The organism is Methylophaga sp. UBA2496, assembly GCF_002341635.1.
Classification (GTDB): domain Bacteria; phylum Pseudomonadota; class Gammaproteobacteria; order Nitrosococcales; family Methylophagaceae; genus Methylophaga.
This window is the reverse complement of record NZ_DDOK01000008.1, coordinates 173,015-227,150: the sequence shown is the minus strand read 5'-3', so window position 1 is coordinate 227,150 and position 54,136 is coordinate 173,015. Positions and strand designations below refer to the sequence as shown.

Here is a 54,136-nt window from a genome sequence, read left to right as displayed (position 1 = left end):
AACCTTATTTAGGACGGGTCACAGACATAAAAAAGGGCAGGTAAAACCTGCCCTTTTTGTTATGTCGAGAATGACTTAGTTAGAATTATTAGTGAATTCTGGGTATGCTTCCATACCACATTCCACCAAATCCACACCTTCGTATTCTTCTTCTTCGGTCACACGCAGACCCATAATCATTTTCAGTACGCCCCAGACAATTAAGCTGGCAACGAATACCCAAACAAAGATGGTTACTGCACCGATGATTTGTGCTGAGAAAGTGGCATCTGGATTAGTCAGTGGTACTGCCAGCAGACCCCAGATACCCACTACACCATGCACAGAGATGGCGCCGACAGGATCGTCAATCTTGATTTTATCCATAAAGACGATTGAGAACACCACAATGGCGCCACCAACTGCACCGATAATGGTTGCAATTAATGGAGTAGGTGTATCAGGGCCAGCGGTAATAGCCACCAGACCTGCCAATGCACCATTCAGAATCATGGTTAAATCCGCTTTGCCAAACAGCAGCTTGGCAACGATAAGCGCAGCAAGCACACCACCGACCGCCGCCGCATTGGTGTTCATGAAGACAACGGCAACAGCGTTTGCATCAGCAACAGAGGCAGTCGCTAAGACTGAACCACCGTTAAATCCAAACCAACCCATCCACAGAATGAATGTACCCAGTGTGGCTAAAGGCAGGTTTGCACCCGGAATCGGGCGAACTTCACCATTAGGACCGTATTTACCCTTACGAGCTCCCAATAAGATAACGCCTGCTAATGCTGCAGCAGCACCGGCCATGTGAACGATACCTGAACCAGCAAAATCGAGATAACCAATATCACCCAGGTTGAACAAACCAAATACATCTTGTCCGCCCCATGTCCAGCTACCTTGTAAAGGATAAATAAAGCCCGTTAAAACGACGGCAAATGCAGCAAAGGACCAAAGTTTCATACGTTCAGCTACAGCACCCGAAACAATAGACATTGCAGTCGCAACAAAAACTACCTGAAAGAAAAAGTCTGCAGAGGGAGAGTATGTCCACTCATCTGCAACACCATCTTCAAGAATCCCGGATAGGAAGATTGCGCCATCGTACATAATGCTATAACCGACAATCATGTACATGGTGCAGGCAATAGCAAACAGCATAACGTTTTTAGTCAGGATTTCAGTGGTATTTTTTGCCCGAACCAGACCCGCTTCAAGCATAGAAAAACCAGCTGCCATCCACATGACAAAGGCACCACTTATTACGAAATAAAAGGTATCTAAGGCATATTGGAGTTCAAAGATTTCATTTTCCATTATCAATACTCCCTAAGCTTACAGGGCATCTGGGCCGGTTTCGCCTGTGCGAATCCGAACCACTTGCTCAAGTGGGTAAACGAAGATTTTGCCATCACCGATTTTGCCAGTGTTAGCACCCTTGATGATAGCTTCGATAACCTGTTCAACGATGGCATCATCAATTGCGATTTCCAGTTTTAACTTCGGCAGGAAATCGACAACGTACTCCGCACCTCTGTATAACTCAGTGTGCCCCTTTTGACGTCCAAACCCTTTTACTTCAGAAACCGTTAAACCTTGCACACCGATTTCGGAGAGTGATTCACGGACATCATCAAGCTTGAACGGCTTGATAATAGCTACAACTTGTTTCATAAGCGTATTCCTTCTTTAGAATAATCGCCCTGCAATAGCAGGGCGATTCACAGATAAGGTCTTAGAATGTTTTCGAAACACTGAAAGAAAAGATATTGTCGACCAGATCTTTATCACCAGCGAAGTCTTCACCATCACTGTCAGTGTCAGTCCATGTTAAGGCGAAATCCAGGTCAAACATGGTTTTAGAAACACCAATCAGATAATCAGTGTAGCTTTCACCGATATCGCTATCTAAGTCCTGATAACCGATACCAGCCATCAGGGTAATGTCATATGGCAGACCGTATTCAAAACCAAGATTATAGTATGTGCCGTCTTCATCCAGATTCAGGAAGTTGCTGGAGTGTGCAATACCGAAACTGAAATAGCTGTAGCTTAAGCTACCGTAGATTTCATTAAAGTCAGCACCGCCACCTGTACCAGGATAGTAGTAACGAATCGCACCGATATCATAGCCGATACCAGTTTCGCCAATTTCATTGGCAAAACCACCGTAAAGGTTGAACTCTGAACTAAAATCGGCATCATCAAAATCTACATTTGATGCCCAGGTACCGACATACAATCCAGAGGCATGGCCGTAATCAATCCCGCCTTGAATGGTTGGGTTGTTATCGGTTTGTGAAATACCACGGAAAATGTAATCACTACCTATTAAGACGTTGGCTGTTACTGAATGTGCTCCGTCTTCGCTTTCCCATGCCATTGCTGATGAAGTCGCTAAAACTGTTGTGGCAGCAAGACACATTGCTGAGAGCGTTTTGAATTTCATGTATATCTCCTCGTTTGAATTGTTTTAGTCTTTTTTGAATCCGATGCGTTGATTTTTTACAACACCGTGTATTCAGACTGCCACAACTAACGCAGTTTACATGCCAGTTTTAAAAAGTATTTATTATTCAATTAGATATGGTAATTTGCGGCAAATCTTTCATTACTGAAAGGGTTATTTTGGTGCGACCATGAAAATCCCACGCCCAAAATTGGTGCAAAATTCTGTTAATGAAGATTCATAGCGGGCTTGTTATGATGCGTGCACCAAAGTCTATGAGAACAAAATATGAATTATCCGCAGATTGATCCTGTTGCGCTTGAGCTCGGACCATTGGCCATTCATTGGTATGGTTTGATGTATCTGTTTGGTTTTGTCGCGGCCTGGATGTTAGCCAGATGGAGAGCGAATGATTATGGCTGGGAAAAATCTCAGGTAGAAGATTTGCTTTTTTATGGCGCGATCGGGGTGATCCTGGGTGGCAGGATTGGTTACGCCTTATTCTATGATTTACTCAATGTTATTAATAATCCACTGAACCTGTTTAAAGTCTGGCAGGGAGGCATGTCTTTTCATGGAGGTTTGTTAGGAGTTTTGATAGCCATCTGGCTATTTGGTCGAAAATCCGGAAAATCTTTTTTTGAAATCAGTGACTTTGTTGCACCATTAGTACCGTTAGGCTTATTTTTTGGGCGGATAGGTAATTTTATTAACGGGGAATTATGGGGCAGAGTATCGGATGTCCCCTGGGCAATGGTGTTTCCAACAGGAGGACCGCTGGCTCGGCATCCTTCACAGCTCTATCAGGCATTGTTGGAAGGTTTGTTGCTATTCGTTATTTTGTGGTGGTTTTCGGCCAAAACGCGTCCACGGGCGGCAGTATCAGGTCTGTTTTTATTAGGATATGGCAGTTTCCGCTTTGCAGCAGAATTTTTCCGGGTGCCCGATCCACAATACGGCTATCTGGCGTTTGACTGGTTTACTATGGGGCAGCTGTTATGTGTTCCGATGATCATAGCCGGATTGGTTATGATGTTTTGGGCTTATCAACGATCTAATCCAGCAAAATCATCAACCAGGTAGCAGCACTCAATAACAAAGTCAGTAACACAGCAAGCGATCCATAGTCCTTGGCTCGGCCAGACAGTTTGTGTACATCGGTGCTTACCCGATCAACAACACACTCAATGGCCGAGTTAAGTGCTTCAACAATCAGTACAGCCACTAATGAGGCAATCATCAACAGTCTTTCCGCGGGTGTAACATCAAGAAAAAAACTGACGATTCCCAGCAGTAACAGCAAAATAAATTCCTGCCGGAAGGCAGATTCATAACGAATTCCGGCATACAGTCCTTGTAACGAATAGACTAAAGCAAACATTAACCTTTTTATGCCAGTGTTTTTTTCAATCATGAGATCTCTGCCGGATTGTGATAATCAAAATTAATGAAGATTCAGTCAGGCATTTTTGTCATAACTGAACCATAAATGATTGAAATATTAGGCAAAGATTATGACTGCCATGTTAAAATCTGCAGTCTTTTACAAGTTTTTTATCGCGGGTGAGTTATGCAGTATCAGGATCAATATGATGTGATAGTCGTTGGCGGTGGTCATGCCGGCACCGAAGCTGCGTTGGCGGCAGCTCGCCAGGGCGTAAAAACACTTCTGTTAACACAGAACATCGAAACATTAGGGCAGATGAGCTGTAACCCGGCGATTGGCGGGATCGGTAAAGGTCATTTAGTCAAAGAGATTGATGCATTGGGTGGCATCATGGCCAAAGCGGCTGATCTCGGCGGTATTCAGTTCAGAATTCTGAATGCCAGTAAAGGTCCGGCAGTGAGAGCTACTCGTGCCCAGGCCGATAGAATCCGTTATAAAGCCGCCATTCGTGCTGTGCTGGAGTCACAACCCAATCTCTATTTATTCCAGCAGGCTGTTGATGATTTGATCGTTGAAAACGGTCGCGTTGCCGGTGTTGTCACCCAGTCGGGTTTACGGTTTGGTGGTAAAGCCGTGGTACTCACTGTCGGTACGTTCCTCGGTGGTGTAATTCATATCGGTATGCAACGTCATCAAGGTGGTCGGGCGGGCGATCCTGCCTCTGTTGCATTGGCTGAACGTTTGCGTGCGTTACCTTTCCGCGTTGATCGTCTAAAAACTGGTACACCGCCCCGTATCGCCAGTAACAGTATTGATTATTCACAATTAGCCGAACAGCCGGGAGATAATCCGACACCAGTATTTTCATTTCTTGGCAAACGTGAACATCATCCGCAGCAGATTTCCTGTCATATCACCCATACCAATGAAAAAACGCATGAGGTGATTCGTAACAATTTGGATCGTTCACCAATGTACAGTGGCGAGATCGAAGGCATTGGTCCACGTTACTGTCCATCAATTGAAGACAAAGTGGTGCGTTTTGCCGATCGTAACTCACACCAGATTTTCCTCGAACCCGAAGGGCTGGACTGTAATGAAGTCTATCCCAATGGTATTTCCACCAGCCTGCCGTTTGATGTGCAATATGAGATTGTGCGTTCAATGAAAGGTTTGGAAAATGCCCATATCACTCGTCCGGGTTACGCTATTGAATACGACTTTTTTGACCCACGTGATTTAACACCGTGGCTGGAAACCAAACACATGCCGGGCCTGTTCTTTGCCGGTCAGATTAATGGCACGACGGGTTATGAAGAAGCGGCTGCCCAGGGTTTGATCGCCGGTCTGAATGCCGGTTTGCAGACACGTGAACTTGAGCCCTGGTATCCACGTCGTGATGAGGCCTATATCGGCGTATTAATTGATGACCTGATTACTTCCGGCACCAAAGAGCCTTATCGTATGTTCACCAGTCGGGCAGAATATCGTCTGATGTTACGTGAGGATAATGCCGATTCCCGTCTGACGCCGATTGGTCGTCAGTTAGGTATTGTCGATGATGCGCGTTGGGCGGTATTCAGTGCCAAGCTGGAAGCGATTGAGTCTGAAAACAACCGTCTGAATACCACTCGGATCTCCCCGGAAAAGATAGATCAGCAACGAGCCATTTCAGTGTTGGGTGAGCCACTGGCCAAAAGTAGCACAGCGATTGAATTATTACGCCGTCCCAGTGTGGATTATCAAGGCTTGATGACCTTATTGAATGAAGAGCAATTGGTCGCAGATGATGTGGCCGAGCAGGTGATGATCCAGGTGAAATATGCCGGTTATATCAATCGCCAGCAGAATGAGGTCAACCGTCTGCAACGTAATGAAAGCACCATATTGCCAGCCGATCTGGATTATCACAATGTACGGGGTTTATCCAATGAAGTTCGTGAAAAACTGCAAAATGCCAAACCCCAGAGTTTAGGTCAGGCTGCCAGGATTTCCGGTGTCACGCCCGCTGCCGTCTCGTTGTTATTGGTGCATCTGAAACGTTCCGGATGGAGTGAAGCGAGCTGATGGGTTCAGATTTAAAAGCACAGCTCGATAAGGGCTGTGCTGAACTGCAATTACAACTTTCCGAAGAGCAAAAAACACAGCTACTGGATTATCTGGCACTGCTGCAAAAATGGAACAAGGTCTATAATCTGACCTCGGTGCGTGATCCGCAAACCATGTTGACGCGACATATCCTTGATAGTTTGTCATTAATTCCGTATCTGAACTGCACTAACCTGTTAGATGTTGGGAGTGGAGCAGGACTGCCCGGTATTCCAATTGCTATCTGTTTTCCGCAAATGTCAGTCACCCTGCTCGATAGCAATATCAAAAAAACACGTTTTTTACAGCAGGTGAAAGCCGAGCTGAAATTGAATAATGTGACGGTAATACATGGCAGAGTAGAACAAATAACTTTGCCAAAATTTGACGTTGTAACCGCTCGGGCATTTGCCACAATCGCTGAGATTATTGATTTAGCCGCGAGACACTGCGATGATGCTGGCAGCCTGGTTTTGATGAAAGGCGTCTATCCGGAACAAGAACTCGCAGCAATTAAAAGCGGTTTCAAACTGCAGGATATTGTCACGCTGAACGTACCGGGAGATCAGGCTGAAAGGCATCTGGTAAGACTGATTAAGGATTAGCATCAGTGGGAAATATATTCGCGGTTACCAATCAGAAGGGCGGTGTCGGTAAAACGACCACCACAGTAAATCTGGCGGCTTCACTTGCTGATTCTGGCAAGAAAGTATTAATGATTGATTTAGATCCGCAGGGTAATGCGACCACCGGTTGTGGCATTGATAAAGATGCCATCGAAATCAGCAGTTATGACGTTATTATGGCTGAAGCCAAAGCCAGTGATGCGATCATTCGCCCGGAAGGCTTGGGCTTTGATGTGATGCCAACCAATACCGATTTGACGGCAGCAGAAGTCCAGTTGCTGGAAATCAAACTTCGTGAGCACCGGCTTAGATTGGCGCTGGAATCCAGTAAGGAAAAATACGATTTTATCCTGATCGACTGTCCGCCATCTTTGAGCATGTTAACAGTCAACGCGCTGGTCGCTTCAAAAGGTGTCTTGATTCCGATTCAATGTGAATACTATGCGTTGGAAGGACTCACCTCGTTGTTGCGTACTATCGAACGGGTAAAACAACGCGCCAATCCGGCATTGGAAGTCACCGGTATGGTGCGCACCATGTTCGATGCGCGTAATAATCTGGCCAATCAGGTGTCACGCCAATTGATAAGTCATTTCCAGGGTAAAGTCTTTCATTCGATAATTCCGCGTAATGTTCGCTTAGCCGAAGCGCCCAGCCATGGTCTGCCTGTGTTAAATTATGATCGAACTTCGCGTGGCTCAATTGCCTATATGGCTTTAGCCAGTGAATTGATGCGACGTGATAAAAAAGCGACAACGGCAAGCTAACACACAGGTATTCCTAAATATGGTAAGTAAAAAAAGAGGATTAGGCAGAGGACTGGATGCACTGTTAGGTGACGTCAATCAGGACGAAAACAGCCTGAATGACAGCTTGCAACATTTTCCGCTGGACATGATTCAACCCGGCAAATATCAGCCACGCATGGATATGTCTCAGGAATCCCTTGAAGAACTTGCCGACTCCATCCGTTCTCAAGGTCTGGTGCAACCGATTGTGGTGAGACCGATTGACGGCGGGCATTACGAAATCATTGCCGGGGAACGCCGCTGGCGGGCTTCCAAGCTGGCTGGCCTGGAAAGTGTTCCGGTTTTGATCAAAGATGTGTCGGATCGCAATGCAATCGCGATGGCATTGATTGAGAACATTCAACGCGAAAATCTCAACCCGATGGAAGAGGCCAATGCCTTGCATCGACTGCGTGAAGAATTTGAATTAACCCATCAGCAAACGGCTGAAGCTGTGGGGAAATCCCGCGCCACCATCACTAATTTACTGCGTCTGCGTAATCTCAATGATGATGTGAAAAAGTTGCTGGAAAACTGCGATCTGGAAATGGGCCATGCCCGAACGTTATTGGCTCTGGAAGGTGAAAGTCAGTCAGAAGCCGCTTTGCAGATCGTTGAAAAGGGTCTGTCTGTCCGTGAGACAGAACAGCTTATTCGTCGTCTGTTGAAATCCTCCCCGGCAGATAAACAGGAAGTCCCTCAGCCATCACTGGAAGAAATCGAGCGACTCGAACAGCGTCTTGCTGAAAAACTGGGTAAAGGCTTTAGTATCAAGCACCGCGCCAATGGCAAAGGAAAACTGGTTTTTGATTATTCCAATGTTGATGAGCTAAAACACCTGATTAAACAAATTGGGGTTTAAAAAGATAGTCAGAGATCAATTTGCACAGAACGGGTGAAGTCTATGTTTCACTCTGGTGCAACTTTGTTTACCTTACTGCAAGTTAGATGACCTCCATTCAGCACCGTTTTTTCTAACATCTCATTTTTAAAAGCATTGCATATCCATTCACGCGTGTCAGTCATTGCTGGACTGACAATTGCATAGCTCTGTTGAATCGACATTTATGGAGTCAGCAATGAAACTGTTGGACAGAATATTTAATTCATCAGAGTTCAATGAGCCTCCGATTGCAAATTCTTTGGAGCAGGATGAGGCGACATCCCCCCAACAATTTTCTGAGGCAGAAAAGCGTTTTTATCGTTCCCTGCAATTAGTAAGCAGCCAGACAGCACAGCTTTCACGACAGATTTTCCGCGCGCTGGAGGTACAGCAAAACTTTTTATCAGAAATCGGCCAGCGTACTGACAAACTGGATAGTGAACTCAGGCAGGCTAATGATTACCTGAATAGCTCAAACTCTACGGTTGGCGCATTACAGGCACAAATAGACGTGGAAGTGCGGGATGTGAATGGCGCTGTCGGGCAGGCAATGCAAGACATATCACTTACTCTCAATGAAAAATCCAATAGTGTTACGCAAGTGCTGGATGGCATTCTGGAAATCGGGCGTGGCGTGAATATGCTGGCGCTAAATGCGGCTATTGAAGCAGCGCGTGCCGGGGAGCACGGCCGGGGATTTGCCGTCGTGGCTGATGAGGTTCGAAGACTGGCTGCCGTAACCATGGAGCAGGCGCAGCAAGCAGCCAAACAGCTGGATTTTACAGAGGTTAACACTGAACTGGATCATATCCGCGAAACCAATACCGAAAGACTGAACAGTTTTGTTGAGGTTATTCAATCTGCTACCGGTCAGCTCACCGAATTGTTTCAATCTATCAGTGAGCAACTGCGAGCGATTATGGAAAACACGGCGGTGATTTTTGAAACGCTGGATTTAAACAAAGGCGTTATGCAGCGCATACATGGCAAGAACAAGATCATTAACGATGTGGTTGAAGATATGTCCAGCGGTTTGGAAAAAATTGATATTCAGTCAGCGCAGATCGAGCCAGCCGTAAAAGCAATGGATAACACGCTGAAAAAACTCTTTTTGGTGCCGGATGCATCGCATGACCAACTCGATGATATTTTGCGGCGAGGAACATTGCGAGTGGCGATAGAACCCAATTTTGTTGGTCTGTCATTTCGTGAAAAACTCGGTGAGCCACTGAAAGGGCTGGATGTAGATTACGCCAGAGCATTTGCACGGTTCCTTGGCGTTGAATGTGAATTTATCGAAGCGCCATGGGATATGTGCACTGAATTACTTACCGCAGGTAAAAAATATGGTGAGCCGCCTGCAGACGTTGTGATCAGCGCACTTCCCCCATCCGCTGAATACGACAATGTTGCTTATTCCGAGGCCTATACCTATCTGCATTGGGTGTTGGCTCGCAGAAAGGGTGACAGCAATATCTCCCGGCTGGAAGATCTCAATGGCAAAGTAGTGGGTATTATCAATGATCCAGCCGCTTTTCAGGTGCTTGAAGATCAAGGTTTGCGCTGGAGTAGCAACGAAGGCAAAGCGGATGGAAGGATTAAACTGGAAAATTTAATTGCCTATTCCGATCAGACCCGAATTCATAATTGTCTGTCGGATGGCGTTGTCGACGCTTTTGGCGTAGATCTGCCTATTTATTACTGGGCCTGTGAAAATCCAGCCAGCCCCTGGTTTGGCAAGATTGAAATTATTCCGGGAAATATTGCACCGCAACCGTATTACTACACGATGGCCGTGAATGCGTGGGGATCAAGCTATCGGCTGTTGGCCAAAGCCAATGAATTTATTGCCTGGTTCAAACAACAGCCTGAACGTAAACAAATTGAGCAAAAATGGCAGGGGTCGCCAGTCAGTGGTGAAATCAGCTATCGCGATGAACCGGGTAATTTGATGGGAGAAGCGGAGCTTAAAAAGTTATATCAGGCGCATTGTTTAAAATTCGATCTGCAACCTAAATCCCTTGATCTTCAAGATTAAGCCGGGTTCCCAATGCATCACCTTTAAAAGCCTGATGGGCTGAAATAATGCTTTCTTCGGGAAAATATCACAGGCAAGTTTTTGCAAAACCAGAATCATAAATGGAATCTTTCACAGTGAAAAAATCAGGATTAAGCGAATTCATAAATCTGCAAATTTAATCTGCCTGAAATAAATTAAGCGAGATAGTCGTTGACCATGCAAAGCATAGGTCTATATAATTCCCTGATTTGCTTAAGGCAAAACTAAGATCCAGCGGATAAAAATGGAGCAATTAACCAGGGTCAGGCCCGTCAATCAGCTGCTAAAAACCCAGTTTATAGCGTTGCTGATCATAGTGGCTTGTGTCTCATGGTTACATGGCAAGGATGTCGCCATAGCCGTATGCTTTGGAGGCATGATTAGTGTGGCTAACACACTATTGTTGAAATGGCATTTACTGAGAACAGTCATGAAGGCTGGTGCCAATCCGGCAAAAAATCTCGGTGGCATATACAGGTGTATTGCAGAACGATGGGTTTTTACCCTGGCCATGTTTGTGGTTGGCTTCGTGGTGTTTGAATTTACCGCGTTACCGCTACTGCTCGGCTTCGTCGCGATACAAGTGGTTTTATTGTTTGGAAATATGAAACGGGCTTGAGACAAACATGGCGGAAGAATTAACAACTTCAGGATACATCAAGCATCACCTTCAGAATCTGACTTTCGGTCAGAAACACGAAGAGATAGAGCCGGGCGTATGGGCTCCGACAGGTGATTATGGTTTTGCGATGTCTTCTGGTGAGGCGGCGCAAATGGGTTTTTGGTCCATCAACGTCGACACCATGTTTATGTCGATTTTACTTGGCGGTTTGATGATGTGGTTTTTCCGCAGCGTTGCCAAAAAAGTCTCCGCCGGCGTCCCGACCGGCACACAGAATTTCGCAGAATGGATAATGGAGTTTATTGACGACACGGTTCGTGGTTCATTCAGCGGCGGTAAAAATACTCTGGTTGCTCCGATGGCATTAACCATCTTTGTCTGGGTTTTCCTGATGAACCTGATGGACTTAATTCCGGTAGATGTTATTCCCCTGGCCGTGGCTCACGGTGCATCAGCCATATTCGGTGTTGATCCGCACGATGTGTTCTTCAAAATCGTCCCGACAACCGATCCAAATGCCACGCTTGGCATGGCATTATTCGTTTTCTTACTCATGCTTTATTACAGTTTCAAAGTCAAAGGCGTCGGTGGTTTCGTTGGCGAACTGACCTTGCAGCCTTTTGGTAAATGGGCGCTGCCTATCAACCTTGTGCTGGAAACTGTCACCTTGATTGCAAAACCATTTTCACTGGCATTACGGTTGTTCGGCAACATGTATGCAGGTGAAATGGTGTTCATTTTGATCGCTACCATGTACGGTGCCGGTCTTGTTCTGGGTTCTTTTGCCGGTCTGTTACAGGTTGGCTGGGCGATTTTCCATATTCTGATTATTACGTTGCAAGCATTCATCTTTATGGTGCTGACCACGGTATATATGGATATGGCACATCAGGAACATCATTGAGTTTGATTGAGTTGTAACTTTATTTTTTTAGTCTTTAGACGTTCGTAGGAGAGAAAAATGGATATGGGTTTAGTTTATATTGCGGGTGCACTGATGATTGGTCTGGGTGCTCTGGGTGCGGCCGTTGGTGTCGGTCTGTTGGGTGGTCGTTTCCTGGAAGCTGCTGCTCGCCAACCTGAATTAGTGCCAATGTTGCGTACACAGTTCTTCCTGGTTGCGGGTCTGGTTGACGCGGTACCAATGATCGCTGTTGGTTTGGCAATGTATGTACTGTTCGCGGTAGCTGGTTAAGATCATTAACTCAACTCCCAATAGCGATAAACAAGAGGTACAGGCATGAATATCAATGCAACCTTGATAGGCCAGCTAATTGCCTTTGCGATTTTCGTCGCATTCTGCATGAAGTACGTCTGGCCGCCTATCATGCAGGCGTTGGAAGAACGCAAAAAGAAAATCGCTGATGGTCTGGCTGCGGCAGAACGTGGTCGTCATGAACAAGAGTTGGCAGAAAAACGTGCCCAACAGGTAATTCATGAAGCAAAAGATCAGGCAAGCGAAATCGTTTCTCAGGCACAGCGCCGCGGAAATGAAATTGTCGATGAAGCCAAAGGCACTGCGCGTACTGAAGGTGAGCGAATTCTCTCTTCTGCCCGTGCAGAAATTGAGCAGGAAGCGAACCGCGCCCGTGATGAACTGAGAGCACAAGTTGCGACAGTTGCACTGGCAGGTGCTGGCAAAATCCTTAGTCGTGAGATTGATGACAAAGCCCACACCGACCTGCTCGATGAGTTGGTCAGCCAAATCTAGAGGAATCATAGGATGGCAGAATCAATAACCATCGCTCGCCCCTACGCATCAGCCGTATTTGCGATTGCACAAGAAAAAGGCGACATGCAGTCATGGTCTGAGCTGCTTAGTGTACTGGCGCAATGCGCTGCTACTCCCGAGGTGCAATCCATATTGGTGAGCCCTGCGGTCAGTGATGAACAGGCAGTTAATCTGCTTGCCGATATCACTGGTGAGCTCAGCACAGATGCTCGTAGTTTTCTGCTGCTTCTGGCAGAAAACAATCGATTGCTGCTGTTGCCGGAAATTGCAGAGCTATATGAAGAGTTACGCGCCGATGCGGAACAAATGCTGTCAGCCGATGTGATAACCGCACGGCCGTTGACGGATGAACAAAAAAGCAAGATTGCTGCTGCACTTAAAAAACGCCTGGGTAAAGAAATCACCCTCAGCGAAAGCGTAGACGAAAGTCTGCTGGGCGGCGCAATCATTCGGGCAGGCGATCTGGTAATCGATGGATCTGCCTTAGGTAAATTGAACAGACTGGCCAGCGCGATAAGCTAAGCGGCCCGTAAAGAGGAAACAGAGATGCAACTGAATTCAGCAGAAATCAGTGACCTGATTAAAAAGCGAATTGAAAGCTTTGACGGGGCTACTGAAGCACGAACAGAAGGCACCGTAGTCGGTGTTACCGATGGTATCGTGCGCATTCATGGTCTTGCCGATGTCATGTCCGGGGAAATGCTTGAGTTTCCAGGCAACACTTTCGGTATGGCTCTTAACCTGGAGCGCGACTCAGTCGGTGCCGTTGTTCTGGGCGCATACCAACATATTTCTGAAGGCGACAAAGTCAAATGTACTGGTCGTATTCTGGAAGTTCCAGTAGGTGAAGGCCTGTTAGGACGTGTTGTTGACTCACTGGGTAAACCAATTGACGGCAAAGGTGACATTCAAGCCACCGGCTCTTCTCCAATTGAGAAAGTCGCGCCAGGCGTTATCGCACGTCAATCAGTTGACCAGCCATTACAAACCGGTCTGAAATCAATCGATGCGATGATTCCCGTCGGCCGTGGTCAGCGTGAGTTGATTATCGGTGACCGTCAAACGGGTAAAACAGCGATTGCGGTTGATGCCATCATTAATCAAAAAGGTACAGGCGTTAAATGTATCTATGTGGCGATTGGTCAAAAAGCGTCTTCTATCGCGAACGTCGTTCGCAAGCTGGAAGAACATGATGCACTGGGTCACACCATCATCGTTGCCGCTTCTGCTTCTGATTCAGCTGCTTTGCAATTTATTGCGCCTTACGCGGGTTGCTCAATGGGCGAATACTTCCGTGATAAAGGCGAAGATGCACTGATCATCTATGATGACTTAACCAAACAAGCCTGGGCTTACCGCCAAGTATCTTTGTTATTACGTCGTCCACCAGGTCGTGAAGCTTATCCTGGTGACGTTTTCTACCTCCACTCACGCCTGCTGGAACGTGCAGCACGGGTAAACGAAGATTACGTAGAAAAAATCACTAATGGTGAAGTAAAAGGCAAAACCGGTTCACTGACTGCGTTGCCAATTATTGAAACCCAGGCCGGTGACGTTTCTGCTTTCGTACCGACCAACGTAATCTCAATTACAGATGGTCAGATCTTCCTGGAAACAGATTTGTTTAACGCCGGTATCCGTCCTGCGATTAACGCCGGTCTGTCGGTATCACGTGTGGGTGGTGCTGCTCAAACCAAGATCATTAAGAAACTGGGTGGTGGTGTTCGTCTTGATTTGGCTCAGTACCGTGAACTGGCAGCGTTTGCTCAGTTTGCTTCTGACCTTGATGAAGCAACCCGTGCTCAGATCAGCCGTGGTCAACGTGTAACTGAGTTGATGAAGCAGAAACAATATCAACCATTGTCAATTGCTGAAATGGCGATTTCTTTGTTCTCTGCCAACGAAGGCTTCCTGGATGATGTTGACGTTAGCAAAGTCGGTTCATTTGAAGCGTCATTGCTGTCAACCATGCGTTCACAGCATGCTGAACTAATGGACACTATCAACACTACTGGTAATTTTGATGACAATATCGCTGGCCAGATGCGCAGCGCGATTGAAAAATTCAAAGCCAACGGTAGCTGGTAAGCGAGGCATAATTCATGGCTAGCGGTAAAGAGATACGTACGCAGATAGCAAGCATCAAAAGCACGCAGAAGATCACCTCTGCGATGGAGATGGTGGCTGCCAGTAAAATGCGTAAGGCTCAGGAACGCATGGCGGCAACACGTCCTTATGCTGACAAGATCTTGAATGTCATTCAGCATCTGGCTTACGCCAATCCGGAATACAGACATCCTTATTTGCAGGATCGTGAAGAGAAACAACGCGTAGGTTATATCGTGGTTTCTTCGGATCGTGGTTTATGCGGCGGTTTGAACAATAATCTGTTCAAGGAAGTGCTGCACGAAATCAAATCCAAGTCAGATAAAGGCCTGCAGGTTGATATCTGTGCAATTGGTCAAAAAGCCTCAGCATTCTTCAGCCGCTTGCCAGTGAACATGGTTGCACAAGTTACCCAATTGGGTGATGCACCACGCGTTCATGAACTGATTGGTAGCATCAAGGTTATGTTGGATGCTTACGAGTCTGGTCATATTGATAGTCTGTACCTTGTTTATAACCAGTTTGTGAACACCATGACGCAGGAAGACACGTTTATTCGTCTGTTGCCTGCGACTCCGGGTGCGCCAAGCGAGGAAATGTCTCATCACTGGGATTATATTTACGAGCCGGATGCGAAAGAAGTTTTGGATGATTTGCTGGTCCGTTACATCGAGTCAGTGGTTTATCAAGGCGTTGTTGAAAACATTGCTTCTGAACAAGCATCACGCATGATTGCGATGAAAAATGCGTCTGACAATGCCGGCGATCTTATTGATGACCTGCAACTGGTTTACAACAAAGCTCGCCAGGCTGCGATTACACAGGAAATCTCTGAGATTGTTGCGGGTGCCGCTGCGGTCTAACTGAATTAAAAGGGCTGAGCAGCCCGAACTTATTTGAAAGAGGAAGCAAGATGAGCTCTGGAAAGATTGTACAAATTATCGGTGCGGTCGTTGACGTGGAATTTCCCCGCGACAGTCTGCCAAAAGTCTACGATGCCTTAATGGTTGAAGAAGTCGGTTTGACCCTGGAAGTACAACAACAATTAGGTGATGGTGTTGTTCGTGCAATCGCCATGGGTACGACAGATGGTCTGAAACGCAGCCTGGCAGTCAGCAACACTGGCAAGGCGATCAGCGTTCCGGTCGGTCAAAAAACACTGGGCCGTATCATGGACGTATTGGGTAACCCAATCGACGAGAAAGGCGACATCGGTGAAGAAGAGCGTTGGGGTATCCACCGTAAAGCACCTGCATTTGATGAACTGTCTGCCAGTAACGAATTGCTGGAAACAGGTATCAAAGTTATCGACCTGGTTTGCCCATTTGCTAAGGGTGGTAAAGTCGGTCTGTTTGGTGGTGCCGGTGTAGGTAAGACCGTCAACATGATGGAGCTTATCCGTAACATCGCTATCGAGCACAGTGGTTTCTCGGTATTCGCTGGTGTTGGTGAGCGTACTCGTGAAGGTAACGACTTCTATCACGAAATGACCGATTCAAACGTAATCGACAAAGTATCACTGGTTTACGGTCAGATGAATGAGCCACCAGGTAACCGTCTGCGTGTAGCGTTGACTGGTTTGACCATGGCGGAATTCTTCCGTGATGAAGGCCGTGATGTATTGTTCTTCGTTGATAATATTTACCGTTACACATTGGCCGGTACTGAAGTATCCGCCCTGTTAGGCCGTATGCCTTCAGCGGTAGGTTATCAGCCAACACTGGCCGAAGAAATGGGTGTTTTGCAAGAACGTATTACCTCAACCAAAACCGGTTCTATCACGTCTATACAAGCGGTATACGTACCTGCGGATGACTTGACTGATCCATCTCCTGCAACCACCTTCGCTCACTTGGATGCGACCGTTGTATTGTCACGTTCAATTGCCGAATTGGGTATTTACCCTGCGATTGACCCGCTGGATTCAACGTCACGTCAGCTGGATCCATTGGTTGTTGGTAACGATCATTATGATATTGCTCGTGGTGTTCAAAACACCCTGCAACGTTATAAAGAACTGAAAGATATCATCGCGATCCTGGGTATGGATGAATTGTCTGAAGAAGACAAATTGTCTGTATCACGCGCTCGTAAAATTCAGCGTTTCATGTCACAGCCATTCTTCGTTGCTGAAGTATTCACCGGTGCACCTGGTAAATACGTTTCACTGAAAGATACTCTGGCTGGTTTCCGTGGCATTCTGGATGGTGAATATGATTCACTGCCAGAACAAGCGTTCTACATGGTTGGCACCATTGATGAAGCGATTGAGAAAGCCAAAAAGTACTAATCTCTTGGGAGGTAGCTGATGGCTATGACAATTCATGTTGACATCGTAAGTGCTGAAGAATCCATTTATTCTGGATTGGTAGAAGCGGTAATTGCCTCGGCACAAGAGGGTGAGGTGGGTATTTACCCACGTCACGCTCCATTGCTGACACGGTTAAAAGCCGGTGAAGTGCGGTTATTAAAAGACGGTAAGGAAGAGCAGTTTTATATTTCCGGTGGTGTGCTGGAAGTTCAACCTCATATCGTCACTATTCTGGCCGATACCGCATTACGCGCAGATGATGTAAATGAAGCCGCTGCTTTGGAAGCCAAAGCCGCAGCCGAAAAAGCGCTCAACGATAAATCAGCCAAAATGGACTTTGCGGAAGCACAAGTTCAACTGGCAGAAGCGATGGCACAGTTACGCGCCATTGAAAGAGCACGTAAAACACGTAAGCATTAATCACGAAAGTGATGACCCAGAAAAGGCTGTCTTCGGACGGCCTTTTTTGTTTGCAGGTCTTTGCTAAACTACAGAGCTGATACAAGGAATCTTTTATGTCTCTGGCTATTATTATTCTCGCTGCCGGTAAAGGCACCCGCATGAAATCCGCCAAACCCAAGGTGATGCACACTCTGGCAGGCAAACCCATGTTACAACACGTTATTGATACCGCTAAACAGCTTTCTCCAAGCCAGTTAGCCGTGGTCTGTGGTAATGGTGCTGACGAAGTCGTGCCGTACCTGCAAAATCAGCAAATCGATGTTGTGATGCAGCATGAACAGAAAGGTACCGGTCACGCAGTAGAGCAGGCCAAAACCAGTTTTGCTAACAGTGAACAGGTCTTAGTGTTATACGGCGATGTGCCGCTAATCACAACGGATACGCTGCAGGATTTGATTGAATCAGGCGACAACAACAGCCTGAAAGTACTGACAGCAATATTGGAGGATCCCACCGGCTATGGCCGTATTGTGCGTGATTATGACGACAATATGCTGTGCATCACCGAAGAAAAAGATGCCGATGAAGAAACCAAACTCATCAATGAAATCAACACCGGCATTATGTGCATCCCGGCTAAATGGCTCACAGAAGCCTTGTCCCAGCTTGATAACAACAATGCCCAGGGCGAATATTATCTGACCGACTTGATTGCCAAAGCCGTTAATCAGGGTATCGAAATCAACTCCGTCACCTGCGAAGATGAAATGGAAGTGGCTGGCATCAATAACCGCGTGCAGCTGGCTGAGGTAGAAAGTTACTATCAGCAACTCAAAGCAACAGAGTTAATGATGTCAGGTGTCACTTTCCGTGATCCGGCAAGAGTCGATATACGTGGTGATATAAAAGCAGGGCAGGATATTACCATCGATATCAACGTCATCTTCGAAGGCAATAACACCATAGCCGACAATGTCAGCATCGGTGCCAACTGCATTCTTATTAATAGCATCATCCATGAAGGAGCAGAAATCCTGCCTAACAGTATTATTGAAAACGCCGAAGTGGGTGCTAACTGCTCAGTAGGACCCTTTGCCAGACTGCGCCCAGGCACTAAGCTCGCCGCCAAAGCCAAAGTCGGTAACTTCGTAGAAGTCAAAAATGCCAACATCGGCCTGGGTTCCAAGATCAACCATCTCAGCTATATCGGCGATACCGATATGGGGGCGGATGTAAATATTGGGGCAGGTACCATTACCTGTAATTATGATGGGGCGAATAAACATCGTACGGTGATTGGCGATCGGGTGTTTGTTGGTTCGGATACGCAGTTGGTTGCACCGGTTACTGTTGAGGATGGGGCTACTATTGGGGCTGGGTCTACTATTCGGAAGACGGCTCCTGCTGATGCGTTGACGTTGACTAAGTCGGAGCAGAAGACGGTTAAGGGGTGGCAGAGGCCGGTTAAAAATAAGCAGCCATTTAAGTAAAAATCTTATGCAGCGAGTTCGTCATTAACCCTCTCGAATGGTTGTTTGAAGGGAGATGGATGCTCAAGGCACACTTGCAAAATGTTATGTGCAACAACGCTAGGTTTACAGATAACTTGAGTGTGAATAATCCCGTCAGAAATATCACCTGGGTAATGTGGATCATTTCCGCTTCTATAAAACATATAACCAAAATGGTAGTGAAATAGATTGAGAGCTTTTGATTGCTGCATAAAAGCTTCTCTCATAGGCGAGTTTACAAATGGCATTTTCCAACTAGGTTTGTACTTACCTTGCAGGTCATGAGGTGGTCTATGGCCATTTTTGATTGGTAAAATGAAATTTTTGAATAATGTCTTTGAGACATTTTCATCCATGGACTTTAGCTCAATTAATGATTTTTTTGTGAAATTAACTAAATGCTGGGCTACTGAGCTTGAATCCATTTGTAAAACTCTTCTTCCGTTGATATGTCATCAGGTAATGAAATAAAAGTGGAATCAACACTATCAAGCACTGTTGATAATTGAGTATCTTGAATTTCACTAATTTGCTTGATAAAGAAATTGCGCATTTGATCATGACTAATTTCAGCGCCATCAACTTGCTCAGTTTCTTCATTATAGTGCTCTCTCCATGGTGCTTCTTGATGAGTTTGGTTTCGTAAAAACCAAGCTCCTTTGTTACCCCATTTATCAAGAACAAAATCAATAATATCTAAGACCATTTTAGGGAGAGATCCTAAGTCTACAGGTTGATAACTACCACCGGGAATGTAGGCGGAACCATAAATTTTATATGTGTGATAGAGGGAAGGAACCACGGGGCCATGATCCCACGCTTCAATTCTATCAATAAACATAGGCTCACCCGTCGCCGCTAAGTAATAGCCTTGGCAATAGTAAGCAAGTTTCTGTAATTTGAGATTCGAAACCGAAATATTTCGCTCTGAAGATTTCTGCAAGAGAGCAGAAGATATTGTAGTTGGGTTTAACATCCATTCTCCCCAAATGATGATTTATTCATCATACAGCCGGAAATTATACCGGAAATAATCTGAATTCAACAACTTATGTGCCTTTAAACATTCTGAGCATTAGTACATGTCTAAAAAATTGGACTTTATGATAAAGGCTCAAGTTCGTTCCTGACCTATTTATCCCTAAACTCAAATTCCACTACTAACTCCATAAAGCAAGCCCGATAGGTTAGATTGAGGAGCGAACCCCAACGTTAAATTTAATATCTCAAATCACATACATCGGTAACAGTTTAATTCAACTACATGGCTTACACCCGGATCGCCCAATAACTTGTATTTTGACATCCAATTTAGCAATTTCGGACTAAAGCCCGAGTTCATTTCTTTTGTTTGCCCAAAAGAAACGAACCAAAGAAAAGGGCACCCGATATTGCCTTGAGTCCAAAAATTAACCTTGTTTTATGGCGTGGCCGAAAATTGATTCGTGGCATCCCTGCCACTCACCCTACGGGCGCCTCCGGCGTCCAAATTTGTTCCAGACAAATTTGTCGCTGTGCTCAAACACTCGATCACTTCATCCATAAAACAAGGTTAATTTTTGGCGGCAATAGACGGGATGAATGCGGTCGGTAGGTTGGCGCTGAGCTTGCGAAGCCCAACATAACACTCTTGTAAAGATTGTTGGGCTTCATTGCATTTAGCCCAACCTAAAGCCACTCCCTAATCCCCTTTTGTGTTGACGAGTAGCGGCTTTTTGTCAGGATGAGAGACTTACCTGTCTGAGCGAAGCGAGTTTGGTGAGTCTCCCTGACAAAAAACGCAACGCAGTGGAGCCGCAGGCCAACACAAGGGGTGCCCTGGGGTTGTTAGGGGAATGGGCACGCATTCCCCCTGACTCGACATCAAGTCGAAATAAATTTATTAAATATCAAACCGGTTTAAATGTGCCCATGCCAATTGTTGGATTTCATTGCATTCAACCCAACCTACAAATTTGTAGCTGAATTCATAATCATCATTTCAGGAAAATTCCTATATAAAATCGGATTAATACTGAACGACTGTCTTTAGCACAAAGCCTAATATTGGACGATTTCCAGAACATCGGATTTACCATCAATCCAACTTTTAAAAGGACATTATTGTGAGAATTCTATTAATCATATCGATGTTGTTTAGCTTAACTGCAACGGCATTTGCAGAAGACCAGATTGAGCGGATGACGGCGGAGAAAATGCAGTCATTTCGTGCTGATGAGGTAAATTGGCAGCCGGAGGCGATTCTGCCAAAAGGAGCTGAAAGCGTTATTTTGCTTGGCGATCCGACTAAAGCGGGCGTGTTTATCGCTTGGCTGAAATTCCCACCAAATTATCCAATCCCAGCTCATACGCATCCTTACACCGAAGTCATCACCGTGTTGAAAGGCCAATTAGGTAATGGCATGGGCGAGACGTTTGATAAGGAAAACGGTGAGGTGTTGAATGTGGGTGACAGCTTTGTGTTACCAGCAGGGCATGCCCACTATGTTTGGACTTCGGAAGAGGAAACCATTGTGGAGTTGATCGCCACCGGACCGTGGGATATTACCTACATTAATCCAGAGGATGATCCGAGGAAGTAAACTTACAGCTTTCCCGGATCTACATTTCGAGGGTAGGTTGGGTTGAGCTTGCGAAACCCAACATTTGAAATTTATTGTTGGGTTTCATTGCATTCAACCCAACCTACCATTCGGTCATCAATGAAATCTTTAAGCTTCAGCCAACGTCATGGCTTGTTGATAATTTCTTAAACCCATTTTATCAATCAAGCCTAGCTGTTGTTCGAGCCAGTGAGTGTGATCCAGTTCGGTATCTTCAAGTTGTTTAAGTAGCATTTGGCGAGTTTCGTAATCTTCTTCTGCTTCGCAGAGCGCGATACCCTCACGCAGATTTTTGACCACAGCGTATTCCAGATCCAGATCGTTTTGCAGCATTTCCGGTACGGTATGACCTACACGTAGCGGTTCGCGATGTGCCAGGTCGGGCATGCCTTCCAGAAACAGAATGCGTTTAATCATTTGATCGGCATGTTCGGTTTCATCCTGCATTTCATGGGCAATGCGGTTGTATAATCTTGTCAGGCCCCAATCTTCGTACATTCTGGAGTGGATGAAGTATTGATCCATTGCGGTCAGCTCACCGGCAAGTAGCTTGTTGAGCAAATCGATAACTTTTTGGCTGCCTTTCATAAGCGTTTTCCTTTTGTTGCTCTCTGGGGCTTCAGAGCGTGTTAAGAGTAATAAGCTTGCATTATCTGCGACTGGTTGTCACTGTTTTTGCCGATATTTAGGACATTCTGGCGGCATGCGTAACCCGTAATTGTCTAGATCTGAGAAGGAGCAATGGTCACACTAAAACTTCCTTATAGTGTCTTCTCTGACACAGTTTCCGGCAATAATGCTCAGGCTGTAAAAACAATGCCGTGCCTGTAAGACTCCCGCAAAATCAGCAGAAAGATTAAGCATTGTAGTGACAAGAAATAGATATGATGTATCATAGCTATTAGTGTTTTAACCAAATTCTGCAATGAAGCGGCGTCTCTGAACACCTTGCATCTTATTTTCGATCTTTGAGAACTGAACTGAAATGAAAAAACAAACTCTGATTTCCAATGAGTTAGCTGTCTTAATGCCTTCAAAATTCCGGCTACATCGACTTTTCTTAGCCAGTCTCGCGTTAAGCTGGTCGTTTAATGCGAGTGCTGAAAGCAGCGTGAAAGCAGATCCTCAGAGTGACGAAACATTACCTTCGATCACGGTCAGGGGCTGGGCTGATGCTACCACTGAAGGAAGCGGCAGTTATGTATCACCGGTTTTGACTATAGGGGGGAAAGCTGCCGTGCCGGTGATGGAAATCCCCAATTCAGTCAGTGTGATCACGCGCCAACGTATAGAAGATCAAAATATAGTCCGGGTGGAAGATGCATTGGCTCAGGTCACCGGTGTTACCGTAACCCCTTGGGATGGTGCGACTTACCAGATTCGTTCACGCGGTTATTTTCTGGAACCCAGCTATGATGGTGTACCGGCTTTTGGCGGTCTAAACGCCACCCAGCAATATGATGTAGCAATGTTTGATCGGATAGAGGTGTTGCGTGGGCCGGCGGGTTTGTTTCAGGGATCTGGACAGCCAGGCGGAACAGTTAACTTCGTTCGCAAGCGTGCGCCTGGTGAGACACAGGGATCTCTGGCGCTGACTCATGGTTCGTGGTCGAATAACCGGGCCGAGTTCGACGCTGGCACCCCATTAAACGATGACGGAAGTCTGCGGGGACGGTTCGTTGCCACCTTGCAGGATCGCGAGTTCTATTATGATGACGCAAAGAGTCGTAAGAACTTTGTATACGGCACACTTGATTACGATCTGACCTCATCCACTAGTTTCTCATTTTATGTGGCATCTCAAGACGATAAAACCAATCCGTTTATGGGGCTGCCTGCCTATACCGACGGAACACTGATTGATACATCTCGATCAACCACAACTATGCCGTCATGGGCGCGCAATGAAACGAGAAATACCACCATAGGATTTGAGGCAGCCCATCATCTGGATAACGGATGGCAACTAAAAGCACTGGTTGGACATGCTTCGCGGGATTGGCGCTTAAATGATGCTTTCCCCACCGGCGGTGTCGATCCCGCGACTGGACTAATTGGCAATTATTTACGCAGAGGTTGGGATTACGAGTCCACACGTGAATCGTTTGATGTCTATGGCACCGGTCCATTCTCATTACTTGGCAGGCAGCATGCAGCGACTGTTGGATTTAATTATGAACGTTTAAGTGAAGAAAGACTTTCCGGGGCGAACTCTTCCATTGCCAACGTTCCGTTCGGACGTGCAGATCTGGTACCCAAAAACAGCATTAAGCCCTATGTCGGAGGTTTTGGGTATGAAACGACCCAAAACGGTATGTACAGTCAGCTCAGATTTTCATTGACTGACCCGTTAACTGTGGTGCTTGGCGGCCGATTTAGCAATTACACATACCGTAGCCGAAATGTTTCACCTTCCCCTTCCACATCATGGGATGAAAGGTCACGTGAACGTAATATCTTCACGCCTTATGCTGGTGTGGTCTATCGCATAAACCAGCACCTTGCCTTGTATAGCAGTTACGCTGATATCTTTATGCCACAAACGCAGCAAGCGGTCAGTGGCAGAAATCTGGACCCTCGCGAGGGTAGGCAGATTGAAGTCGGTATCAAAGGCGAATTCAATGATGGCAAGCTACAGTTTGGTGCATCGGTATTCCGGACCCGCGATGTTAATCGCTCGTTTAACGATCTTGATAATCCCGGATTCTTCCTTTCTGCTGGTGAAGTCGAAGTAAAAGGTGCCGAAGTAGAGATCAGTGGCAGTCCGACAGCTAATCTGCAACTGATGGCTGGTTATGCCTACATAACGAGCAGCTACGAGGTTGACCGCCTTAGGGAAGGTGAACGTTTCTCGCTGTTTGAGCCGCGGCACTCGCTCAAGCTCTACGGGACCTATCGGTTTGCCGGTACACCCTGGCGCGCAAGTGCTGGTATGACGGCAAACTCAGCGGTCATCGGAACAGGCGAAAAAGGCCTAAGAGAAGGCACCGGTTACGCTGTTTTTAACGCCCAGCTGGGATATGACATCACTCAGAAAACCAGCCTTACACTTGCCGTGAATAACCTGACAGATCGCAAATATTACGAGCGTATTGGCGGGCTAAATACCTACAACACCTATGGTGAGCCACGTAGTGTCTCGCTTAACCTGAGAACCAGCTTCTGATCGATAACTTAAATACTCTTCACGGACGAAGGGCAGCTAACTATTCGAGAGATTATTTGACGTAAATTAAGAAAATCGCTCATAGCTTTAACGGAATATAAATAGTCATTTTTACTATTTGTCTGCTGGCAAATTATCTTCAAAATCCCATTATCACTCGAAAGTAAAGCAAGTAGCTGGATATAAGTTTATCTACGACAGCCCTTACATTTATATGGTTGGTTAAGGGAGTTTCCCGTAAAGCCACAATTGACAGGCTTGTTACACTCCTTTACATTACGCAAATCTAAATCACTATCATTTAGCTTTAATTTAAACAAACTGGGAAATGTAATGTATCCACCTGTTCAAAAGCTCCGGCTGTTTTGTGCGCCTGCCGTATTGGCTATGTTTGTATTTACACCAAATGCAATCGCTGAGGAAACTGAAGAAAAGTCATTGGATCTGCCTACCGTTGAGGTTACATCGACAAACGCAGATACGTTAGGTTATATCGAGCTGGAAAAAGAGCCAAGTGTGGGAAAACTGAATGTGCCTCTGGTTGATCAGCCTTTCTCAATGTCGGTAGTGGATGAAAACTTTATTCGAGATACAGGCGCCAAAACGATTCAGGATGCGCTGCTCTATAGCTCTGGTGTATATGCTGGTGGTTTTGGTTTAGATACACGTGGTGACTCTGCTAAGGTTCGCGGAATTGATCCCTCGCAATATGTTGATGGTCTTCGTCAACTGTATGGTTTTTATAATACGGTAAGACCTAATGTTTATGCACTTGAGAGTATTGAGGTTCTAAAAGGCCCTTCTGCAGTGTTGTACGGACAGGGTGAGTTAGGGGGAATACTTAATTCGGTTTCGAAACTTCCTAAAGAAGAAAAGCAGGGCGAAATCTGGGCTCAGTATGGTTCATTTCACCGTAAGCAAATCGCTTTCGATGTGACTGGTCCAGCAACCGAAGATGGAAAGTTACTCTATCGAGTTGTTGGCCTTGAACGAGATAGTCAGACTCAGGTTGATTATGTCGACGATGATGGTTTTTTTATTGCGCCTTCTTTGACATGGAGACCCACGGAAGATACCAGCTTTACGGTACTCTTTAACAGACAGATGAATACAGGCCAGGTGTCTGCTCAGTTTCTCCCGCAAGCTGGAACATTGGATCGTGGACCGCTGGGTTATGTTGGTTCAGAAACGTTTGTTGGTGAACCTGGCTGGGATAAATATGACCGTGAGAAGACAGAAGTAACGCTAATGTTTGACCATAGCTTCAACCAGGCATGGTCTTTCTCCACGACAGCTCGTTATTCGGAGTCCAGCACTAAAACTCGGGAGCATTACACCACGGCTCCAAGTGGTTTTACCACTGATGCTGATGGCAACATTGGTCGTTTTATCACTACAGCGGATAGAGAAACCCGAATTTTCAACTTAGATGCTCGCCTTCAAGGAAAATTTGATACAGGTGTCGTTCAGCACAATGTGGCAATCGGTGTGGATCGGCAAGATGCTCTCTGGGAAACCGATAACTCAGCGTCAGCTATTGGAACCCCAATAAACCTTTATAATCCAGTGTATGGTAATTTTGACCCTGGTATTCTCGACCCAACTAATCCGAATGATAATCAAATCAGACAGGTTGGCTTTTACTTTGCCGATCATATGGAAATCGGTCCTGTCGTTGTTTCTGCCGCATTACGACGAGATTGGGCGAAAAATATCCTGCTTGCTGAAGTAGGAGATAATGTAACCAGCGAGGAAAATGAGACAACAGGCCGTATAGGGATTATGTACCGCTTTGAAAATGGGCTTTCCCCTTACGCCAGTTACTCGGAAGCATTCACAATGAATCTTGGAACCAGCGAAGAAAGTACGCTGAAGCCTACCACAGGTAAGCAGCGTGAATATGGTTTCAAATACTTGTCTAATGATAAAAGCCTAGCGATTACCGCGGCCTATTTTGATATTCTGCAAACCAATCGTGTCCAGCCAGGAGATATTCCTGACGGCGTTGAACAGACAGGGGCGACCATTGACGGCTGGGAATTACAAGTCAATAAACGCTGGGCTCAATTTGAAACCCAATTTAGTTACACCAATATGAATGCAGACAATGGTCAAACAGGTGAACGTTTGGCCTATGTTTCTGAAAAAGTAGCGTCTTGGTGGAATAAATATTACTTGAACAATAATTGGCGTATTGGGGCCGGCGTTCGTTATATCGGTGATAGTGTAGGTTCTGATTATGGAACAGGAGCTGGACCTAAAATACCGTCCGAGACACTTTACGATGCGATGATTGGATATGGTTATCAAAACTGGGATTTCACGGTAGATGTTAAGAATCTGACTGATGAAGAATATATTTCTTGGTGTCGTGGCGTTGGGCGTGATTGCGGCTATGGCGAACGCCGTAATATCACGGCCAATGTCCGTTATAGCTTCTAGGATTAAAATAACAAGGCCCCTGAATTGGGGCCTTATTCATTTCAAATCATACTAATCTGACTTCGGATTATCGATAATAGCGATGATCCCGATACCCGTAATTCCGATGATTTCCTCTGGATTCATATCGATAATGGTCACGGTGATTACCGTGTCCACGGTAGGATTGCGGATGATGTTTATGCTTTGAATAATATTTTTTTGGCTGGTGGTAATGGTGTTTATGTTTTGAATAATACTTTTTCGGCTGATGGTAATGATGCTTGTGATAGCTGTATCGGGGAGCATGGTGCTGCACGACATAGCCATGATGACGATGATCTACATAACCGATTGGATAGCCAAGCCCTATATTGATTCTGACGTCTGCTTTGGCCGTGTTGACTGAAAAGCCGATGATTAACAGTGAAAACACCATTAAGATAAATGTTTTTGTCTTTGTTAAATTTAACATTGTGTTTACCTCGCTTGATAAAGCCTGTCACTGAAAAGCAGATTAACCGTTCTTTCTGTAAGTTTGTTTCAAGCTATGTAAATGTTTGTAAGTGATATAAAAAATTCGAGGAAACGGTTTATCACGAATCTGAATATCAACTAACGCAATGTTCCAATTATTCAAATTAATAACTGAAAATTGTTCATCAAACTGTCACAGATGAGCATTAAATTGCATGAGTGAATTTCAATAAGAGTGATCACTCATGTCTACCCTTACCCAGCAAAACCCCTCGTTAAACGCACAGGTGTCTCAATCCAATTGGCAAGCATGGTTGATGGTGGCGGCATTGATTTATCTTTTGCTGGCTTCTGTGGGGGCCATTGGCAGTGGTTTTAAAATGGCGACAGCCAGTAATGCCAAGGAATTATTTTCTTTTGCATCAAATCCGGTGATTGCTCTCATTATCGGTGTTGTCGCTACTGCATTGATTCAAAGTTCCAGCACGGTCACCTCCATTATTGTCGGCATGGTGGCGGGCGGTTTGCCGTTAAGTATTGCTATTCCTATGGTCATGGGCGCGAATATCGGTACTTCATTAACCAGTACGCTGGTGAGTCTGGGACATGTGCGTAACGGCGAAGAATTCCGCCGGGCGTTTGCTGCTGCCACAGTGCACGACAGCTTCAACATCTTTGCTGTTCTGATACTGTTACCGTTAGAACTTTTATTTAAACCGTTACAGAATACTGCTGAGTTTATGTCCGGGTTTTTCATTTCGGATACCAGCGTCAGCATGAGTAATGTAAATTTCATGAAGACCTTGCTGGCACCGGCCAACGATGCGTTGAAGTTTATAACGGGTTGGCTGCCTGAGGTCTGGGCGGGGATTGCGTTAATAGTGATAGGTATAGCGTTGATCCTGTTTGTGGTTTCAGCGATAGGTAAGTTACTGCGTAAAGTGATGGTCGGCAAAGCAAAAGACATTTTGCATAAGGCGGTAGGCAGGGGACCGATTGCTGGCATGACTTCAGGGTCAATTATTACTGTTCTGGTCCAATCTTCTTCAACCACGACTGCCTTAATCGTTCCGCTGGCAGGAACCGGTGTCTTTTCAATTAAACAGATCTATCCATTTACTTTAGGGGCAAACGTCGGCACCACCATCACCGCCTTGCTGGCAGCAACGGCGATATCGGGCCCAACTGCTGAACTTGCTTTGCAGATAGCCCTGGTACATCTGTTTTTTAATCTGATGGCGATTCTACTGATATATGTATTGCCGGTATTTCGCCAGTTACCGGTCAAAATGGCCGAGACCCTGGCGATGTATGCCCAGAAAAACAAGCTTTATGTTGTTGCCTATATAGGCGGTGTATTTTTTGTGCTTCCATTGTTGATCATTGGCATAAGTCAGATCTTCTAATCAGAACAAATCATTTTGAGGTTTAAGCCATGTCCAATTTAACGCCACAGGAAAGACAAGTCCGTATTCGTGAACTCAAGCAAGCCATTGAGGAACTTGAAGCGGGCATGCCCAGTGAAATGGATGCACAGCAACACGAGAAAATTGATGAGCTGGAACACTATTTTGATGCGGTGGAAACCAAATTCACCAGTTTGAAAATTTTCTGGGAAGACTTGAAACAATCGTTGAAAGATTCCAAGCATGACTAATTCGACAAGTCGGAGTAAATCTCAGTGAAACAACAATATGTAAGCGTGATTGCTGGTCTTGTTTTAGCTATGTTGGCTGGGTGTTCACAGCAGGATGATCTTTCGGAAGTTAATATTACTGAAAACACCCTTGTCGTAAATGGATCCAGTACCGTCTTTCCGATATCTACTGAAGCCGCCAAACGCTTTATACGGGAGCAACCGGAAACCGAAATCTCGGTTAAGTTTTCTGGAACCAATGCGGGTTTTCGTTTGTTTTGTGAAGGAAAAAGCGATGTCAGTAATGCTTCCAGGCCGATCAACGCCGAAGAAGTTGCTTTATGTGCAAAAAATCAGATTGATTATGTCGAGCTCCCATTGGCGCAGGATGCCCTGGCAGTGGTTGTGCACTCGGGCAATGATTGGGTCGATTCTCTGACGCTGGACGAGTTAAAAGCTATCTGGTCAAAGCAAAGTGAAGACGAAATCATGAACTGGAATCAGCTGAGATCGGAATGGCCAGATAAGTTGTTATCACTATATGGCAGAGGGCAGGATTCCGGCACCTATGACTACTTCACAACGCATGTAACAGGGGTCACCCGGGAAAGTCGTTCCGACTATGTCGCCAGCGAAGATGAAGAGTATTTGGCAGAGCATATTGCCAAAGATAAAAATGCATTGGGATTTTTTGGGATTGGCGGCTATCACCGTCATTGGGATACGTTAAAACTGGTACCAATTGATAATGGTAATGGCCCTGTTTACCCATCTATTGAAACCGTGGCAAATGGTCAATACACGCCGTTTTCCAGACCATTGTTTCTGTATGTGAATAAACAGTCTTTAGAAGACAAAGCTAATCTTAAAGTATTTTTAACACACTATTTTTCCAATATGGTCACCTGGCTGCATTTCACCGGTTATATGCCATTAACAGAAGCGCAATATGCTCAAAACATTCAACAGCTGCTTAAATAACGTAACAATTATTTTTAACTAAGATAAGCGGCCAATACAATCCAGGCCATATCTTTTGCCTTGTTTGCTGCAGTTAAATCTCCCTGTACATGGGCCATTACGATGGCTCCTTCTTTTAACAGGCTGATTGACTGTGTCACCCGTTGAATAGCTGGTTCAAGTATTCCCAGGGCGCCGATCTGTCTTTCGATTAAAGTATTTATCCGTTGTTTATGTTGCTGACATTGTTGATGGAGTGGGTGATGCGGATCGTTAAATTCAGCACAGGTGTTAATAAAAAAACAGCCATGAAAGTCAGCGAGTAATTTGACGCGGTTATTTATCCAGTCATCTACCGCATCAAACAGTTCATTAAGGCCATCATATCCAGGTTTGACCTGTTCCAATCTGCCAGCTAACCAGTAATAGAAATTTTCATCGCGGTATTCGACTACTGCCTGAATCAATTCGTCTTTACTGGCAAAGTGGTTGTATAGCGTTTTTTTGGCGATACCTGCTGTCTGCAGGATCTGATTAATCCCAACAGCATGAATTCCATTTCGGTAAAACAGATCAAATGCGGTATGAATTAATTGCTGGCGTTTATCCATAATCATTTCTCACAAATTTAGTGCCAGTTTGACAGAGGTAGACTGATCTGTCTATTCTGTGGGTAGACAAATCGGTATACATCTATTGCAGGAGATAAAATCATGCAGCAAACAGAACAGAAACCACCGTTTCCCCCGTTTAACGCTGAAACCGCCAAACAAAAAGTCCGTATAGCTGAAGATGGCTGGAATAGCCGGGACCCGGAAAAAGTATCCTTGGCCTATACCGTTGATAGCCAGTGGCGTAATCGCTCGGAGTTTCCAGTGGGCCGAGAGCAGATCAAATCATTCCTGGAGAGAAAGTGGCAAAAGGAAAGAGAATACCGACTGGTTAAAGAACTTTGGGCATATAGCGAAAACCGGATTGCTGTGAGATTTGCCTATGAATGGCACGATGAAAGTGGCCAATGGTTTCGATCGTATGGAAATGAAAACTGGGAATTTGATGAAAATGGGTTAATGAAAACCCGTTTCGCCAGTATTAATGATCTGGCTATTGCGAAAAGTGAGCGGAAATTAACCTGGCCTTCAGGTCGAAGACCAGATGACTATCCGAGCCTCAGTCAAATGGGATTATAGCCTTAGCATAGATACGAGGGTGCGGAGTTGATCCTCCGCACCCTATAGTTTTTATCTTAGCAACAGGAACATCGCTTGATTTTCCCGAACAATATTCAATAACAATTCCGGTTGATTGGTCACCATCTGTTTAAATTGTTCCAGATTACTGACCGGTTGACGGTTTACCGAGGTGACAATGTCATAACTGCGTAACCCCGCATTCCATGCCGGACTGCCACGTTGGACAGAATACAGCATAATGCCCTGTATTTTACCGTAAGCCGGTGAATCCTGTTCAATATCACCAAAGGTTGCACCAGCCAGTTTAGGGTGAACATCACCGGATTGTGTGCTGGTGGTGCTCCGTTGCATTTCCGTTACTTTAGCTGTCAGAGTCTGCGGATTTCCGTCACGAATAATATCCAGTTTGATAGTTTGTCCAACCATTAACAAACCGATGGTATTTCGCAGGTTATCCGCATTTAATAGCGAGACACCATCTACAGCGGTGACTACATCGCCCACTTGTAATCCGGATTTTTCAGCGGCTGATCCGGGTATGACATTGGTGACTACAGCACCCCCACGATTATCTTCAATCCCAAAAGCTTGTGCGAGTTCTGGCGTAATGTCCTGCATCTGTACGCCCAAATAAGCACGACGTACTTCGCCATGCTCAAGTAACTGGTCGGTAATCTGTTTGACTAAATTACTGGGGATGGCAAAACCGATACCGATATTGCCGGATTGATTTGGTGAAAAGATTGCTGTGTTAATTCCTACCAGTTCACCACGTAAATTGACCAGGGCACCACCCGAATTACCCGGATTGATTGAGGCATCGGTTTGAATAAAGTTTTCATAGCCTTCGAGGCCAAGACCACTTCGGCCCAAGGCACTGACAATACCGGACGTTACGGTTTGGCCCAGCCCAAATGGATTGCCAATGGCCACCACAAAATCACCTACACGCAGGCTATCTGAATCCGCTAAAGGCAAGGCAGTAAGATTTTCAGGCGGAATACGAATGACAGCAACATCGGTAGCTGGATCACTTCCAACCACTTCAGCCTGAAAACTGCGACCGTCATGCAGTGAAACAGTAATTTCATCAGCACGTTGAATCACATGATTATTGGTTAATACCAATCCTTCTTTGGCGTTAACAATCACGCCACTACCCAGGCTTTGTGCCTGACGGGTTCGAGGTCGTTGTTGCTCTGGTAAGTTAAAAAAACGCCGGAAAAAAGGATCGTTTAATAATGGGTTATCCTGAATTCGCACTTCGCTACGTGTGGCAATATTCACCACGGCGGGTTTGGATTGATCCAACATGGGGGCCAGAGTCGGCATCTGACTATCATCATCAAGCCAGGGAAAAGGCAGTGCCGCAACAGCCACCTGTGTTAAAAGTGTAATACCAGCTAACCAGACAACAGCAGATTTCAGCTTATTCATCATTTTGTTTTCCTCAAAATGCTTTATCAATGTTCTCACGAGGGTTAAAAGGTAATTTTTCAGCCATTTGCTTATAAAGCTTTTTAGCTTCAGCAGACGTCGCTGGGGGAGTCATTATCTGCAATACCACAAACTGATCTCCAGCCGTTTTGCCGGGCAGGCCACGACCTTTCAAACGCATTTTTTGCCCACTCCGGGCACCTGCCGGAATATTCAGACTAATTTTTCCGGCTAAAGTTGGCGCAGTGATTTTGGCCCCCAATGCTGCCTCCCAGGGAGCAATCGGCAGATCCAGATAAACATCCTTACCTTCCAGTCGGTAAAGCGCATGAGGAGCAATCTGGATTTCCAGGTATAAATCTCCAGGCTTACCGTTCATATTGGCTTTACCCTGGCCGGTTAAGCGAATTTTCTTGCCGGGTTCAATGCCCGCAGGGATCTTGACACTGACAGTACCGGTTTGAGTTGCGCCCGCAGGACGACGGATAGACTTATTCGCCCCGTTAAAAGCATCTTCCAGTGAGATGGTAATTTTGGCGTTAACATCTTCGCCCCGGGCAAAGAAATTATCGTGTCGGCCGCCACCCATTCCGCCCATGCCACCGAACATGTTTTCAAAAAAACTGCTGAAGTTACCCTGTCCGAAACCACCGACATTTTCTTCCCAGCCGGGAGGTGGTGAGAATGATTGACCATGACGAAACTGTCCGCCAAACTGATCGTACTGGGCACGTTTTTCCTTATCGCGCAGAACCTCATAAGCCTCACCGACTTCCTTGAATTTATCTTCGGCATTTGCTTCTTTGCTGACATCAGGATGATATTTACGCGCCAGTGTACGGTAAGCTTTTTTAATCTCCTCCGGTGTCGCAGTGCGGCTTACGCCAAGGATCTTGTAATAGTCTTTATATTCCATGGGCTCTTTCGGATAAAAATTGATCTGGGTCAATAGATGGGGATGATAGGACGTTTTTCAACGCCTTTTAAGGATTTTTCTGATGTGTTGCAAAAACACCACATGAGAAAATTACAAAACTACATAAAACAACAACGTCAGGAACTACAGCTCATGCCGATTTTACGAAAACTACCACTATTAATGGCCTTGGCCAGTCTGAATATTGCCTTACCAGCACACGCCCAGGAAGAAGAGGATTTATCGCTTGACGAACTGGTTGTGACCGGAACACGTTCAGGCACACCCATTCTTGAATTAGCAGGAAATACCGGAAAAGTTTCGGAAGAAGAAATCGATTTGGTGCGTCCCGATCACATCACCGAAGTCATTAATCGTATCAGCGGTGTGAATATTCAACGGGGTAACGGGCAGGAGCATCTGACCTCTATTCGTTCACCTGTATTAACCGGTGGTGCTGGTGCCGGATCATTTTTGTTTCTGGAAGACGGTATTCCTTTACGTGCAGCAGGTTTTGCCAATGTAAATGGTCTGTTTGAATCCAATTATGAACAGGCTGGTGGCATTGAGGTGGTCCGTGGTCCGGGCAGTGCGTTTTATGGTTCCAATGCGGTTCATGGTTTGGTTAATGTCCTGACTCGCGCACCATCTCTGGATTTAGAGCGTCAAGTCGATTTTTCAGTTGGTCCGCATGACTTGTACAAATTTAAAGGTACTGTCAGTGACACCGTAGGTCGTCATGGTTACCGTGTCAGCGTTAACGGCACAACCGATAATGGTTATGCCGAAGATGCCGGATACGATCAGCAAAAAGTCACTTTGCGTCATGACTATTACGGCGATCAGGACAGTTTCAAAACTATTTTCAGTGCGACGAATCTGAATCAGAAAACAGCGGGTTACATTGAAGGTTTTGAAGCCTATAAAGACGGTAGTTTAGCCAGAAGTAACCCGAACAAAGAACGTGGCATCGATGCCTACCGCAATGCAAAGTCTTTCCGTTTATCAACTGAATGGGAACGACAGCTGAACGACTCCACTTCTTTTCGTTTAACGCCATATATGCGCCATACTGAAATGGATTTTTTGATGCATTTCTTGAATGGCCAACCAGTTGAAAAGAACAAGCACACCAGTGCTGGCTTATTGTCTGCTCTAACCAAAGAGCTGGATGGCGGTCATACCATTATTGTGGGTACCGACATTGAATATACAGAAGGTGATTTATCCGAAGTACAATTCAACCCGACAGTAGGCCCATTTGCGCAAGGCGTGCACTACGATTATGAAGTCGATGCAACCGTACTCGCACCATATATTCATTCTGAATGGCAGGTTTTAGATAAAACCCGTGTAACTGCAGGTGTTCGTTATGAATACACCAAATACGATTACACCAACAATACCGATTCCGCGACTATCCCGGGTAACACCCGATATTTACGTCCGGATAGTGGCAAAGACACTTTCAGCAACCTGAGTCCCAAACTGGGTTTGGTGCAGGAACTGACTGACAATACCGCTGCGTTTATCAATTATGCGCGCGGTAATCGTGCACCACAGACAACAGATCTCTATCGGATTCAGCAGCGTGGGGCTACCGGCGGTTCAGCAGATTCTGAACAAATTGATAGTGTAGAGATAGGGGTTCGTCGGGTTGGTGAGGGTCTGCAATATGAAATCGCGGCTTATCAGATGAAGAAAAAAGATTACTTCTTTACTGACAGCACACAAATCAACGTACCAGATGGCAAAACCAAACATACCGGTCTGGAACTGGGAATGTTTTATCCGTTTAATGAATTATTTGATATCGGTGCCAATGTCACCTTTGCCAAGCACGAATATGACTTTGACAGAGAGACCAGTAATATCGGAAAAGGTAACTATCTGGTGACAGCTCCTAAACGTATGGCCAATATCCGGTTAGGCTGGAATGTAACACCAAAAAGTCGTGCTGAACTCGAATGGGTGCATATGAGTGAGTACTACCTGAATGATGCAAATGATAAAAAATATGAAGGCCATGATGTGTTTAATTTGCGTGCCTCACATGAAGTGACTGAGAGTCTGACACTTTATGGCCGCGTACATAATCTGTTCGATACGGATTATGCTGAACGCGCAGACTTTAACGGTTTCAGTCAACAATACCGTTACTTTGTTGGCGAACGCCGTGGCTTGCATGTAGGTGCCAGCTATTCGTTCTAGGTTTGACGATAAGCTGAACCAAAAAAGCGGTGGCTGAATAATCAGCCACCGCTTTTTTATTTCAACGTAGCCGTTTATTGGCGATGGGATTTACGCGCTTCCAGTCTTCGCAAAAACTCTCGCATAATATCGTCATATAAAGCTGGCCCCAGATAAGCATCTTCCACACCGCTATCGATGCTCGGATTGTCGTTAATTTCAATTAACACCACCCGGCTGCCACTTTGCTTAATATCGATACCATAGAGCCCATCTCCCACCAATTTCGCCGATTTTGTAGCAATTTTTAGCACTTTTTCCGGTACTTCGGAAATTGGCACCGCGGCTGATTTACCTGAATCGGTGCCTTTTTTGGTGTTGTGGTTATAGATCTGCCAGTGGCCTTTACTCATAAAATACTGACAGGCATAAATTGGCTTGTTGTTGAACACACCAATTCGCCAGTCGTAATCAGTGAACATAAATTCCTGCAGTAAGATTATCGCCGATTGCTGGAAAAACTCTGCCGCGTTACTTCGCAGCTCATCAACATTATTGACCTTGATAACCCCTTTGGAAAATGCACCGTCAGGAATTTTCATTACCAGTGGAAAAGTGGCTTCTGCACCGATTTTTTCCAGACCGGCTTTATCATTGCGATACAGCAGATGCGATTCCGGCATTGGCAAATTATGTTTTTCCAGCAGTTCTTTCAGATAGATCTTATTGGTGCAGCGGATAATTGATGTCGGGTCATCAATGACAACCAACCCCTCGCTTTCAGCCCGCCGGGCAAATTTATAGGTGTGATTATGGATCGCTGTTGTTTCACGGATAAACAAGGCGTCATACTCAGCAATCCGAATATAATCTCGCGGTGTGATCAATTCCACATCAATACCGATACGCTTACCACTGGCGATAAAACGTTTTAATGCCGTCGCATCGCTGGGCGGCATTTTTTCATCCGGGTTATGCAAAATGGCCATGTCATAACGATATTGGCGACGTTTGGAAGGTTTGCGCCATAATTTATGACTGAACGCATCCAGCGCATTGGCAAAATTATCCTGTTCACTGTCACTGAGCTGATTGAGTGGAGCCGCTTTAATAGACGAAATCAGCCAATGACCTTTATGACTGAATTCGATTTCGATGATTGGGCAGGGATACTGTTCGAAGATCTGTCTGGCCAGCTTTTGCAGACCCTTAAATTCACACTGGCCAAAAAAAACTTTGAGGTTAAAGCTGGTCTCGGATTGTTTATCGCTGGCGGCGATGACTTTATCGAGCTGTGTTCCAAAATCGGATAAGTCGTAGGCATACAGGCTTTTGCGAGATAAATCATTGATGGTTCGCAAACTTGGCATTACCCGATGCCCACGTGCTTCGGCCACCATGGAACAGTAATAGCCGGGGCTCAGGTATTCCAAGCCATGACAAAGGTTAATAATTTGCGCACGCTCGCTCGCAGTAGGAGAGGGCGTTTGCAAATAATCATCCACAGCGATGACCTGCGCACTGGGAAAATAAGGCGCCCAGTCTTCAATATTTTCCAGGATTATCAGATGGTTAGTCATATGATGTTAGCGTTGCTCCGATTCAGGTTAGCCAGACGATTTGTGCATCATAAAGTGATTGTGTCATGGTTGTGATAAATATTTTTGCCACTATGCAGTTTATCTGGTCAAAATCATAAAAGTCGCCTATTCTTCGCCGAAATTTTATGTACAGGAGAGTTGTTGCCATGTATGCAGATGCCGTTCTGAGCGTGTTTTCACAACGCTATGCTGACGCAAGAGACAAGTTTATCTCAGCAGTGGAAACAAGCTCCATTGTCGAGCGGGTCAATAATATTGTCCACCCGCTACGTGGGCCGAAAAACGAACGCTTATTCTGCGATATTGCCTGGGCCGGCAGCCCCAAGGCAAAAAATATTCTGGTGTTAGTGTCCGGAATACATGGTGTTGAAGGTGGTGTGGGCTCTGCCATTCAATCGGATTTTGTGGGACGTCATCGACGATTACCTGCTGATGTGTGTGTGGTCATGGTTCATGCATTAAATCCCTGGGGATTTGCCTGTGCCAGTCGCAATGATCATGAAGGTATCGATATCAATCGTAATTTTGTCGACTTTGATTCCAAGTTACCGGATTCTGATGAGGCGGTAGCCATCTGGGAAAAACTGAGTAAAAAAAAGGATGCCGTTGAGCAGGTTGGTGACCAGCGGGAGCAGTTTGATAAGCTCAGCCAAGGCCAATACACCAAAGCCGATGCCCTATACTATGGTGGCGATAAACCCAGTTGGTCACGCCAGACCATTGAACAATTAATGACTCAGTTAAAGCCGGAAAAACGTGAAAACGTGGTTGTTATTGATATTCATAGCGGCCTGGGACCTTATGGCTATGGTGAATTGATCTGTGACCACCTTCCTAAAACGGCTGGTCAAAAAAAGGCGCGTGAATTATTTGGCCCCACGGTAACGGAACCGGCTCTGGGTACCTCTACTTCGGGCGTAAAACATGGCCTGCATGATTATTTCTGGCATCAGCAAGGTGATAATGTGTGTTTTCTGACGCTGGAATTCGGCACGTTTAGCAATCAGCAAATGCTGAAAGTCCTGTTTGCTGATCAACAGCTACAACAATCCGGCAAGGTTGACTGGTCTGATCAGAAAACACTGGATATCAAACATGCCATGCAGGATTTTTTCTGTCCTGATGAAACACAATGGCAGGAGTTAGTATTGTTCCGTGGACGCCAGGTCATTGAAATGGCTTTGGAAGGTTTAACCGCCAATGCAAATGGTCGTTAACCAACAGACTGATCCGATAATTTTTCGTGCGGCCACCTTAGCTGATGTAGATGCCCTGCTGGCAATTGAAAATGTCTGTTTTGATAGTGATCAACTGTCCCGACGTAGTTTCAAATGGATGATCAATAAGGCTAACGCCTTATTATTAGTGGCCGAGCAACAACAAAAATTAATGGGCTATGTGCTGTTGCTATATGCCCGAGGCACTTCGCTGGGGCGTATTTATTCGCTGGCGGTATTACCTGAATATCGTAATCAGAAAATTGCCAGAGCATTGATGCGGGAGGCCGAACAGGCTGCATTGACCGCCGGCAGAAGCTTTATCCGTCTGGAAGTGCGACCTGATAATGTGGGTGCCATCAAACTATATGAGAGCCTGGGCTATCACCAGTTTGAAATTGTCACCGACTACTATGAAGATCATGCCAATGCGCTACGTATGATGAAAGTATTGCAGCCACAACCAGAAGAGTTGCATCAGCAAGTATTTCATTATTCTCAAAGTACCGATTTTACCTGTGGTCCTGCCAGTTTGATGATGGCGATGAAAACACTGCAACCGATAATGCATCTGGATCGTGGACTGGAATTACAACTTTGGCGAGAAGCGACCACCATATTTATGACTTCCGGACATGGTGGCTGTAGTGCTCAGGGGCTGGCCCTGGCCGCATGGCGACGCTATTTCAAAACCAGCCTGATTACCAATAGTGATGATGTGCCGTTTGTTAATGGTGTGCGCAGTGAAGATAAAAAAGCGGTAATGGAGTGTGTGCATCAGGACTTTATGCAACAACTGGAAACCTCGGATGTTGAGCAACAGATGCGTCATATTGATGTGAATTTATTGCGGGAGTACCTGAACCAAGGTGCGCTGGCCGTCGTGCTGATTAGCTCGTATCGTCTGAACCAGAACAAATCGCCACATTGGGTGGTGCTGGTGTCGATTTCAGATACCTTTGTTTATTTTCATGACCCTGACATTGATTGGGATGATGACAAAACGCTGACGGACAGCTTTTATGTGCCAGTGACCCATAAAGAATTTAATCGCATGTTGGGTTACGGCAAGCCTCGCTATCAGGCGGCTGTTATCTTGCATTCGACCAAATAAACCCCATTTATTATTCGAACTTGCCCCCTATAAACAAGTCTCTGCAGTACAGGAGAACCTCATGATCGATAAACTCAAACAATTCTTACAACGTGAATTACTCAGCGATAACGATACCGGAGATGGTGCGCAAGTTTCGGTCAAACTCGCTGCAGCCGCCTTGATGGTGGAGGTGATTGCCTCTGATTATCATTTCAAAGACGAAGAGCGGGAAATGCTGTTGACCATTTTGCAGAGACGCTTTTCACTCGATAAAACTTCGGCAGAAAGTTTGCTTAATGAAGCTGAGCAAGCTCACAAATCAGCCACTGACTATTTTGCTTTTACCTCAGAAATCAACCGCCAGTTCAGCCAGAAAAAGAAAGTTGAACTGATACACTTGCTTTGGCAACTCGCTAATGCTGATAACGAAATTCATCAAATAGAACAACACGTTATTCGTCGCATCAGCAATCTGTTACATGTCGAGCACAGTGATTATATCGCCGCCAAGCTGGCGGCAACAGGGCATACTTAATAAGCTTGAAACTTTGTGTGGAAGCATTCCACTTTCCAATGTTGAGCAAAGATTTGAACGAGTCCTGGTCCTGTTTATAGTCCTAACGCTGCAATCTCAATCCGTGCTGCAGCACCATACAGTTTAGAAGCATCACCATCCACATCGCCCTCTGGGGCAATACTTGGCCATAAATCAGCAAGCTCATCCAGATAGCCTTCAACCTGTTTAACAGCCTCAGCTGATTCATTGCGAGTGGCTTTAGGCAATTGTTCCAGACGGCGATTGGCGATTTGGGTAAAGCCGTAAGCATCCTGATATTCATGCAGATTAACGAGTTTGCCGTTTTCAACGCCCAGGGCATATTCTTCACCTGCCGTGCGGACCAGGTCTTTGATACTCTGCAGAGTGTTTTTTAAATCGGGTTTCACCACAGCTTCAGCCGCTTTGATGCCGGCTTCCAGTTGTTTGTATGCCTCATCCACTTCTTTCTGAGGAGCTTGGCTGGTTACTGTGTCAGCCAGATTGCTCAGTGCAACATCAAAACGTTCGCCACCACGATATTCAATAGAGGGAACCAGCCCGGCATAAAGCTCATCACGGGGATGTTTCATATGGGTAATCGCCATATCGACCTGGCCTTGTTTATACAACTCATAACCCACCAGCAAGTGACCGCGAATCAGACCCAAGCGTGTTAAAAAAGCGACATCATTGGTTTTCAGATCGGTCTCGCTAACACCGTCACCTTCACCCTCACCAGCGGCTGCCAGCGTGATATTTTCGTGGGTGAAGTGTATATCATGGGACACATTCGCGGCAGCGGCATTCAGGCTGATGCCGCTGGCCAAAGCCACGCCAATGCTTAACCATTTTTTACGATTTTCTTGCATAGTCTGTCTCTCTGAGTGGGGGTATGATAAGTTATCTACTTTGCCATAAATGAGAAGCATTCTCAATATGATCCTGCATCTTTCACAGTGTTTATCAGCGATTGATCTCGACGCTATTAATGCATCTATAAAGGATATCCTGTTTCATGACGGACAGAGCACGGCTGGCCGGGCTGCCATTCAGGTAAAACATAATCAGCAGGCTGATATGCTGGAAGTTGGCGGTGTGTTAAAGCTGGTTGAACAACGCCTGCTGGCCAATGATTTATTTTTACAGACCACCCATGCACAACAATTTGTTCGACTGCTGGTAAGTCGTTATAAACCCGGCATGCGTTACGGCACCCATGTCGATGAAGCATTGATCAACAACCAGCGCACGGATATTTCATTCACCTTGTTTTTATCGGACCAAACCCAGTATCAGGGCGGCGAGCTGGTGTTAGAAGACAGTAGCGGGGAACGTAGCTGGAAATTGGATGCGGGTGATTTACTGTTATATCCCTCGACGTATCTGCACCGGGTTAATGAAGTTACCGACGGTGAAAGACTGGTTATTGTTGGTTGGCTCACCAGCCGGGTACGGGAGCCAAATCAACGGGAAATTCTGTTTGATATGGAGCAGTCAGTCCGTCAAGAATTCAATTTAAACGGTAAAACAGAGCAATATGATCGCCTTTCGCGAGTACGCAATAATCTGTTACGACAATGGCTGGACCGTTAAAACCTTCAACGTTTATCGGCAAGGCCATTCAACAGTTAGATATTTTTAGGGATTGCTCTCATTAATTAATTACCCTAAAATGCAACTGCGAATCATTATCATTAACAGTTGCGAATAATTACTATGAATGCGCCATTGTCTCCACCACCGACAGAAAGTCTTGAAAAACTCTATCAAAACAATTTCAGCTGGTTGCAAAATTGGTTGCGTGAGCGGTTAAGTTGTTCTCATCAGGCCGCTGATTTGGCACAGGATACGTTTGTCAGACTGCTTTCTGCACCTGACTTTCATGGCAAAGTTGAAACGATTCGTGAGCCTCGTAGTTATCTTGTGACTGTTGCAAAACGGGTGATGATTGATCATTTCCGTCGTCGCACGATTGAACAATCTTATCTGCAGGCCTTGATGCAACAACCCGAACAGGAAGGCATTTCGTCAGAGCAAAGTTTAATTGTTCTGGAAACGCTGTATCGCATTGATGCGATGCTGGATGGTTTAGGGGCCAAAGTGAAAAGGGCATTTTTGATGTCCCAGTTGAAAGGCATGACCTACCGCGAAATCGCTGAGGAAATGGGCATATCAGAAAGCTCGGTGAAAAAATATATGGCCAAAGCCACCCAGCATTGTCTGTTATTTTCGTTATATGAGCAGCTTGATGCATGAAAGCGACTTTAGCGAGATTAACACCGCAGCAGCAGAAAGCGCTGGCGGATGCAGCTCAGTGGCATGTGGAACTCACGGCGGACTCCAATGCTGATAAAACACAGCAAGCCTGGCAAAGCTGGTTATCGAAACAGCCTGAAAATCAATGGGCCTGGCAGCAACTGGGAAATCTGCAACAACAACTCAAGCAACTTCCCGGTGATCTGGCATTTAATTCTCTTAAACCAGACACAGAAGAGCAACCTTCAAATACTCGACGAAACATACTGAAAAGTATTGCTGGTATGGGTGTTATTTCATCTTCTAGCTGGCTGACTTGGCAGTATTCACCTGCCAGATTGATGCTGGCGGATCATCACACTGAAACGGGTGAAATACGCGAAGTGCAACTTGCGGATGGCTCAATCGTTATGCTGAATAGTGCTTCAGCAATCAATGTCGATTTTTCGGAGGTGGAACGACGGATTAATCTGCAACAAGGTGAGATTATGATCTCCACCAATTCAACCAATGATATCCGGCCTTTTTATGTGCAAACCCGCCAAGGTTTATTAAAACCATTTGGGACGCGGTTTTCTGTTCAGCAACAAAAAGATTACACGATTCTGTCGGTGTTTGAGCATCAGGTAAAAGTCAGTTTGCCTAATAAACAGCAGACCATTTGCACGGCAGGTAATCAGTTGATTTTTACCCAAACGGAATTTGAACCTTTTGCGCCACTTGTGGAGGGTGAAGACGCCTGGGTGCAGCAAAAGCTGATTATCAATGATATGCCGTTGGACAGTTTTTTAAATGAGCTGGCCCGTTATCGGCCCGGTGTAATTCGTGTTGAACCTGAGCTGTCGAAATTTCATATCAGTGGCACATTTGATGTGAGCAATACTGACCAAGCGTTAATGGCGGTAACGCGGTTATTCCCAGTAGATGTCACATTTCGCAGCCGTTATTGGGTGACTGTTCATTCGGCGTAATTCAATAACTTATACCTTTTTAAATGCTAACTCGTCTTTGTGGATAACCCCTTAACAACGTTATTCATACAAGAGGATTTATGCAAACCACTTTATCGATACCCCAAAAAACACCTGTTGTTCGTGCCATTCAGCGGATAACCGGCACCAGCAGACATTTGTTGTTATGTAGTGCGTTATTAATGCCTGTCCTGGCATATCCGACCAACATCTATGCAGAGACAGTCACCCAGAGTTATTCCATTCAATCCGGTGAGTTAGGCAGTGTGTTAAACCGTTTTGCCAGTCAGGCAGGTGTGAATATTTATTTTGATGCAGCGTTAACCCGAGGTCTTCAAAGCTCAGGACTCACTGGTGAACATTCTATTGATTCGGCTTTGCAGCAATTACTGCAAGGTACCAATTTGCAGATTGTTAAAACTTCTGCAGACAGTTATCAGCTGCAAGCCAATTCTTCTAACTCAACATCAGAAGTGGATAGTGTGACACTGGCACCGGTTCAGGTCAGTGCGACAGGTATTGGTAATACGACTGAAGGCACCAATTCCTACACAACAGGTTCAATGAATACCGCGACAAGATTAGGTTTATCGATTCGGGAAACACCGCAGTCGGTATCAGTTATTTCAAGACAGTTGATGGATGATATGCAGCTGGAGTCGCTGACTGATGTCGTTAATACGGTGACTGGTATTAATGCAAAATCTTTAGATAGTTCTCGATTTGGATTTTCGGCTCGTGGTTTTGATATTGATAATTATCAAATAGACGGTGTTCCAACCACTTGGTCATCTGGTTGGGCGGCAGGTGAGTCCCAAATGGACACCGTTATTTATGATCGTATTGAAGTGGTACGTGGTGCCAGCGGATTGATTTCCGGCGCGGGTAATCCCTCTGCTGCAATTAATTTAGTACGCAAAAAAGCTGATAGCAAAGAATTTACCGGGCATGCTTCTGTGAGTGCAGGCAGTTGGGATCGCTATCAGGGCACGGTTGATATTTCGACACCGCTTAATGGAGCCGGAACAATACGTGGTCGGGTAGTGGGTAGTTATGTGGATGAGCGTTCCTATGTCGATTTGCTGGAAAATGAAAAAACCGTGTTTTATGGCACATTAGCGGCTGATCTCACTGACAACACCTTAATGAATGTCGGCATCAGCCAGCAACAGAATAAACCCACGGGTTCAACCTGGGGTGGTTTGCCAACCTGGTTCAGTGATGGCGGCAGAACCGACTGGTCGCGTTCAAAAACTACGGCAGCCGACTGGACGGAGTGGAGTTCAACACATACCAATTATTTTGCCAATGTTGAGCATGTATTTGATTCTGGTTTAAAGCTTTATGCCGGATATACCAAAAACATTAATGAAGCCGACTTACGTTTGTTATATCTCTCTGGGGCACCTGATCGTGTAACCGGACTAGGATTATCTGCCAGCCCGGCCTGGTACGATGTGGAGAGAGAACAGGATACTATCGATATCTATGGCTCACTGCCATTTGATTTTGCTGGAAAAAGTCATGAATTCACGGTGGGCTTCATGCATAGCAAACAGGATTTAACGACTGATAACCGTCCACGCGTTGCCACAGCGCCAGGAAGTTTTTATGACTGGGATGGTTCGTATCCAGAGCCTGAATGGGGTGAAAAAACCACCTACACCACCCAAAACACCAAACAAGTCGGTGGTTATGCTGTTGCTCGGCTGACCCTTGCCGACCCACTGAAATTAATCCTGGGTAGCCGCATTACTAACTGGGAAATTGAAGGCATGAAATGGAATGGTGACCGATACAACTTTGATCATCATCAGGTTGTTACTCCTTATGCTGGTTTGATCTATGAGATTAATGATATCTATTCAGCCTATGTCAGTTACACCGATATCTTTAATCCGCAGGATTACCAGGATCGTAATGGAAATTATCTGGACCCGTTGGAAGGGGAGAACTATGAAGCTGGCATCAAGGCTGAGTATCTGCAAGGCCGCCTCAATGCAATGATTTCTGTTTTCCGTATTGAGCAGGATAATCTGGCGCAGGTAGATGCGGGTTATTTGATTCCAGGTACCATTAACCAAGCTTATTACGCTGCAGAAGGCACGACCAGTAAAGGCTTTGAAGCCGAAATTTCGGGTGCCATTACCGATAACTGGAATCTGATGGTGGGCTGGTCACAGTTTCAGGCAGAAGATGCTGACGGAACGGCAGTCAATACACGTTATCCGCGTCGAACAGCGACATTGTTTACTACCTATCGCTTAAATCAATTAACTCTGGGGGGCGGTGTGAACTGGGAAAGCTCGAATTATACTTTGGCGACTAATCCTTTAGGCCAGACCGAAAAGTTAAAACAGGATAGTTATGCGCTTGTCAGACTGATGGCTAAATACCAGGTAACACCTGCATTGAGTGCTCAGCTGAATATCAATAACCTGTTTGATGAAAAGTATTACACCAACATTGGTTTTTACAGTCAGCTGGCCTATGGTGCCCCACGTAATGCCAATCTGACATTGAAATATGATTTCTGAGTAAATTAGAAATCAGTTTGAATATCAAGGCTCTGCCGGTCTTACCGGCAGAGCCTTTTTATTATATTTAATAAGCTGTTACCATCTTAACTATGGCATCTGTGCAGTGCTTTTCAATATTCCTTTCCCAAGACTTTTATCCCACTGAAATCCACCGATAAGGAGATTTCCGATGAGTCAGCCCGCTTTTAAACAACGTCAGCCGGATCGCGGTAAACATCTGAAAGATTACTGGCCTTTGCTGGCATTAATTTTAATCAGCGCAGTTGCTGCGTTGGCGATAAGTTATTCAACTCAGGTCACTATGCTCAACTGGATGCACTATTTTATGGGCATCTTTTTGTCGATTTTTGCTTTGTTAAAACTGTTTCATCCTTCGGCGTTTGCTGATGGCTTTCAGATGTATGATTTACTGGCCAGGAAAAGTCGGGTTTATGCCTATTTTTATCCCTGGCTGGAGCTGGCTCTGGGCCTGGGCTACCTGTCATTTTTTATGCCGCAACTGGTTTATGCATTCACCATCTTGCTATTGGGATTCGGTGCTATCGGGGTGATTCTGGCGTTGCGAAAAGGGCTGGATATCAATTGCCCTTGTATGGGGTCAATTCTGGATGTGCCACTCAGTACGGTTACTTTAACTGAGGATATAGGCATGGTGGTGATGGCCCTGATAATGTGGACGATGCTGATTTAATACGATGAACAGGAGGAACACATTATGGTTGCCGAATGGACAGATAAAGACGAACGTCAGTATGAGCACATAAAAGAACAACAGAAAAAAACTGGTAAAAAGACGGATAAAGCAGAACAAATCGCGGCTCGCACGGTGAATAAACAGCGCCGAGAAGAAGGCCGTACACCGAGAAAAACTACTCAGGGAACAGGCAATCCCAATTCCTCATTGGAGTCACGGACACGGCAGGAGCTGTATAACCGGGCCAGCCAATTGAATATCAAGGGGCGGAGCAAAATGAGCAAGTCGGAACTGGTGACCGCTATTCGTAATAACTGACAAATAGCGGCTTTTTATCAAAGTGGCGAGACGTTATTAATTAATCGCATTGTTCCCACATAGGCTGAAGCTGGCAGTTCACCGCTTTTGTTTCAGTTTCAGAATCATTGCGAGATTCAGGTTCTGTGGTTTTAACTTCCGATGGGGATGTATCAGAATTGGTTTCCCTGCCAAAATCACTCTCAAATGCATCCACAAAGGCATTTTGCAAGATGGCGAGAAAAGCCTGCCAGGCACTGGTATCAGGGTTATCAAGATTGCCACGGATTTCAATTTGGGTGGCAATGCGGTCTCTAGGTTCATTGCGGAATATCTGGCCAAATGCACCGACAATCGCTTGCCAGGCCGCACTGAAAACGCCTTCTTCCAGATCTTTTTCCAAATCAAAGATTTCAACATTATCCATAACGGGTTTTGCATAGCCGGTTAACTGGGCCTCATCGGCTTGTAATTCCATGACAAAGTCACCGTTACCGGATTTGAAATTAAAATTGCCGTAGGCCTCGGAAACCTGATTGAGCTTGGTCAGATCGATTCCGGTGATTTTTAACTTGAGTTCAAAATTATGAAAATCCCCTAATGGGTCCAAGCGGCCGCTTAATGTGGCATCGGCGTTATCAAATAGCCGTCCCTCCACGTCAAAATTGGCATATTCCAATCCTTCGTTGCGATCGGTATTACTCAAATTGGTGATCTCACCATTCAGTTGATAAAACACCAGATGAACCGGGGGATCAGAGGTAAAGTTATGAAAATGGATTTCACCATTATCAATATTTAATCGATCAATCTGTAATGGAATAATCTCCTGCACCGTCTGACGCCAGGTGGATTTTTCTTCGGGTTTGTCGTCAGTTTCGTCATCCACCAGATGAATTTCGGCATTCATCAAATCCACATCGGCTACCACTTTACCTGCTAAAAGTGCAGCCCAGCTCACAGAGGTGTCGATGGTTTGTGCTTTAAAAAAGACGACTTCAGGTTGGTCTTTTTTGGTGATTTCCAGTTGGTCGACAGAATAGGCACCGCGCCAAAGGTGGATATCCACATCGGCTATCTCTCCTTGATATTCGCCTATATCCGCCATTTTGCCATTCAAATAGTCCTTGACGATGGACGGCAATTGCATGCGCAGAATAATCAACGCGATAAGCAGCAGCACAATAATAATCAAGGTATAGGAATAGCGTCTGGCGACCATGGTGATCTCCTGTTAAGACGTCTTAGATGAATCACAACAGAGCAAAATCACCCGCCAGATTATTCAGACGGGTGATCAGACTCATAAGGTGATTCAAACCTAAAAACCATCTAGTCTGCCCGTTGCCAAAAACGAATATCACGACAGTTTTGGGTGAATTCGTCCGTGGTTTTGTTATTGGTTAACTGCATACAGCCTTCGTCCAGCATTTCACTGAGACCGGCTTTTTTCATAAGCGGCATGGCATCTTCTACGTAACCGATAAATTTCTTGTGATTAAAAGCATCACTGACAAAGGTGATGGCCGGTGGCATATCTGCCAGCATTTTCACGGCGTCGCTGCCGGGCAGAATCACAATGGCATCAAATAGCACCGAAGGGCCGCCATCCACTTTTTCATCGACCATGATACTGTCACCGTCGCTGCTGGTGATTTCACCGGTATGTGGGGCAACCACTTCCAACATGGCTCCTTCTGCTTTAAGTGACTTCTTAAGCGATTTGAAAATATCGGCATCAAACCCATCGGTCATCAATACACCGACTTTACGGCCTTTAAAACTATCAGGACCATTTTTGAGAATGCTCAATTTGTCAGAAGCGGGCAGATCATCACGCGTTGGCATTGCTGCATCAGCCGGTTCCGGCAACGGATCGATGCCCAATTTATCAGCGACATTTTCGGCTAATTGTTGATCAATGTTCAGCAGATGACTAACCATGCGTTTACGGATTGCCGGTGTTTTGACTTTACTGAGCTCAAACGCAAATGCATTGATAATATGCTGCTGCTCCGTTTCAGTCTGGCTGATATAAAACTGTCTGGCCTGGCTGTAGTGATCAGCAAAGGTTTCGGAACGTTCACGGACTTTTGGTCCAGATACATCTTCAGGATAACTTTCAAAACCTTTTACCGGACATTCACGTGGACCACCTTCTTCTTCGCCCCAGCTATTCGGTTCGTAGTTGGCCCGACCGGTCGGATTGCTCATTGCCATATGACCATCCTGCTGGAAATGATGCATCGGGCATTTCGGTGCGTTGATTGGAATGTGGGTGAAATTGGGTCCACCCAGACGTTTTAACTGCGTATCGAGATAGGAAAAATTTCTGCCCTGCAGCAGGGGATCATTAGAATGATCGATACCTTTGACGATATTCTGGGTACAGAACGCAACCTGTTCAGTTTCAGCAAAGAAGTTACTGACCACCCGATCCAACACTAAACGACCGACAATACGAATAGGTACCTGCTCTTCCGGGATAAGCTTGGTGGCATCCAGCACATCAAACTCAAATTTTTCGGCAAATTCTTCATCAAAAATCTGCAGTCCCAGTTCCCACTCAGGGTAATCTCCCTGACTGATGGCGTTCCATAAATCACGTCGATGGAAATCCGGATCGGCACCGTTGATTTTTAACGCTTCATCCCATAAAACAGACTGCATGCCCTGTTTTGGCTTCCAGTGAAATTTAACAAACTGGGACTTGCCGTTTTTATCTACCAGTCTGAAGCTGTGTACGCCAAAGCCTTCCATAAACCGGAATGAGCGTGGAATCGTGCGATCGGACATTTGCCACATCAGCATATGCATGCTTTCCGGCATCAATGACGCAAAATCCCAGAAATTATCATGGGCCGATTGCGCCTGTGGAAATCCGCGATCGGGTTCTTCTTTGACGGCATGAACCAGATCAGGAAATTTCATCGCATCCTGAATAAAAAATACCGGGATATTGTTACCCACGATGTCCCAGTTGCCTTCTTTGGTATAGAGCTTGACGGCAAAGCCACGAACATCACGGGCCAGATCAGCTGATCCTTTATTGCCTGCCACGGTCGAGAAACGTACAAAAGCCGGGGTTCTTTCGCCTTTACGCTGGAAAATATCAGCAGAGGTAACGTCTTCTAATGTTTCTGTTGTTTCGAAATAGCCGTGAGCACCAAAGCCACGGGCATGAACGACCCTTTCTGGAATACGTTCGTGATCAAAATGAAACAGCTTTTCGCGCAGGATATGATCTTCCATTAATGTCGGACCACGGGCTCCGGCTTTTAGGGAATTCTGATCGTCGGCAATCGGGCCGCCTTGCTGGGTAGTGAGTGTGGAGGTATTCCCGGTCGCTTGCTGATGAGGTTCGCCACCATGACCTCGGTTTGTTTTCGGATCGGTTTTGTCCATGACTTCTCCTTGATTATTTTTTGGGTGTACAGAGGATGTGTCGCGAGAAATTTAGCGATTGGTAAAGGCCTGTTGATCTTGGATCGCAACGCTTAGTTGCAAGTACAGCCACAACCCATTCTGCGCCGGCCCCAACTAATTACATTAACCTGAGTAAAGTGAGCTGGGTCACAAAATTGAGAATTAGTGGCAGACAGTGTTTACAGGTTACAAAGAATTTTTAATGGGGCAGGTGGATAAGGAGAGAGCGTTCTTATTGTCTGAGAAAAGGCAATTAATAAGCGTTTTTAATCAGCTTTATAGTCCGGAAAAATAGCCTTGCGGATAATCGCATGCACGCCCAGATTGCCGTCCACTACCTGGGTAATACCAAAATCCACCGCTACCGAAATTAGTGATATAGCTTCATCTTCACTAAGCTCATGTTCCTTCATAAGATAGTGACGGGCTTTTCTGAAGGCGTCACGCATGGCGGCTTCCATAGAGGAGTTTTTATATACTTGCGTCTGGGCATTCGGGCCAAGCTCGGCCTGATAGTCGGAGAAACTCATGCCCTGTAATACCCATTCATCCGGCGTTTCCAGAAACGGATGGCTGAGGCCGTCCATAAAACTGTCTTTCAAATCACGTTGTTTGTGCAACACCAATTGAAATACACCGGTTAAAGAACATTCAATTGCAGTACCGCATAATTCCGAATCACCCTGCGATGCGTGGGGATCGCCGACCGAGAACAAAGCACCCGGAGTAGCAACAGGTAAGAACAATTTGGTGCCTTTCCCTGCACGCCAGTTATCCATATTGCCGCCAAAATAGCTGGGAGGAATGGAATCAACCATACCGCTTTCACGCGGGGCGACGGCCATCACACCAAAATGCGGTCTGACCGGAATAACGGCTTTGTCGAGAATACCGAACTGTTTGTCGATACTGGAATGATCAACCGGTATGCCGGGGTAATCAATGGTTGGGTGCACAATGCCATAGGGATCGGTTTGCGGTGTCCAGCGAAAGTTATAAATCGCCTTGGCATGCGGTGAATGGGTGTGTTGGTGTACTTCATATACCGTGACCACCTCACGCTTTTTGGGTTCGGTGAGCAGATCGTCATATTGAAAGCCCCACCAGGTGGCGGCATTGCTGCCAAAGTGTTTGCCTTGATATTTCGGGCTGCAGCTGGGACGTGGCTGAATATCCAAAATGCGTATTTCCAGCACATCACCGGGTTCGGCATCGCTGACATAAACCGGACCAGTACAGATATGCACCCCAAAACCTTCACCTGCACCACGGCCAAATATCGTGGCATCCATCGGCCCGGCACCCCGCCGGTCAACATTCTTTGTTGTACCCGTCCAGTGAAAAACACTCTGTGCTCCGGCATCGCCGTCGATCATACGTTCGCAGTCATCAGACGCATGCTGGGATAAGGTTTCAATGGTTACAATATCACCGGAATGAACGGTTAATACCGGTTTGATCGCATTGCTGAAATAGCCCCAGTGAACGGTTTTATCGGACACTGGCAGGTAATATTGTCGAGGCGAGTGAGTGTCGGTTTGACCAGGCGCAGTGTTATCTATGTCGGAAACCCGTTTAGGTGAAAGTCGCAATGACAGCGCATATTTAGCATGATCATCCAATACTTCCTGAAATGGCCTGCGACGTTTTTGGATGTCATCATCGGATTGCGGAGCTGATGCAGCCGAACGAGCTGATGGTTTGGTTTGTGGACAACCACGGCGAAGTTGTTCATGCAGATCCTGCGGCGGTGCAGCGCGATAACTTTTGGGTGACACGCCCATAAATTGCGAAAAGGTACGGCTGAAGTTGGCCGCGTCATTAAAGCCCCAGCGGTAGCACAGCTGAGCAATGCTGAACTGGGCAAGGGCAGGGTTAGCCAGATCGATACAGCAATGCTGTATCCGCCGGCTTTTCAAATATTCACTGAACGTTGTGCCACTGTTTTTGAACAGTTTTTGTAAGTATCTGGCGGATAAACCTTCCTGCGCAGCGATTTTTTCAATATTCAGATCCGGATCGTCCAGCCGTGAATCCACCGTTCTGCACACCCGACGTAAATGGGCCAATTGCACATCAGTAGCTTCTTCATTGGCAGCAGATTGTTTATGGGAAAGACAAGCCACCAGTAACTCGGCTAGCGTTACTTCTAAGGCAGGCAGCTCATTGTTATCCACATGAGGCAACTGTTCGGTCAGCGATTGCAGCATGTTCAGGCATAACGCGCCGATACCTTGTTGTGTGCTGATGCGATTTGCTTCCTGTCGTCCGGTTCGCACCAGCCTGAGCAGAAAGCTGGATGACTCCAGTTTGATCAGCATGATGCGAAAACGGGTTTGCAAAGCCAGTCGCCAGGATTGGCTAGGATCCAGCAACATGATATCCCCGGAACGTAATTTGACGGTTTGATCGGCATCCAGCACCTGCGCGGTGCCATCCAGCAAGGCGAGCACCAATACAGTGCCTTGTAAGGGTTGGGTTGATTTGGCTGCGATCGGTGACAGAATCTGTGGGGCTGCGGTGAGTTGTACAAATACAGAGTCGCGTGCCGAGACCGACAATGCCATATGGCCACTGTCGTCATTACGAATGGAGCTTGCAGCATCACTCGCCAGACCGAGCCTGGAAAGGATTTCATTCCAGGCCGGCTGGCGTAGCTCTGCGGGTATAGCACTGGCAGAAAAGCGTTTCAGGTCAGTCACGGTCGTGTCTTATTCCTTGAATACTGAAGCATCCTTTCGCAAGTGTTATGCCATAACCATTAACTAGGATCTGAATAATATAAACAAATCCTAGCTGCGCGCCGGGAACATGGATTTTTTCAGGATCGCATGCACACCCCAGTTGCCATCCACCACTTGGGTGATACCAAAGTCGACCGCCACCGTCATTAGCGATATCGCCTCGTCCTCATCCAGCTGTTGAGTCGTCATTAAAAAGTGTCGCATCTTGCGATAGGCATCGCGTAACGCTTTATCAACCGAAGATTTGCTGTAAATATCATCCTGAGCATTGGGACCCAGTTCAGCCAGATAATTGGCATAGCTAAAGCCATGTAACACCCAGTCATCCTGGGTTTCCAGCAAGGGATAATTGAGTTCAGCCAAAGAAGTGCCGGGCAGATCAGCTTTTTTGTGCAATATAAACTGGAAAGTCCCTGTTAAAGAGCACTCAATGGCGGTACCGCACAACTCAGAGTCACCCTGTGATGCATGTGGATCACCCACTGAGAACATGCCGCCATCCACTGCGACCGGGAAATAAATCTTCGCACCTTTGCCAATCCGCCAGTTGTCGATATTGCCGCCAGTGTAGTTGGGCGGAATCGAGTTCACCATATCGGCTTCTGCAGGAGCAAGGCCAATGGTGCCAAAGTGAGGCCGGATCGGAATACGGATATCACGCAGAATATTTTCTTTTTTGGTGATGGTACTGTGATCAACCGGTACGCCCGGATAATCGATAGTCGGATGGACCACACCGAATGGATCGGTTTGTGGTGTCCAGCGATAGTTGTAGACGGCTTTGGCCCAGTTGCGCTCACCCGTT

The 54,136-nt window shown here is 45.9% G+C and carries 50 protein-coding genes (1 of these 50 only partly in view); 33 read left to right on the top strand and 17 right to left on the bottom strand.

The genetic code is table 11. The annotated features are described in order from the left end of the window. Positions 1–75: 75 nt before the first annotated feature. The 3 genes from B2W60_RS13145 to B2W60_RS13135 all read right to left on the bottom strand — a co-directional run bounded on the left by B2W60_RS13145 (position 76) and on the right by B2W60_RS13135 (position 2,437). On the bottom strand, positions 76–1,305 hold the full coding sequence (locus B2W60_RS13145; RefSeq protein ID WP_292361382.1) for an ammonium transporter: 1,230 nt from the start codon (positions 1,303–1,305) through the stop codon (positions 76–78). 18 nt (positions 1,306–1,323) lie between these two features. After that, positions 1,324–1,662 (bottom strand): P-II family nitrogen regulator, encoded by a 339-nt coding sequence (locus tag B2W60_RS13140; protein WP_292361381.1) that lies wholly within the window; start codon positions 1,660–1,662, stop codon positions 1,324–1,326. A gap of 61 nt (positions 1,663–1,723) precedes the next feature. Next, positions 1,724–2,437: a TorF family putative porin gene (locus tag B2W60_RS13135; RefSeq protein ID WP_292361380.1), complete on the bottom strand. Its 714-nt coding sequence runs from the start codon at positions 2,435–2,437 to the stop codon at positions 1,724–1,726. A 288-nt stretch (positions 2,438–2,725) separates the two neighbouring features. Here B2W60_RS13135 and lgt point away from each other — a divergent pair, with 288 nt between their 5' ends. Further along, positions 2,726–3,520: a prolipoprotein diacylglyceryl transferase gene (lgt, locus tag B2W60_RS13130; protein ID WP_292361379.1), complete on the top strand. Its 795-nt coding sequence runs from the start codon at positions 2,726–2,728 to the stop codon at positions 3,518–3,520. Here the strand turns inward: lgt and B2W60_RS13125 are convergent. Beyond that, positions 3,492–3,851 carry a diacylglycerol kinase gene (locus B2W60_RS13125; protein ID WP_292361378.1) on the bottom strand — a complete coding sequence of 120 codons (360 nt, stop codon included), beginning with the start codon at positions 3,849–3,851 and terminating at the stop codon, positions 3,492–3,494. The genes lgt and B2W60_RS13125 overlap by 29 nt on opposite strands. A 156-nt stretch (positions 3,852–4,007) precedes the next feature. Here B2W60_RS13125 and mnmG point away from each other — a divergent pair, with 156 nt between their 5' ends. From mnmG to glmU, 15 genes are all read left to right on the top strand, one after another. Continuing rightward, a complete protein-coding gene (mnmG, locus tag B2W60_RS13120) occupies positions 4,008–5,891 on the top strand; it encodes a tRNA uridine-5-carboxymethylaminomethyl(34) synthesis enzyme MnmG (RefSeq protein WP_292361377.1) in 1,884 nt (627 codons plus the stop codon). Next, positions 5,891–6,517 carry a 16S rRNA (guanine(527)-N(7))-methyltransferase RsmG gene (rsmG, locus tag B2W60_RS13115; RefSeq protein ID WP_292361376.1) on the top strand — a complete coding sequence of 209 codons (627 nt, stop codon included), beginning with the start codon at positions 5,891–5,893 and terminating at the stop codon, positions 6,515–6,517. The genes mnmG and rsmG overlap by 1 nt, the downstream gene beginning before the upstream one ends. A 5-nt stretch (positions 6,518–6,522) precedes the next feature. After that, the gene (locus tag B2W60_RS13110) at positions 6,523–7,305 is read left to right on the top strand and encodes a ParA family protein (protein ID WP_292361375.1); all 783 of its coding nucleotides are present in this window, start codon (positions 6,523–6,525) and stop codon (positions 7,303–7,305) included. Between the two features lie 19 nt (positions 7,306–7,324). Then, positions 7,325–8,188 (top strand): ParB/RepB/Spo0J family partition protein, encoded by an 864-nt coding sequence (locus B2W60_RS13105; RefSeq protein WP_292361374.1) that lies wholly within the window; start codon positions 7,325–7,327, stop codon positions 8,186–8,188. Positions 8,189–8,405: 217 nt separating this feature from the next. After that, positions 8,406–10,247, top strand: coding sequence for a methyl-accepting chemotaxis protein (locus tag B2W60_RS13100; protein ID WP_292361373.1), 1,842 nt, complete (start codon positions 8,406–8,408; stop codon positions 10,245–10,247). Between the two features lie 265 nt (positions 10,248–10,512). Beyond that, positions 10,513–10,887: an ATP synthase subunit I gene (locus B2W60_RS13095; protein ID WP_292361372.1), complete on the top strand. Its 375-nt coding sequence runs from the start codon at positions 10,513–10,515 to the stop codon at positions 10,885–10,887. A gap of 7 nt (positions 10,888–10,894) precedes the next feature. After that, on the top strand, positions 10,895–11,794 hold the full coding sequence (atpB, locus tag B2W60_RS13090) for a F0F1 ATP synthase subunit A (RefSeq protein ID WP_292361371.1): 900 nt from the start codon (positions 10,895–10,897) through the stop codon (positions 11,792–11,794). 57 nt (positions 11,795–11,851) lie between these two features. Then, positions 11,852–12,085, top strand: coding sequence for a F0F1 ATP synthase subunit C (gene atpE / locus B2W60_RS13085; protein WP_292361370.1), 234 nt, complete (start codon positions 11,852–11,854; stop codon positions 12,083–12,085). 45 nt (positions 12,086–12,130) lie between these two features. Continuing rightward, positions 12,131–12,601 carry a F0F1 ATP synthase subunit B gene (locus B2W60_RS13080; protein ID WP_292361369.1) on the top strand — a complete coding sequence of 157 codons (471 nt, stop codon included), beginning with the start codon at positions 12,131–12,133 and terminating at the stop codon, positions 12,599–12,601. Positions 12,602–12,613: 12 nt separating this feature from the next. Continuing rightward, the gene (locus B2W60_RS13075) at positions 12,614–13,144 is read left to right on the top strand and encodes a F0F1 ATP synthase subunit delta (RefSeq protein WP_292361368.1); all 531 of its coding nucleotides are present in this window, start codon (positions 12,614–12,616) and stop codon (positions 13,142–13,144) included. 24 nt (positions 13,145–13,168) lie between these two features. After that, positions 13,169–14,710 carry a F0F1 ATP synthase subunit alpha gene (gene atpA / locus B2W60_RS13070; RefSeq protein WP_292361367.1) on the top strand — a complete coding sequence of 514 codons (1,542 nt, stop codon included), beginning with the start codon at positions 13,169–13,171 and terminating at the stop codon, positions 14,708–14,710. Between the two features lie 14 nt (positions 14,711–14,724). Beyond that, the gene (gene atpG, locus B2W60_RS13065) at positions 14,725–15,591 is read left to right on the top strand and encodes a F0F1 ATP synthase subunit gamma (protein WP_292361366.1); all 867 of its coding nucleotides are present in this window, start codon (positions 14,725–14,727) and stop codon (positions 15,589–15,591) included. A gap of 50 nt (positions 15,592–15,641) precedes the next feature. After that, positions 15,642–17,018 carry a F0F1 ATP synthase subunit beta gene (gene atpD, locus B2W60_RS13060; protein ID WP_292361365.1) on the top strand — a complete coding sequence of 459 codons (1,377 nt, stop codon included), beginning with the start codon at positions 15,642–15,644 and terminating at the stop codon, positions 17,016–17,018. An 18-nt stretch (positions 17,019–17,036) separates the two neighbouring features. Then, positions 17,037–17,459 (top strand): F0F1 ATP synthase subunit epsilon, encoded by a 423-nt coding sequence (locus tag B2W60_RS13055; RefSeq protein ID WP_292361364.1) that lies wholly within the window; start codon positions 17,037–17,039, stop codon positions 17,457–17,459. Between the two features lie 95 nt (positions 17,460–17,554). Further along, positions 17,555–18,931: a bifunctional UDP-N-acetylglucosamine diphosphorylase/glucosamine-1-phosphate N-acetyltransferase GlmU gene (glmU, locus tag B2W60_RS13050; protein ID WP_292361363.1), complete on the top strand. Its 1,377-nt coding sequence runs from the start codon at positions 17,555–17,557 to the stop codon at positions 18,929–18,931. Positions 18,932–18,936: 5 nt separating this feature from the next. Here the strand turns inward: glmU and B2W60_RS13045 are convergent, their stop codons facing one another. Further along, a complete protein-coding gene (locus B2W60_RS13045) occupies positions 18,937–19,377 on the bottom strand; it encodes a hypothetical protein (protein WP_292361362.1) in 441 nt (146 codons plus the stop codon). Then, a complete protein-coding gene (locus B2W60_RS13040; protein WP_292361361.1) occupies positions 19,359–19,928 on the bottom strand; it encodes a Panacea domain-containing protein in 570 nt (189 codons plus the stop codon). The genes B2W60_RS13045 and B2W60_RS13040 overlap by 19 nt, the downstream gene beginning before the upstream one ends. A 1,129-nt stretch (positions 19,929–21,057) precedes the next feature. Here B2W60_RS13040 and B2W60_RS13035 point away from each other — a divergent pair. Beyond that, positions 21,058–21,534, top strand: coding sequence for a cupin domain-containing protein (locus tag B2W60_RS13035; RefSeq protein ID WP_292361360.1), 477 nt, complete (start codon positions 21,058–21,060; stop codon positions 21,532–21,534). A gap of 129 nt (positions 21,535–21,663) precedes the next feature. On the opposite strand, the gene bfr is transcribed toward B2W60_RS13035, so the two are convergent. Beyond that, positions 21,664–22,143, bottom strand: a complete 480-nt coding sequence (gene bfr / locus B2W60_RS13030) for a bacterioferritin (RefSeq protein ID WP_292361359.1) — start codon at positions 22,141–22,143, stop codon at positions 21,664–21,666. A gap of 397 nt (positions 22,144–22,540) precedes the next feature. Between bfr and B2W60_RS13025 the strand changes: the two genes are divergently transcribed. Together B2W60_RS13025 and B2W60_RS13020 are read left to right on the top strand one after the other, a co-directional pair. Continuing rightward, entirely contained in the window at positions 22,541–24,721 is a 2,181-nt protein-coding gene (locus tag B2W60_RS13025) for a TonB-dependent siderophore receptor (protein ID WP_292361358.1), read from the top strand. Between the two features lie 333 nt (positions 24,722–25,054). Next, complete coding sequence (locus tag B2W60_RS13020; RefSeq protein WP_292361357.1) at positions 25,055–27,163, top strand: TonB-dependent siderophore receptor; 2,109 nt, start codon at positions 25,055–25,057, stop codon at positions 27,161–27,163. A gap of 51 nt (positions 27,164–27,214) precedes the next feature. Here the strand turns inward: B2W60_RS13020 and B2W60_RS13015 are convergent, their stop codons facing one another. Then, positions 27,215–27,472, bottom strand: coding sequence for a hypothetical protein (locus tag B2W60_RS13015; protein ID WP_292361356.1), 258 nt, complete (start codon positions 27,470–27,472; stop codon positions 27,215–27,217). A 392-nt stretch (positions 27,473–27,864) separates the two neighbouring features. Between B2W60_RS13015 and B2W60_RS13010 the strand changes: the two genes are divergently transcribed. The 3 genes from B2W60_RS13010 to B2W60_RS13000 are packed head-to-tail and all read left to right on the top strand — an operon-like array spanning position 27,865 to position 30,236. Next, entirely contained in the window at positions 27,865–29,025 is a 1,161-nt protein-coding gene (locus B2W60_RS13010) for a Na/Pi symporter (protein WP_292361355.1), read from the top strand. Between the two features lie 29 nt (positions 29,026–29,054). Continuing rightward, on the top strand, positions 29,055–29,276 hold the full coding sequence (locus B2W60_RS13005; RefSeq protein ID WP_292361354.1) for a hypothetical protein: 222 nt from the start codon (positions 29,055–29,057) through the stop codon (positions 29,274–29,276). Between the two features lie 24 nt (positions 29,277–29,300). Continuing rightward, a complete protein-coding gene (locus tag B2W60_RS13000) occupies positions 29,301–30,236 on the top strand; it encodes a PstS family phosphate ABC transporter substrate-binding protein (protein ID WP_292361353.1) in 936 nt (311 codons plus the stop codon). Positions 30,237–30,250: 14 nt separating this feature from the next. On the opposite strand, the gene B2W60_RS12995 is transcribed toward B2W60_RS13000, so the two are convergent. After that, positions 30,251–30,826, bottom strand: coding sequence for a TetR/AcrR family transcriptional regulator (locus B2W60_RS12995; protein WP_292361352.1), 576 nt, complete (start codon positions 30,824–30,826; stop codon positions 30,251–30,253). A 102-nt stretch (positions 30,827–30,928) separates the two neighbouring features. Here B2W60_RS12995 and B2W60_RS12990 point away from each other — a divergent pair, with 102 nt between their 5' ends. Further along, the gene (locus B2W60_RS12990) at positions 30,929–31,405 is read left to right on the top strand and encodes a nuclear transport factor 2 family protein (RefSeq protein WP_292361351.1); all 477 of its coding nucleotides are present in this window, start codon (positions 30,929–30,931) and stop codon (positions 31,403–31,405) included. Positions 31,406–31,456: 51 nt separating this feature from the next. On the opposite strand, the gene B2W60_RS12985 is transcribed toward B2W60_RS12990, so the two are convergent. Then, positions 31,457–32,848: a DegQ family serine endoprotease gene (locus B2W60_RS12985; RefSeq protein WP_292361350.1), complete on the bottom strand. Its 1,392-nt coding sequence runs from the start codon at positions 32,846–32,848 to the stop codon at positions 31,457–31,459. Between the two features lie 10 nt (positions 32,849–32,858). Continuing rightward, a complete protein-coding gene (locus B2W60_RS12980) occupies positions 32,859–33,761 on the bottom strand; it encodes a DnaJ C-terminal domain-containing protein (protein WP_292361349.1) in 903 nt (300 codons plus the stop codon). A gap of 102 nt (positions 33,762–33,863) precedes the next feature. On the opposite strand from B2W60_RS12980, the gene B2W60_RS12975 reads away from it, so the two are divergent. Then, positions 33,864–35,972 (top strand): TonB-dependent receptor, encoded by a 2,109-nt coding sequence (locus B2W60_RS12975; protein ID WP_292363977.1) that lies wholly within the window; start codon positions 33,864–33,866, stop codon positions 35,970–35,972. 74 nt (positions 35,973–36,046) lie between these two features. Here B2W60_RS12975 and B2W60_RS12970 read toward each other — a convergent pair whose 3' ends face one another. Beyond that, positions 36,047–37,531 (bottom strand): RimK family protein, encoded by a 1,485-nt coding sequence (locus B2W60_RS12970; protein WP_292361347.1) that lies wholly within the window; start codon positions 37,529–37,531, stop codon positions 36,047–36,049. A 167-nt stretch (positions 37,532–37,698) separates the two neighbouring features. Here B2W60_RS12970 and B2W60_RS12965 point away from each other — a divergent pair, with 167 nt between their 5' ends. The 3 genes from B2W60_RS12965 to B2W60_RS12955 all read left to right on the top strand — a co-directional run bounded on the left by B2W60_RS12965 (position 37,699) and on the right by B2W60_RS12955 (position 40,400). Beyond that, positions 37,699–38,769, top strand: a complete 1,071-nt coding sequence (locus B2W60_RS12965; protein ID WP_292361346.1) for a DUF2817 domain-containing protein — start codon at positions 37,699–37,701, stop codon at positions 38,767–38,769. Further along, entirely contained in the window at positions 38,753–39,883 is a 1,131-nt protein-coding gene (locus B2W60_RS12960; RefSeq protein WP_292361345.1) for a GNAT family N-acetyltransferase/peptidase C39 family protein, read from the top strand. The genes B2W60_RS12965 and B2W60_RS12960 overlap by 17 nt, the downstream gene beginning before the upstream one ends. Positions 39,884–39,944: 61 nt before the next feature. Next, the gene (locus B2W60_RS12955; RefSeq protein ID WP_292361344.1) at positions 39,945–40,400 is read left to right on the top strand and encodes a TerB family tellurite resistance protein; all 456 of its coding nucleotides are present in this window, start codon (positions 39,945–39,947) and stop codon (positions 40,398–40,400) included. Positions 40,401–40,474: 74 nt separating this feature from the next. Here B2W60_RS12955 and B2W60_RS12950 read toward each other — a convergent pair whose 3' ends face one another. Then, positions 40,475–41,272: a hypothetical protein gene (locus tag B2W60_RS12950; protein ID WP_292361343.1), complete on the bottom strand. Its 798-nt coding sequence runs from the start codon at positions 41,270–41,272 to the stop codon at positions 40,475–40,477. A 67-nt stretch (positions 41,273–41,339) separates the two neighbouring features. Here B2W60_RS12950 and B2W60_RS12945 point away from each other — a divergent pair, with 67 nt between their 5' ends. The 6 genes from B2W60_RS12945 (at position 41,340) to B2W60_RS12920 (ending at position 47,182) form a co-directional block, all read left to right on the top strand. After that, a complete protein-coding gene (locus B2W60_RS12945; protein ID WP_292361342.1) occupies positions 41,340–41,996 on the top strand; it encodes a Fe2+-dependent dioxygenase in 657 nt (218 codons plus the stop codon). A gap of 123 nt (positions 41,997–42,119) precedes the next feature. Then, a complete protein-coding gene (locus B2W60_RS12940) occupies positions 42,120–42,659 on the top strand; it encodes a sigma-70 family RNA polymerase sigma factor (RefSeq protein WP_292361341.1) in 540 nt (179 codons plus the stop codon). Beyond that, positions 42,656–43,630: a FecR domain-containing protein gene (locus B2W60_RS12935; RefSeq protein WP_292361340.1), complete on the top strand. Its 975-nt coding sequence runs from the start codon at positions 42,656–42,658 to the stop codon at positions 43,628–43,630. The genes B2W60_RS12940 and B2W60_RS12935 overlap by 4 nt, the downstream gene beginning before the upstream one ends. A gap of 80 nt (positions 43,631–43,710) precedes the next feature. Next, positions 43,711–46,167 (top strand): TonB-dependent siderophore receptor, encoded by a 2,457-nt coding sequence (locus B2W60_RS12930; protein WP_292361339.1) that lies wholly within the window; start codon positions 43,711–43,713, stop codon positions 46,165–46,167. Positions 46,168–46,339: 172 nt separating this feature from the next. Continuing rightward, the gene (locus tag B2W60_RS12925) at positions 46,340–46,861 is read left to right on the top strand and encodes a MauE/DoxX family redox-associated membrane protein (RefSeq protein WP_292361338.1); all 522 of its coding nucleotides are present in this window, start codon (positions 46,340–46,342) and stop codon (positions 46,859–46,861) included. A 24-nt stretch (positions 46,862–46,885) separates the two neighbouring features. Then, positions 46,886–47,182, top strand: a complete 297-nt coding sequence (locus tag B2W60_RS12920; protein ID WP_292361337.1) for a Rho termination factor N-terminal domain-containing protein — start codon at positions 46,886–46,888, stop codon at positions 47,180–47,182. Positions 47,183–47,222: 40 nt separating this feature from the next. Here the strand turns inward: B2W60_RS12920 and B2W60_RS12915 are convergent, their stop codons facing one another. From B2W60_RS12915 to B2W60_RS12900, 4 genes are all read right to left on the bottom strand, one after another. Beyond that, positions 47,223–48,383 (bottom strand): DUF748 domain-containing protein, encoded by a 1,161-nt coding sequence (locus B2W60_RS12915; RefSeq protein WP_292361336.1) that lies wholly within the window; start codon positions 48,381–48,383, stop codon positions 47,223–47,225. Positions 48,384–48,493: 110 nt separating this feature from the next. After that, positions 48,494–50,566 carry a catalase gene (locus B2W60_RS12910; RefSeq protein WP_292361335.1) on the bottom strand — a complete coding sequence of 691 codons (2,073 nt, stop codon included), beginning with the start codon at positions 50,564–50,566 and terminating at the stop codon, positions 48,494–48,496. 287 nt (positions 50,567–50,853) lie between these two features. Further along, positions 50,854–53,289: an acetamidase/formamidase family protein gene (locus tag B2W60_RS12905; protein ID WP_292361334.1), complete on the bottom strand. Its 2,436-nt coding sequence runs from the start codon at positions 53,287–53,289 to the stop codon at positions 50,854–50,856. A 90-nt stretch (positions 53,290–53,379) separates the two neighbouring features. After that, positions 53,380–54,136 carry the 3' portion of an acetamidase/formamidase family protein gene (locus B2W60_RS12900; RefSeq protein WP_292361333.1) on the bottom strand. It continues 701 nt past the right edge of the window, so only the last 757 of its 1,458 coding nucleotides appear in the window; its start codon lies off the right edge, out of view; the stop codon is at positions 53,380–53,382.

Coding starts and splice junctions, on each gene's coding strand:
- B2W60_RS13145 (WP_292361382.1), bottom strand. CDS start 1,305: ATGGAAAATGAAATCTTTGAACTCCAATATGCCTTAGATACCTTTTAT.
- B2W60_RS13140 (WP_292361381.1), bottom strand. CDS start 1,662: ATGAAACAAGTTGTAGCTATTATCAAGCCGTTCAAGCTTGATGATGTC.
- B2W60_RS13135 (WP_292361380.1), bottom strand. CDS start 2,437: ATGAAATTCAAAACGCTCTCAGCAATGTGTCTTGCTGCCACAACAGTT.
- lgt (WP_292361379.1), top strand. CDS start 2,726: ATGAATTATCCGCAGATTGATCCTGTTGCGCTTGAGCTCGGACCATTG.
- B2W60_RS13125 (WP_292361378.1), bottom strand. CDS start 3,851: ATGATTGAAAAAAACACTGGCATAAAAAGGTTAATGTTTGCTTTAGTC.
- mnmG (WP_292361377.1), top strand. CDS start 4,008: ATGCAGTATCAGGATCAATATGATGTGATAGTCGTTGGCGGTGGTCAT.
- rsmG (WP_292361376.1), top strand. CDS start 5,891: ATGGGTTCAGATTTAAAAGCACAGCTCGATAAGGGCTGTGCTGAACTG.
- B2W60_RS13105 (WP_292361374.1), top strand. CDS start 7,325: ATGGTAAGTAAAAAAAGAGGATTAGGCAGAGGACTGGATGCACTGTTA.
- B2W60_RS13100 (WP_292361373.1), top strand. CDS start 8,406: ATGAAACTGTTGGACAGAATATTTAATTCATCAGAGTTCAATGAGCCT.
- B2W60_RS13095 (WP_292361372.1), top strand. CDS start 10,513: ATGGAGCAATTAACCAGGGTCAGGCCCGTCAATCAGCTGCTAAAAACC.
- atpB (WP_292361371.1), top strand. CDS start 10,895: ATGGCGGAAGAATTAACAACTTCAGGATACATCAAGCATCACCTTCAG.
- atpE (WP_292361370.1), top strand. CDS start 11,852: ATGGATATGGGTTTAGTTTATATTGCGGGTGCACTGATGATTGGTCTG.
- B2W60_RS13080 (WP_292361369.1), top strand. CDS start 12,131: ATGAATATCAATGCAACCTTGATAGGCCAGCTAATTGCCTTTGCGATT.
- B2W60_RS13075 (WP_292361368.1), top strand. CDS start 12,614: ATGGCAGAATCAATAACCATCGCTCGCCCCTACGCATCAGCCGTATTT.
- atpA (WP_292361367.1), top strand. CDS start 13,169: ATGCAACTGAATTCAGCAGAAATCAGTGACCTGATTAAAAAGCGAATT.
- atpG (WP_292361366.1), top strand. CDS start 14,725: ATGGCTAGCGGTAAAGAGATACGTACGCAGATAGCAAGCATCAAAAGC.
- atpD (WP_292361365.1), top strand. CDS start 15,642: ATGAGCTCTGGAAAGATTGTACAAATTATCGGTGCGGTCGTTGACGTG.
- B2W60_RS13055 (WP_292361364.1), top strand. CDS start 17,037: ATGGCTATGACAATTCATGTTGACATCGTAAGTGCTGAAGAATCCATT.
- glmU (WP_292361363.1), top strand. CDS start 17,555: ATGTCTCTGGCTATTATTATTCTCGCTGCCGGTAAAGGCACCCGCATG.
- B2W60_RS13045 (WP_292361362.1), bottom strand. CDS start 19,377: ATGGATTCAAGCTCAGTAGCCCAGCATTTAGTTAATTTCACAAAAAAA.
- B2W60_RS13040 (WP_292361361.1), bottom strand. CDS start 19,928: ATGTTAAACCCAACTACAATATCTTCTGCTCTCTTGCAGAAATCTTCA.
- bfr (WP_292361359.1), bottom strand. CDS start 22,143: ATGAAAGGCAGCCAAAAAGTTATCGATTTGCTCAACAAGCTACTTGCC.
- B2W60_RS13025 (WP_292361358.1), top strand. CDS start 22,541: ATGAAAAAACAAACTCTGATTTCCAATGAGTTAGCTGTCTTAATGCCT.
- B2W60_RS13020 (WP_292361357.1), top strand. CDS start 25,055: ATGTATCCACCTGTTCAAAAGCTCCGGCTGTTTTGTGCGCCTGCCGTA.
- B2W60_RS13015 (WP_292361356.1), bottom strand. CDS start 27,472: ATGGCTATGTCGTGCAGCACCATGCTCCCCGATACAGCTATCACAAGC.
- B2W60_RS13010 (WP_292361355.1), top strand. CDS start 27,865: ATGTCTACCCTTACCCAGCAAAACCCCTCGTTAAACGCACAGGTGTCT.
- B2W60_RS13005 (WP_292361354.1), top strand. CDS start 29,055: ATGTCCAATTTAACGCCACAGGAAAGACAAGTCCGTATTCGTGAACTC.
- B2W60_RS12995 (WP_292361352.1), bottom strand. CDS start 30,826: ATGGATAAACGCCAGCAATTAATTCATACCGCATTTGATCTGTTTTAC.
- B2W60_RS12990 (WP_292361351.1), top strand. CDS start 30,929: ATGCAGCAAACAGAACAGAAACCACCGTTTCCCCCGTTTAACGCTGAA.
- B2W60_RS12985 (WP_292361350.1), bottom strand. CDS start 32,848: ATGATGAATAAGCTGAAATCTGCTGTTGTCTGGTTAGCTGGTATTACA.
- B2W60_RS12980 (WP_292361349.1), bottom strand. CDS start 33,761: ATGGAATATAAAGACTATTACAAGATCCTTGGCGTAAGCCGCACTGCG.
- B2W60_RS12975 (WP_292363977.1), top strand. CDS start 33,864: ATGAGAAAATTACAAAACTACATAAAACAACAACGTCAGGAACTACAG.
- B2W60_RS12970 (WP_292361347.1), bottom strand. CDS start 37,531: ATGACTAACCATCTGATAATCCTGGAAAATATTGAAGACTGGGCGCCT.
- B2W60_RS12965 (WP_292361346.1), top strand. CDS start 37,699: ATGTATGCAGATGCCGTTCTGAGCGTGTTTTCACAACGCTATGCTGAC.
- B2W60_RS12960 (WP_292361345.1), top strand. CDS start 38,753: ATGCAAATGGTCGTTAACCAACAGACTGATCCGATAATTTTTCGTGCG.
- B2W60_RS12955 (WP_292361344.1), top strand. CDS start 39,945: ATGATCGATAAACTCAAACAATTCTTACAACGTGAATTACTCAGCGAT.
- B2W60_RS12950 (WP_292361343.1), bottom strand. CDS start 41,272: ATGCAAGAAAATCGTAAAAAATGGTTAAGCATTGGCGTGGCTTTGGCC.
- B2W60_RS12945 (WP_292361342.1), top strand. CDS start 41,340: ATGATCCTGCATCTTTCACAGTGTTTATCAGCGATTGATCTCGACGCT.
- B2W60_RS12940 (WP_292361341.1), top strand. CDS start 42,120: ATGAATGCGCCATTGTCTCCACCACCGACAGAAAGTCTTGAAAAACTC.
- B2W60_RS12935 (WP_292361340.1), top strand. CDS start 42,656: ATGAAAGCGACTTTAGCGAGATTAACACCGCAGCAGCAGAAAGCGCTG.
- B2W60_RS12930 (WP_292361339.1), top strand. CDS start 43,711: ATGCAAACCACTTTATCGATACCCCAAAAAACACCTGTTGTTCGTGCC.
- B2W60_RS12925 (WP_292361338.1), top strand. CDS start 46,340: ATGAGTCAGCCCGCTTTTAAACAACGTCAGCCGGATCGCGGTAAACAT.
- B2W60_RS12920 (WP_292361337.1), top strand. CDS start 46,886: ATGGTTGCCGAATGGACAGATAAAGACGAACGTCAGTATGAGCACATA.
- B2W60_RS12915 (WP_292361336.1), bottom strand. CDS start 48,383: ATGGTCGCCAGACGCTATTCCTATACCTTGATTATTATTGTGCTGCTG.
- B2W60_RS12910 (WP_292361335.1), bottom strand. CDS start 50,566: ATGGACAAAACCGATCCGAAAACAAACCGAGGTCATGGTGGCGAACCT.